Origin of the sequence: Kitasatospora sp. NPDC056138 (genome assembly GCF_042264695.1) — a bacterium.
Taxonomy (GTDB): domain Bacteria; phylum Actinomycetota; class Actinomycetes; order Streptomycetales; family Streptomycetaceae; genus Kitasatospora.
In genome coordinates this window covers 15,872-73,542 of the sequence record NZ_JBHJVK010000010.1, presented here as the reverse complement: position 1 = coordinate 73,542, position 57,671 = coordinate 15,872, and the positions used below count along the sequence as shown (strand labels likewise).

At 72.6% G+C, this 57,671-nt stretch carries 41 protein-coding genes and 2 pseudogenes (1 of these 43 cut by a window edge); 23 read left to right on the top strand and 20 right to left on the bottom strand.

Going from position 1 to position 57,671, the window contains the following annotated elements; all coding sequences use genetic code 11:
• Both ACFC1R_RS09820 and ACFC1R_RS09815 read left to right on the top strand, forming a co-directional pair.
• Nucleotides 1-94: the 3' portion of an ArsR/SmtB family transcription factor gene (locus tag ACFC1R_RS09820; protein ID WP_375935503.1), read on the top strand. 260 nt of this gene lie to the left of the window's left edge; only the last 94 of its 354 coding nucleotides appear in the window; its start codon lies off the left edge, out of view; its stop codon occupies nucleotides 92-94.
• 245 nt (nucleotides 95-339) lie between these two features.
• A complete protein-coding gene (locus ACFC1R_RS09815; protein WP_375935500.1) occupies nucleotides 340-774 on the top strand; it encodes a CBS domain-containing protein in 435 nt (144 codons plus the stop codon).
• Between the two features lie 170 nt (nucleotides 775-944).
• Here ACFC1R_RS09815 and ACFC1R_RS09810 read toward each other — a convergent pair whose 3' ends face one another.
• The gene (locus ACFC1R_RS09810) at nucleotides 945-2,600 is read right to left on the bottom strand and encodes an FAD-binding dehydrogenase (RefSeq protein WP_375935497.1); all 1,656 of its coding nucleotides are present in this window, start codon (nucleotides 2,598-2,600) and stop codon (nucleotides 945-947) included.
• 318 nt (nucleotides 2,601-2,918) lie between these two features.
• Between ACFC1R_RS09810 and ACFC1R_RS09805 the strand changes: the two genes are divergently transcribed.
• Nucleotides 2,919-3,842 (top strand): SGNH/GDSL hydrolase family protein, encoded by a 924-nt coding sequence (locus tag ACFC1R_RS09805; RefSeq protein WP_375935494.1) that lies wholly within the window; start codon nucleotides 2,919-2,921, stop codon nucleotides 3,840-3,842.
• 327 nt (nucleotides 3,843-4,169) lie between these two features.
• On the opposite strand, the gene ACFC1R_RS09800 is transcribed toward ACFC1R_RS09805, so the two are convergent.
• Both ACFC1R_RS09800 and ACFC1R_RS09795 read right to left on the bottom strand, forming a co-directional pair.
• Nucleotides 4,170-6,689, bottom strand: a complete 2,520-nt coding sequence (locus ACFC1R_RS09800) for a LamG domain-containing protein (protein ID WP_375935491.1) — start codon at nucleotides 6,687-6,689, stop codon at nucleotides 4,170-4,172.
• Nucleotides 6,690-6,940: 251 nt separating this feature from the next.
• Nucleotides 6,941-9,373: a lamin tail domain-containing protein gene (locus ACFC1R_RS09795; RefSeq protein WP_375935488.1), complete on the bottom strand. Its 2,433-nt coding sequence runs from the start codon at nucleotides 9,371-9,373 to the stop codon at nucleotides 6,941-6,943.
• 380 nt (nucleotides 9,374-9,753) lie between these two features.
• Here ACFC1R_RS09795 and ACFC1R_RS09790 point away from each other — a divergent pair, with 380 nt between their 5' ends.
• The gene (locus ACFC1R_RS09790; RefSeq protein WP_375935485.1) at nucleotides 9,754-11,883 is read left to right on the top strand and encodes an NPCBM/NEW2 domain-containing protein; all 2,130 of its coding nucleotides are present in this window, start codon (nucleotides 9,754-9,756) and stop codon (nucleotides 11,881-11,883) included.
• A gap of 198 nt (nucleotides 11,884-12,081) precedes the next feature.
• Here the strand turns inward: ACFC1R_RS09790 and ACFC1R_RS09785 are convergent, their stop codons facing one another.
• Entirely contained in the window at nucleotides 12,082-13,191 is a 1,110-nt protein-coding gene (locus ACFC1R_RS09785) for a HoxN/HupN/NixA family nickel/cobalt transporter (RefSeq protein WP_375935482.1), read from the bottom strand.
• Nucleotides 13,192-13,475: 284 nt separating this feature from the next.
• Here ACFC1R_RS09785 and ACFC1R_RS09780 point away from each other — a divergent pair, with 284 nt between their 5' ends.
• Together ACFC1R_RS09780 and ACFC1R_RS09775 are read left to right on the top strand one after the other, a co-directional pair.
• Nucleotides 13,476-14,462 (top strand): hydrolase, encoded by a 987-nt coding sequence (locus tag ACFC1R_RS09780; RefSeq protein WP_375935479.1) that lies wholly within the window; start codon nucleotides 13,476-13,478, stop codon nucleotides 14,460-14,462.
• A gap of 581 nt (nucleotides 14,463-15,043) precedes the next feature.
• Nucleotides 15,044-17,071, top strand: coding sequence for a CocE/NonD family hydrolase (locus ACFC1R_RS09775; protein ID WP_375935476.1), 2,028 nt, complete (start codon nucleotides 15,044-15,046; stop codon nucleotides 17,069-17,071).
• 25 nt (nucleotides 17,072-17,096) lie between these two features.
• Here the strand turns inward: ACFC1R_RS09775 and ACFC1R_RS09770 are convergent.
• Nucleotides 17,097-17,495 (bottom strand): annotated as a pseudogene (locus tag ACFC1R_RS09770) (decarboxylase); the annotation flags it as partial.
• Nucleotides 17,496-17,635: pseudogene (locus tag ACFC1R_RS09765) on the bottom strand (amidinotransferase); the annotation flags it as partial.
• 435 nt (nucleotides 17,636-18,070) lie between these two features.
• Here ACFC1R_RS09765 and ACFC1R_RS09760 point away from each other — a divergent pair.
• From ACFC1R_RS09760 to ACFC1R_RS09720, 9 genes are all read left to right on the top strand, one after another.
• Nucleotides 18,071-18,949 (top strand): phenylalanine 4-monooxygenase, encoded by an 879-nt coding sequence (locus tag ACFC1R_RS09760; RefSeq protein WP_375935473.1) that lies wholly within the window; start codon nucleotides 18,071-18,073, stop codon nucleotides 18,947-18,949.
• A 150-nt stretch (nucleotides 18,950-19,099) separates the two neighbouring features.
• A complete protein-coding gene (locus ACFC1R_RS09755; RefSeq protein WP_375935471.1) occupies nucleotides 19,100-19,315 on the top strand; it encodes a hypothetical protein in 216 nt (71 codons plus the stop codon).
• Nucleotides 19,312-21,711 (top strand): heavy metal translocating P-type ATPase, encoded by a 2,400-nt coding sequence (locus tag ACFC1R_RS09750; RefSeq protein ID WP_375935468.1) that lies wholly within the window; start codon nucleotides 19,312-19,314, stop codon nucleotides 21,709-21,711. Before ACFC1R_RS09755 ends, ACFC1R_RS09750 begins: the two co-directional genes overlap by 4 nt.
• Complete coding sequence (locus tag ACFC1R_RS09745) at nucleotides 21,708-22,214, top strand: copper chaperone PCu(A)C (protein WP_375935465.1); 507 nt, start codon at nucleotides 21,708-21,710, stop codon at nucleotides 22,212-22,214. The genes ACFC1R_RS09750 and ACFC1R_RS09745 overlap by 4 nt, the downstream gene beginning before the upstream one ends.
• 269 nt (nucleotides 22,215-22,483) lie before the next feature.
• Complete coding sequence (locus ACFC1R_RS09740) at nucleotides 22,484-23,428, top strand: ABC transporter ATP-binding protein (protein ID WP_375935462.1); 945 nt, start codon at nucleotides 22,484-22,486, stop codon at nucleotides 23,426-23,428.
• Nucleotides 23,425-24,249 (top strand): ABC transporter permease, encoded by an 825-nt coding sequence (locus ACFC1R_RS09735; protein ID WP_375935459.1) that lies wholly within the window; start codon nucleotides 23,425-23,427, stop codon nucleotides 24,247-24,249. The genes ACFC1R_RS09740 and ACFC1R_RS09735 overlap by 4 nt, the downstream gene beginning before the upstream one ends.
• Nucleotides 24,250-24,283: 34 nt before the next feature.
• Nucleotides 24,284-25,624, top strand: coding sequence for a sensor histidine kinase (locus tag ACFC1R_RS09730; protein ID WP_375935456.1), 1,341 nt, complete (start codon nucleotides 24,284-24,286; stop codon nucleotides 25,622-25,624).
• Nucleotides 25,621-26,289, top strand: coding sequence for a response regulator (locus ACFC1R_RS09725; RefSeq protein ID WP_375935453.1), 669 nt, complete (start codon nucleotides 25,621-25,623; stop codon nucleotides 26,287-26,289). Before ACFC1R_RS09730 ends, ACFC1R_RS09725 begins: the two co-directional genes overlap by 4 nt.
• Nucleotides 26,290-26,457: 168 nt before the next feature.
• Nucleotides 26,458-27,219: a class I SAM-dependent methyltransferase gene (locus ACFC1R_RS09720; protein WP_375935450.1), complete on the top strand. Its 762-nt coding sequence runs from the start codon at nucleotides 26,458-26,460 to the stop codon at nucleotides 27,217-27,219.
• A gap of 52 nt (nucleotides 27,220-27,271) precedes the next feature.
• On the opposite strand, the gene ACFC1R_RS09715 is transcribed toward ACFC1R_RS09720, so the two are convergent.
• The 8 genes from ACFC1R_RS09715 to ACFC1R_RS09680 all read right to left on the bottom strand — a co-directional run bounded on the left by ACFC1R_RS09715 (nucleotide 27,272) and on the right by ACFC1R_RS09680 (nucleotide 36,564).
• The gene (locus tag ACFC1R_RS09715; RefSeq protein WP_375935447.1) at nucleotides 27,272-28,873 is read right to left on the bottom strand and encodes an ABC-F family ATP-binding cassette domain-containing protein; all 1,602 of its coding nucleotides are present in this window, start codon (nucleotides 28,871-28,873) and stop codon (nucleotides 27,272-27,274) included.
• Nucleotides 28,874-29,429: 556 nt separating this feature from the next.
• Nucleotides 29,430-30,353, bottom strand: coding sequence for an aldo/keto reductase (locus tag ACFC1R_RS09710; protein ID WP_375935444.1), 924 nt, complete (start codon nucleotides 30,351-30,353; stop codon nucleotides 29,430-29,432).
• A 175-nt stretch (nucleotides 30,354-30,528) separates the two neighbouring features.
• Nucleotides 30,529-31,383, bottom strand: coding sequence for a hypothetical protein (locus ACFC1R_RS09705; RefSeq protein ID WP_375935441.1), 855 nt, complete (start codon nucleotides 31,381-31,383; stop codon nucleotides 30,529-30,531).
• A gap of 12 nt (nucleotides 31,384-31,395) precedes the next feature.
• Nucleotides 31,396-33,264 (bottom strand): GMC family oxidoreductase, encoded by a 1,869-nt coding sequence (locus tag ACFC1R_RS09700; RefSeq protein ID WP_375935438.1) that lies wholly within the window; start codon nucleotides 33,262-33,264, stop codon nucleotides 31,396-31,398.
• Nucleotides 33,261-33,716 (bottom strand): hypothetical protein, encoded by a 456-nt coding sequence (locus ACFC1R_RS09695; protein ID WP_375935435.1) that lies wholly within the window; start codon nucleotides 33,714-33,716, stop codon nucleotides 33,261-33,263. The genes ACFC1R_RS09700 and ACFC1R_RS09695 overlap by 4 nt, the downstream gene beginning before the upstream one ends.
• 278 nt (nucleotides 33,717-33,994) lie before the next feature.
• Nucleotides 33,995-35,473, bottom strand: a complete 1,479-nt coding sequence (locus ACFC1R_RS09690; protein ID WP_375935432.1) for a sodium:solute symporter — start codon at nucleotides 35,471-35,473, stop codon at nucleotides 33,995-33,997.
• On the bottom strand, nucleotides 35,470-35,727 hold the full coding sequence (locus ACFC1R_RS09685; protein ID WP_375935429.1) for a DUF3311 domain-containing protein: 258 nt from the start codon (nucleotides 35,725-35,727) through the stop codon (nucleotides 35,470-35,472). The genes ACFC1R_RS09690 and ACFC1R_RS09685 overlap by 4 nt, the downstream gene beginning before the upstream one ends.
• A gap of 171 nt (nucleotides 35,728-35,898) precedes the next feature.
• Entirely contained in the window at nucleotides 35,899-36,564 is a 666-nt protein-coding gene (locus ACFC1R_RS09680; protein ID WP_375935426.1) for an O-methyltransferase, read from the bottom strand.
• A gap of 375 nt (nucleotides 36,565-36,939) precedes the next feature.
• Between ACFC1R_RS09680 and ACFC1R_RS09675 the strand changes: the two genes are divergently transcribed.
• The gene (locus tag ACFC1R_RS09675) at nucleotides 36,940-38,358 is read left to right on the top strand and encodes a selenium-binding protein SBP56-related protein (protein ID WP_375935423.1); all 1,419 of its coding nucleotides are present in this window, start codon (nucleotides 36,940-36,942) and stop codon (nucleotides 38,356-38,358) included.
• Nucleotides 38,359-38,431: 73 nt separating this feature from the next.
• Here ACFC1R_RS09675 and ACFC1R_RS09670 read toward each other — a convergent pair whose 3' ends face one another.
• Nucleotides 38,432-39,319 (bottom strand): LysR family transcriptional regulator, encoded by an 888-nt coding sequence (locus tag ACFC1R_RS09670; protein WP_375935419.1) that lies wholly within the window; start codon nucleotides 39,317-39,319, stop codon nucleotides 38,432-38,434.
• Nucleotides 39,320-39,431: 112 nt separating this feature from the next.
• Between ACFC1R_RS09670 and ACFC1R_RS09665 the strand changes: the two genes are divergently transcribed.
• Nucleotides 39,432-40,328 carry a DMT family transporter gene (locus ACFC1R_RS09665; RefSeq protein WP_375935416.1) on the top strand — a complete coding sequence of 299 codons (897 nt, stop codon included), beginning with the start codon at nucleotides 39,432-39,434 and terminating at the stop codon, nucleotides 40,326-40,328.
• 201 nt (nucleotides 40,329-40,529) lie between these two features.
• Nucleotides 40,530-42,575: a PIG-L family deacetylase gene (locus ACFC1R_RS09660; protein ID WP_375935413.1), complete on the top strand. Its 2,046-nt coding sequence runs from the start codon at nucleotides 40,530-40,532 to the stop codon at nucleotides 42,573-42,575.
• 511 nt (nucleotides 42,576-43,086) lie between these two features.
• On the opposite strand, the gene ACFC1R_RS09655 is transcribed toward ACFC1R_RS09660, so the two are convergent.
• From ACFC1R_RS09655 to ACFC1R_RS09640, 4 genes are read right to left on the bottom strand one after another with little or no spacing between them, the layout of a single operon-like run.
• On the bottom strand, nucleotides 43,087-45,177 hold the full coding sequence (locus ACFC1R_RS09655) for a PIG-L family deacetylase (protein WP_375935410.1): 2,091 nt from the start codon (nucleotides 45,175-45,177) through the stop codon (nucleotides 43,087-43,089).
• A complete protein-coding gene (locus tag ACFC1R_RS09650; protein WP_375935407.1) occupies nucleotides 45,174-46,394 on the bottom strand; it encodes an acyltransferase family protein in 1,221 nt (406 codons plus the stop codon). Before ACFC1R_RS09650 ends, ACFC1R_RS09655 begins: the two co-directional genes overlap by 4 nt.
• Nucleotides 46,391-49,264 carry a stealth conserved region 3 domain-containing protein gene (locus ACFC1R_RS09645; RefSeq protein WP_375935404.1) on the bottom strand — a complete coding sequence of 958 codons (2,874 nt, stop codon included), beginning with the start codon at nucleotides 49,262-49,264 and terminating at the stop codon, nucleotides 46,391-46,393. Before ACFC1R_RS09645 ends, ACFC1R_RS09650 begins: the two co-directional genes overlap by 4 nt.
• Entirely contained in the window at nucleotides 49,261-50,313 is a 1,053-nt protein-coding gene (locus tag ACFC1R_RS09640; protein ID WP_375935402.1) for a hypothetical protein, read from the bottom strand. Before ACFC1R_RS09640 ends, ACFC1R_RS09645 begins: the two co-directional genes overlap by 4 nt.
• A gap of 365 nt (nucleotides 50,314-50,678) precedes the next feature.
• Here ACFC1R_RS09640 and ACFC1R_RS09635 point away from each other — a divergent pair, with 365 nt between their 5' ends.
• From ACFC1R_RS09635 to ACFC1R_RS09620, 4 genes are all read left to right on the top strand, one after another.
• Nucleotides 50,679-52,514 carry a stealth family protein gene (locus ACFC1R_RS09635; protein WP_375935399.1) on the top strand — a complete coding sequence of 612 codons (1,836 nt, stop codon included), beginning with the start codon at nucleotides 50,679-50,681 and terminating at the stop codon, nucleotides 52,512-52,514.
• 171 nt (nucleotides 52,515-52,685) lie between these two features.
• Nucleotides 52,686-54,449, top strand: a complete 1,764-nt coding sequence (locus ACFC1R_RS09630) for an FAD-dependent oxidoreductase (protein ID WP_375935717.1) — start codon at nucleotides 52,686-52,688, stop codon at nucleotides 54,447-54,449.
• Nucleotides 54,450-54,511: 62 nt separating this feature from the next.
• Entirely contained in the window at nucleotides 54,512-55,150 is a 639-nt protein-coding gene (locus ACFC1R_RS09625) for a hypothetical protein (RefSeq protein ID WP_375935396.1), read from the top strand.
• Between the two features lie 84 nt (nucleotides 55,151-55,234).
• Nucleotides 55,235-55,603 (top strand): hypothetical protein, encoded by a 369-nt coding sequence (locus tag ACFC1R_RS09620; protein ID WP_375935393.1) that lies wholly within the window; start codon nucleotides 55,235-55,237, stop codon nucleotides 55,601-55,603.
• A 215-nt stretch (nucleotides 55,604-55,818) separates the two neighbouring features.
• Here the strand turns inward: ACFC1R_RS09620 and ACFC1R_RS09615 are convergent, their stop codons facing one another.
• The gene (locus ACFC1R_RS09615; protein WP_375935390.1) at nucleotides 55,819-56,601 is read right to left on the bottom strand and encodes a class F sortase; all 783 of its coding nucleotides are present in this window, start codon (nucleotides 56,599-56,601) and stop codon (nucleotides 55,819-55,821) included.
• 254 nt (nucleotides 56,602-56,855) lie between these two features.
• Here ACFC1R_RS09615 and ACFC1R_RS09610 point away from each other — a divergent pair.
• On the top strand, nucleotides 56,856-57,671 hold an 816-nt coding region (locus tag ACFC1R_RS09610), incomplete at its 3' end, for a hypothetical protein (RefSeq protein ID WP_375935387.1).

Sequence of the window (57,671 nt, the reverse complement as noted above, 5' to 3'; positions counted from 1 at the left end):
CTCGCTGCACGACCACCACGTGGCCGAACTCCTCGACCAGGCGGTCTACCACGTGGACCACCTCCGGCTCGGCCTCACCGACGAACCCGCCTGAGCCCCGCCCCGCTCCACCCCCCGGCCCTTCCCCGCCGCACCCCGGTTGGATTCCCGAACCCTCCGCACCCCCGGACGCTCCGCACGCCCGGACGCTCCGCGCACCCCGGACCACCGCCCGCCACCGCTCGCCGAGCGGCCCGCCCGGCGGCTGCTTATGGTGACCACATCGCCACACTCCGCTCCGCACCGGGCGGTTGCGAACGGCGCTGCCGCCGGAGCGGAGCGACCGAGGAGGATTTGACCGTGATCACTGCACGTGACGTCATGCATGCCAAGGCCCAGTGCATCAGCGAGGAGCAGACGCTGCTGGAAGCCGCCAAGATGATGGAGAAGATGGGCGTAGGCGCCCTGCCGATCTGTGGCAGCGACCAGAAGCTCAAAGGCATCATCACGGACCGTGACATCGTCGTCCGATGTATCGCCAAGGGCAAGGACCCGGCCACGATGAAGGCCATGGACCTGGGCGGCCACCTGCACTGCGTCCGCGCCGACGACACCATGGAGATGGTGCTGAAGAAGATGAAGGACCACCAGATCCGCCGGATCCCGGTGATCGACAACGAGAAGCTGGTCGGCATGATCAGCGAGGCCGACCTCGCGGCGGGCCACATGATGGGCAAGGGCCTGACCGATCAGATGATCGTCGACTTCATGGACGGCGTCTACGCCAAGCGCTGAACCCACGGGCCGGGAGCGGCGTCGGCCCACCGGGGTCGGCGCCGCTCCTCACGCCACGCCGTGGCGGCGCGCCGTGGCGGCCCACACCGTGACAGCCCGCGCCGTCGCAGCCCGCGCTGCGGAGCCGTACGACGCGAAGCCGGGCGCAGCCGCTCACCTCAGGCCGTGGTTCAGGCCGTGGCGCGGGCCGCCGCCCGTCCGGCGATCCGGCCCGAGAACAGGCAGCCACCGAGGAACGTGCCCTCCAGCGAGCGGTAGCCGTGCACCCCGCCGCCACCGAAGCCCGCCGCCTCCCCGACCGCGTACATGCCGTCCAGCGGAGTGCCGTCGGCCCGCAGCACCCGGGCGCAGAGGTCGGTCTCCAGTCCGCCGAGCGACTTGCGGGTGAGGATGTTGAGCCGTACGGCGATCAGCGGCCCGGCCTTCGGGTCGAGCAGGCGGTGCGGCGTCGCGGTGCGGGTCAGCCGGTCGCCGAGGTAGCGGCGGGCGCCGTGGATGGCCGTCACCTGCAGGTCCTTGCTGAACGGGTTGGCCATCTCGCGGTCGCGCGCCTCGATCTCACGGCGCAACTCGGCCTCGTCGATCAGCGGTTGGGGGGTCTTCGCGTTCATCCCCCGGACCAGTTCGGGCAGGGTGCGGGCGACCACGAAGTCCACGCCGTGCCGCTTGAACGCCTCGACCGGCCCCGGCGCGCCCGAGCGCGCCCGGCCGAGGACGTCCCTGATGCTCTTCCCGGTCAGGTCGGGATTCTGCTCGGACCCCGAGAGGGCGAACTCCTTCTCGATGATCTTCTGGGTCAGTACGAACCAGGTGTGTTCGTGGCCGGTCGTCATGATGTGTTCGAGCGTGCCGAGGGTGTCGAAACCGGGGAACAGCGGTACGGGCAGCCGCTTTCCGCGCGCGTCCAGCCAGAGCGAGGACGGGCCGGGCAGGATGCGGATGCCGTGGCCCGGCCAGATCGGGTTCCAGTTCTCGATGCCCTCGGTGTAGTGCCACATCCGGTCGCCGTTGATCAGACGGCCGCCGGCCGCGCCCGCGATCTCCAGCATCAGGCCGTCCACGTGCGCGGGCACGCCCGAGACCATCCGCTCAGGCGGCGAACCGAGCCGGGCGGGCCACGCCTTGCGGACCAGGTCGTGGTTGCCGCCGATGCCGCCCGAGGCGACGATCACCGCCTGCGCCCGCAGCTCGAAGGAGCCCGCCACCTCGCGTGAACTGGCCTCGCCGCGAGCGGCGTTGCTCGGAACCAGCACCTCGCCGCTGACGGTGTCGGTCACCCCGGCGGTCGCGGACAGACCGGTGACCCGGTGGCGGAACCGCAGGTCCACCCGCCCCCGGGCCGCCGCCGCCGACACCCGCCTGGCGAACGGCTCCACGACGCCCGGCCCGGTGCCCCAGGTGATGTGGAAGCGGGGCACCGAGTTGCCGGGACCGCTGGCCAGCAGCCCGCCGCGCTCGGCCCAGCCGACCACCGGGAAGAACCGGATCCCCTGCGCGCGAAGCCAATTGCGCTTCTCTCCCGCCGCGAAGTCGACGTACGCCTCGGCCCAGCGGCGCGGCCAGTGGTCCTCGGAGCGGTCGAAGCCGGCCGTGCCGAGCCAGTCCTGCCAGGCGAGTTGGTGCGAGTCGCGGATCCGCATCCGGCGCTGCTCGGGCGAGTCCACCAGGAAGAGGCCGCCGAACGACCAGTGCGCCTGACCGCCGAACGAGGCCCTCGGCTCCTGGTCCAGCAGGATCACCTTCCGTCCGGCGTCGGCGAGTTCGGCGGTGGCCACCAGACCGGCCAGACCGGCTCCGATGACGATGACGTCGGCGTCCAGTGCCATGCGGCGATCCTCCGGCGGTCGGCGGGGCTGAGCGGGCGGGCGGGGCGAGGTGGTCCGATCCTGCGCCCTGGGCCGCCACCGGTCAACCGGTCGGTAACAAGTGCCCGACGCCTTTTCGCTCCACCGCGTATCCGAATTACCTATTCGCTCCACATCGGAGCGTAATTCATCGAATACCTGACACATATTCACGGAATTCTCGGCCGGATATCTGGACAACCTGTTAACGCGTCAGTAACTTACTAGGCAGTAGCCGGAAACACCGCGACCCCGGCCGCCCCCACCCACCTGCCCGTTTCTCTCCCCCAGGAGGAACCCGTGCTCCGCCATGCCCTGAAGCGCACATCCACCCTGGTCAGCGGGATCCTCGCAGCTGCCGCACTCACCGCCTTCGGCGCCCCGGCCGCCCACGCGTCCACCGGCGGGAATTACGTGGCCCTCGGCGACTCCTACGCCGCCGGCGCCGGTGTGCCCGGCCAGTCGGCCGGGCTGTGCCTGCGCTCCGACCACAACTACGGGCACCTGGTCGCCGCCGCGCTCGGCAGCTCCAGCTACACCGACGTGACCTGCGCGGCCGCCAAGATCAAGGCGATGACCTCGCCCCAGTACGACGCCTTCATCCGGGTCAACGACCCCCAGCTGAACGCCGTCGGCGCCGACACCGACCTGGTCACCCTCGGCATCGGCGGCAACGACCTCGGCGTCTCCGACATCGGCATCGGCGACGTCATCGCCACCTGCATCGCCGGCGCCGTGGTCAACCCGTTCGGCACCCCGTGCCACGACCACTACGCCGACGGGCACTGGGACTTCGGCAGCTGGTCCTGGAAGTACGGCGAGGACACCCTGGTCGACCGCATCGACGCCGCCGCCCCGCAACTCGCCGACACCCTCCAGCGGATCCACGCCAAGGCGCCCAACGCCAAGGTCCTGCTGGTGGGTTACCCCTCCGTGCTGCCCGACAACGAGCGCGACTGCCTCGGCCGCCAGCCGGTCACCACCGGCGACGTCGCCTACCTGCGCGGCATCCTCGGCAAGCTCAACGGCATGCTCGCCACCACCGCCGCCGCCAACGGCGCCACCTACGTCGACACCCTCACCCCCACCAAGGGTCACGACGCCTGCTCGTCCGACCGCTGGATCGAGGGCGCCCTCCCCGGCTCCCCCGCCGTCCCCTTCCACCCGAACGCGACGGGCGAGCGCGTGATGGCGAAGGCGGTCCTGGCGGCCCTGGGCCGCTGACGGCCCGCCGAAACCGGCACGGCTCGGCGCCCGACCGCCCAGTAGGCAGTCGGGCGCCGAGCCGTGCTGCTCGAGACCTGGAGCTCGGGACTTGGAGCTCGAGACTTGGGTGCGGACGGCAATGAGGCCGGTGAAGGCGGACCTTCCCCGCAGCCTTGCTCGAGTTGGAGTCCGTCGGCGCTGCACCAGAGGCCGGAGGGGCTTCGACCTGCCACCCGCCTCCTGCCACAGCGACGACACCCGGTGCGGAAGGACGGCAGGCTGCCCGGCGGTGCCACGCGTGCAGGGTGAGCCGGCCGAAGCCGTTCGACCCCGCGCGCGATCACATCAGGGGCTGGTCGGCGTGGGCAGCTCGGCCGGCATGGCCAGCCCGACGATCTCGGCCTTGCTCAGTGCGCCCTGGTAGAGCCACACGTCGTCGACCCCGCCGGAGAGGAACTCGCCCCAGGACCCGCCCGCCGCCCGGCGGCCGAACTGAAGCCCCGAGTAGGCGTGGGGCTCGGCGGCGAAGGACTCGAAGGGCCTGACCATGGACGCGGTGGACACGTGCGGTGTGCAGGTCGTGTCGCCGCTCTCGCAGGTCTGGTTCTCCGGGACGCCGTTGACGTACAGCGTGGCCCTGGAGGCCGACGCGTCGTAGACGAGGGCCAGGTGGGACCAGTTGCGGCCCTGGGGTGTGTGGAACACCGCCGTCCTGGTCGCCTTGGCGCTGTCGGAGTCGCTGAACTCCGCCTGCCAGCTGTGCCGCGTACCGCTCCAGCGCAGTACGACGGCACTGTTGCCGTTCGCACCGGCGAAGGAGAGCACCGTCATGTCCCGGTCCGGCGCGGGCGGGGGCTGCACCCAGGCCGCGAGGCTGAAACTCTCGCTGGTACGCAGCGGGACGCTGCGTGCCTGCGCGTAGCCGGTGGTGCCGTCGAGATTCAGGGCTCCGGACAGCATGCCGCCGCCCGGAGTGATCAACGCGGCTCCGCCGAGCGTCGCACCGGCGGCGAACGGACCCTCGTCCGGGGAGACCCCCTGCGCGTCCGCGGCGTTGAGCTTCCAGCGACCCACGAGGCGGGCGTTCTGGCGGGCCATGTCCTTGATCTCGGAATTGGTCAGGACGCGGTCGTAGAGGCGGGTGTCGTCGATGTCGCCGCCGAAGAAGTCTCCGTTGACGCCCTCCCGGGAGCCCGCGCCCAGTTGCAGGGCACCGGGCTTGGCCCACGGGGCGGTCTGGGTGTAGGCGGTCTCGGCGACCTGGTAGCCGTTGACGTAGAGACGGAGCTTCCCGGCAGTGGCGTCGGAGACTCCGACCAGGTGGGTCCAGTGGCCGTCGGTGGGACCGAAGCAGGGGGTGCCCCTGGAGGCGTCGGTCGGGTTGGCCGGGTCGGGTATGTCGGCGGTGCAGGCAGGCTGGAAGGCCCGCACCCGGGTGTCGGCGCTGCTGTCCTCGGTGGACCGGCCGAAGCTCCACTTCTTGTCGCGAGCAGCATAGTAGAGGGAGAACTCGCTGCTGTGCGTGCCGAGTTGGGTGACCGCGACCCGGTCGGCGGTGTCACCCCGGGCGGGCTCGGGGAGCTTGACCCAGGTGGAGACGGAGAAGTTCCTGGCGCCGTCCACCTGGGCGCGGCCGGTCCGCGCGTAGTCGTCGACGCCGTCCAGGTGGAGTGCACCACCGTTGACGCCGGCGGCGCCGACGGCGGCACCTCCGGCCAGGGCCAGGCCGGAGGTTTCGGGGGCACCCGAGACGGTGGTGCCGGTCTCGTCGAGCTCCCACACGGACCGTGCCGCCGTGCCCGTGGCAGGCATGGTGCCCTTGCTGAGGGAGGCTGCCTCGGCCGCGGTCAACGGCCGCTCCCAGAGCTTGACCTCGTCGACCGAACCGGACCAGGGGTCGCTGTAGCCGCCGCGGTAGCGGAGCCGCCCGATGTCGAGGGTGCCGCGCGCCGGCCACATGTCCGGGGCCGCGACGGGCGCGCTGGGGACACCGTTGACGTAGAGGGTGACGGTCTTGGCCCTCGCGTCGTAGACACCCACCAGGTGGGTCCAGGTGTTGAGGACGACGGGCGTGTTGGAGGCCGCCACCTGCCAGGCGTAGCCGACGCCGTCCCGGGTGGAGGTCTGCAGGGCCCACTTGCCGCTGCGGACACCGAGGCTGAACGCCCCCAGGTACGCGCCGCCCTGGCTGACGGCGGACCGGTTGCGACTGGCATCGGCCAGGTTGACCCAGGCGGAGACGGTGTAGCTCGCGTTGGTCTCCACCGGAGTGCTCTGGGCCTGGGCGTAGGCGTCGGCGGTCCCGTCGAACTTCAGCGCGTTGCCCTTGTGGCCGGCCGAGGTGCTGGCGGCACCGCTGCCGAGGACTGCCTCGATGCCGGGCCCGCTACCGGCTGCGGTGGTCGACCCGGCCTTGTCGTCCATGGCCCAACCGGCCTGCGGAGGCTGGGCGTTGCGAACGGCGAAGTAGTAGCTCGCGGGCGGTGAGACCCGACCCGCACTGTCGATCGCACGCAGCGAGATCCAGTGCGGACCGGCCTTCTCCGGCAGCACGGTGATCGTGCGGGCCGCACCCCCGGTGGTGGTGATCTCGTTGTTGCCCGTGGGATCGCTGTCCAGGCCCCACTGGTACTTGACGACGTCCGTGCCCGGCGAGCCGATCGTGAAGGTGCCGTACCGGCCCACGCCGTCGGACCATGACAGCGGCCCGGCCGAGCTCTGGGCGACGGGATAGTCGGAGGCGGTGACGACGGGCGCCTCCGGCGGCGCGTCCGCACCGCCGCCCGGGGTCTGCGCCGCGCTCGGCACCACTCCCACCCCCGCCAGCGTCCCTGCGGCGAGGGCCGCCGTCGACCATCTGTACACGGACCTCCCCCGGCCCGATGTCGAATCGTTCACTACCCCGCCCCTGCGTGGAATTTACGGTTGTGAACGCGCAGCTTGGCCAAGACTTGACCGTCGGTCAACGCCATTACGGATCGGACGTGGACATAGCACCGGGCGGCTTGTGACAAATGCCGACATTCCACAGTGGCCGACGTGTCCGGCCTCACACGACGGGCCCTGCCGCCCTCCTGGTCGGGAGGGCGGCAGGGCCCGGACGGACTGCGAGGCGGTCACGGCCGGAGGCGGACCACCTGCGGGTCGTGGTCGCTCGCCTGGGTGGCGAACTCGCTGTTGATGTGGACGACGTCGTACTTGGCGTCGCACTTCAGCGCCGGGCTGACCAGGATGTGGTCGAGCACCTGGGAGTTGCCCTGGTAGACGTAGGAGTAGCGCTGGTTCGCCGGGAGGTCGTTGACCAGGTCGTGCAGGACGCCGCCCTTGGTGAGGGTGGAGAGCGCCGGGGAGAACTGGTAGTCGTTGAAGTCGCCGAGCGAGACCACCCGGGCGCCCGGGTCGGCGGCCAGCAGCTTGGCCACGAAGGCCTGTTCGACGGTGGCCTGCTTCACCCGCTGGACCTCGGAGCTGCGGGTCGGGGACTGGAAGCGGCTGTCCAGGCCCTGGTCGCCGCCCTTGCTGTTGAGGTGGTTGGCGATCACGAAGATCGGCTTGTTGTGGAAGCGGAACTGGCCGACCAACGGCTTGCGGCTGTTGTCCCAGGCCTCGTTGTTCGGGTCGATCCGGCCCGGGGAGGCGGTCAGCGAGGTGGACCGGCCGTGGCCGGTGACGTCCACGGCCGTGGTGGAGTCGCCGCCGGCGATGTCGGTGAAGCTGATCCGCTGCGGGTTGAAGAGGAAGACCTGGCGGATGTTGCCGCCGGGCTCGCCGCCGTCCTTGCCGTCGACCGGGTTGATGGAGCGCCAGTCGTAGGCGGGACCGCCGGCCGCGCGGACGGCGGCGACGAACTTGGCGACGGTGGCACTGGCGTCCACCGTGCCGTCGTTGGTCGGCCCGTTGTTGTCCTGGATCTCCTCCAGGGCGACCACGTCGGGCGAGCGGAGGTTGGTGACGACGCCCTGGGCGAGCGCGGCGAACTTGCTGTCGGGGTCGCCCGGGTCGAGGTTCTCGACGTTGTAGGTGGCGATGGTGGCCTCGCCGGGCTGGGCCTTCGGGGTGACCTCGCGCTTGAGGCCGTTGTCCTTGACGCCGCCCAGGGTGTCGGCCGCGATGGTGTAGCCGCCGAACTGGTTGTAGTCGAGCGGCCCTGCGGTGGTGCCGGTCAGCTGGTCGCCGACGTTGGCCTTCGGGAAGGGCTGCTGGGCCACCGGGGTGAGCGACTGGACCATCAGGCGGCCGGAGTTGGGCCGGTTGTAGCCGAGGTAGACCACGCCGCCGCGGGCGCTGCGCGGGTCCTGCCGACGGGCGTCCACCCAGAGCTCGTTGTACGCGTCGGTGGCCTGCACGACGGGGACGTCCCGGACCTCGACCCGCATGCCCTCCAGCGACTCGTACAGGTCGAGCGCGTAGTCGGCGGGCTTCAGCGGCAGGCCCTCGATCGAGCCGCCGCTCGCGTCGGGGGTGTACGCGGCCGGGATGGAGCGGCTGTCCAGGACCACCGGCGCGGGCAGCGGGTTGCCGGAGGAGACCACGGTGACGACCGGGTTGGTCAGCTGGGTGAGCGACTGGCCGCCGCCGCTGTAGGCCGGGTAGTACTCGGCGACCTTGCCGGTGACCAGGACCGAGTCGCCAGCCTTCACGGTCGGGGCGGCGCTGCCGGTGTAGACGAAGATGCCCTCGCTGGTGGCCGGGTCGGCGTCCGGGTTCGGGTCCTGGATCCAGAAGCCCTTGGAGCCGTACGTGCGCACACCGGTGACGATCCCCGGGACGCCCGCGACGGTCTTGCCGAGGCTGGGCGAGATGCGGGTGCCGCCCTGGATGTCGTGGATCCGGACGCTGCCGGGCTCGGTCGGCCCGCCCGGCGTTCCGGTGCCGCCGCCGCTCTCACCGCGGCTGTTGACCGGCTTCGGGGCCGCGGACTTGAAGTCGGCCGCGTTGTCGTCGGTGTCGGCCAGGTTGCCCGCGCGGGCGACCGAGGCGGTGTTGCCCGCGCCCGCGGCGGCTCCGCCGCCCTCGTGCACCACGGCGCCGCCGAAGCCGACCAGGTCGCGGATCCGCGGCTCGGCGGCGCAGTCGGCGGCGGTCTTGCAGGTCAGCGGGTCGGTGCCCTGGACCAGCGCGACGGTGCCGCTGGTGGCGGAGAGGGCGAGGCTGCCGGTCGCGTCGGCGGCGGGCAGCTCCGCGGTGCCGCCCGCACCGGCCGCCTCGGCGACCAGGAAGCGCCCGCCGGGGGCTATCGACCCGCCCAGCGGGGTCACGCCCCACTGCGAACTCGCGCCCGGCGTACCGGATATGTACTGGACGCTCCAGCCGCTCAGCCCGAAGGCCGCGCCACCCCGGTTGGCCAGCTCGATGAAGTCGTTCTTCAGCGTGGCACCGGAGTTGCCCCCGCCACCGTAGACCTCGGCGATCACCGCGTCGGCCGAGGGCGCGGCGAAGGCGCCCGGCAGCGGGACGAGGACGAGCGAGGCTGCGACGCCGACCGGGAGGACGGCTGCGCGCAGCAGCGTACGGCGCGAACGGGGACGGGACACGGCGGGTCTGTTCACCGGGCAGGGCTCCTTCGGCTTGCGCCAGCGGGATCCGGGATCGAGAGGCGTCCGGATGCTGGCGGTCAGTCAGGGGGCGGGCGGTGCAGGCGCCTTGCACTACCCGCGTAGATCAGCGGCCGGGCCAAAGGTACGCGCGTAGAAAAAGCCACGGCAAGACATCGGACGTTAACTCTTGGCGTGATCTTGACGACTTGGCGATAGCCGCGCGACCTCGCCCGACGAGGCCCGAACATTTTCAAACAACCGCCCCGACAGTGCAGTTGTGGCCTGATCCGGCGTCAGCCGTCTTGACGCGGACCTGAAACCCCGATGTCATATGTCGTGTTCCGTTGGAACACGTTGGTTTTCGTTGCCTATCACCCTGCAGGAGCCGTACCGTGCCGTCCCGCAGAACCTCCTGGCGCCGCCGATCGGCGGCCGCGCTCACCACGCTCGCACTGCTCACCACCGGCGCCACCGCCCTGGGTGTCGCCCAACTGGCCGCCGCCCCACCGGCGCTGGCCCTGGACAACGGCCTGGCCCTGACCCCGCAGATGGGCTTCAACAACTGGAACTCCACCCACTGCGGCACCGACTTCAACGAGGCGATGGTCGAGGGCATCGCCGACCTGTTCGTGGCGAAGGGCCTCAAGGCGGCCGGCTACCAGTACGTCAATCTCGACGACTGCTGGGCCCTGCCGAACCGCGACAGCGCGGGTGACCTGGTACCCGACCCGGTCCGGTTCCCCCACGGCATCAAGGCCGTTGCCGACTACGTCCACGGCAAGGGCCTCAAGTTCGGCCTCTACTCCAGCGCCGGATCGGCCACCTGCGACGTCCAGGGCTTCCCCGGCGGGCTCGGCCACGAGCAGCAGGACGCCAGGCTCTGGGCCTCCTGGGGAGTGGACTACCTCAAGTACGACAACTGCAACAACCAGGGCGTGGATGCGAAGTCCCGCTACCAGGCGATGCGCGACGCCCTGCGGGCCACCGGCCGTCCGATCCTGTTCAGCATCTGCGAGTGGGGCTCCACCCAGCCGTGGAACTGGGCGCAGCCGGTCGGCAACTCCTGGCGCACCACCGGCGACATCAGCGACAGCTGGTCCAGCATGATCACCATCGCCCACCAGAACCAGCAGCTCGCCCCCTACGCCCGCCCCGGCGCCTGGAACGACCCCGACATGCTGGAGGTCGGCAACGGCGGCATGACGGACACCGAGTACCGCACCCACTTCAGCCTCTGGGCCGAGATGGCCGCCCCGCTGCTGATCGGCACCGATCTGCGGAAGGCCGGGCAGGGCACCCTGGACACCCTGACCAACCCGGACGTCATCGCCGTCGACCAGGACCCGCTGGGCCGCCAGGGCACGGTGGTGTCCAGCTCGGGCGGAAAGGTGGTGATGAGCAAGCCGCTGGCCGACGGCGGCCGGGCCGTCACCCTGACCAACGAGACCTCGTACTCCACCGACGTCTCCACCACCGTCCAGGCGCTGGGCATCGGCGGCGCCACCTCGTACGCCGTCAAGGACCTCTGGTCGAAGGCCACCGGCAGCACCACCGGCACGCTGAGCGCGACCGTCCCCGCACACGGCACGGTGATGCTGCGGGTGACGCCGGGCAGTCCGGTACCGCCGCCGAACGGCCTGAACCAGCTCAGCGACCTGGCCTGGACCTCCGCCGTCAACGGCTGGGGCCCGGTCGAACGCGACCGCAGCAACGGCGAGCAGCAGCCCGGCGACGGCCGGACCATCGGCATCCGGGGCACCCAGTACGGCCGGGGTCTCGGGGTGCACGCCCAGAGCGAGGTCGACTACTACCTCGGCGGCACCTGCCGGAACCTGAGTGTGGACGTCGGCGTGGACGACGAGACGAACGGCAACGGCTCGGTGGACTTCCGGATCTACCGGGACACCACCCTGGTCGCCGACAGCGGCGTGCGCACCGGCAAGGACCCGGCCGAGCACCTGGTGGCCGACCTCACCGGCGGCGACCGGCTGCGGCTGGTGGTCACCGACGGCGGCGACGGCATCACCTACGACCACGCGGACTGGGCCGCCCCGCTGCTGAGCTGCGGCAGCGGTCCGGCCGCCGGGAGCCACCCGCTCAGCGACCTGGCCTGGTCCTCGGCGGTCAACGGCTGGGGTCCGGTCGAACGCGACCGCAGCAACGGCGAGCAGCAGCCCGGCGACGGCCAGACCATCGGCATCCGGGGCACCACGTACGCCAAGGGCCTCGGGGTGCACGCCTACAGCGAGGTCGACTACTACCTCGGCGGCACCTGCCGGAACCTGAGCGTGGACGTCGGCGTGGACGACGAGTCCAACGGCAACGGCTCGGTGGACTTCCGGATCTACCGGGACACCACCCTGGTCGCCGACAGCGGCGTGCGCACCGGCAAGGACCCGGCCGGGCACCTGGCGGCCGACCTCACCGGCGGCTACGAGCTGCGGCTGGTGGTCACCGACGGCGGCGACGGCGCCACCTCGGACCACGCCGACTGGGCCGCCCCGACGCTCAACTGCACGTGAGCGCGGTCAGCGGAGCGCGGGCAGCCGAGCGCGCGGACACGTGAACAGCTGAACAGCTGAGCACATGGGCACCCGGGCGGGCCCGGGAAAGCCGAAGGGGCGCGGGGACTGCGCGACCGACCACCCTCCACTCGGGAGCACGGTCGGTCACGCAGTTCCCCGCGCCCCGGGTCGTTCGGGCGAGGGCCGACGGGCTGCTCAGTCGCGCTCGGCGGCCGGGACGGGCTCGCGCATGTCGGCCGACCACTTCTGCTCGACCTTGCCGAACTTCCAGAACGCGAGCGCCCCGGCCCAGGTGAGGACGAAGAGGCCGACGATGGCGTAGCCGACCAGGTTGAGGTCGAGCGAGGCGATCCAGCCGATCGGTCCGGTGGTGATGTCGAACTTCTCGCCCAGCAGACCGATCAGTTCGATCACGCCGATCACCAGGGCGACCAGCACGGACAGACCGGTGACGGTCAGGTTGTAGTAGATCTTGCGGATCGGCTTGGAGAAGGCCCACTCGTAGGCGAAGTTCATGAAGGAGCCGTCGATGGTGTCGAGCAGGCTCATCCCGGCCGCGAACAGCACGGGCAGCACCAGCAGGGCGTACCAGGGCAGTGAGAAGGCCGCCGCGCCGCCGGCCAGCACCAGCAGCGAGACCTCGGTCGCGGTGTCGAAGCCGAGGCCGAAGAGCAGGCCGACCGGGTACATGTGCCAGGGCTTGGTGACGGCCTTGGTGACCCGGCCGAGGATGCGGTTCATGAAGCCGCGCTTGTCGAGCTGCTTCTCCAGCTCGGCCTCGTCGAACTCGCCGTCGCGCATCCTGCGGAAGACCCTGAGGATGCCGTTGAAGGCACCGAGGTTGATCAGGCCGATCAGCAGCAGGAAGGTGCCGGAGACGCTGGTGCCGATCAGACCTGTGACGTTGTGCAGGTTGGAGTCGTCGGACTCGACCTGTCCGGCCAGCGAGCGGATGCCGAAGGCGAGCAGCGCGCACAGGCCGAAGACGATCGAGGAGTGCCCGAGCGAGAACCAGAAGCCGACCGAGAGCGGCCGCTTGCCCTGCCCCATGAGCTTGCGGGTGGTGTTGTCGATGGCGGCGATGTGGTCGGCGTCGAAGGCGTGGCGCATGCCGAGGGTGTAAGCGGTCAGGCCCATACCGGCGCCGAAGACCTGGCCGCCGACGTCGTAGTGCTTGGGCGCGATGACCGCGAGCAGCGTGAACCAACCGATGACGTGCAGCGCGAGGACGAAGCCTCCCATACCGGCGAGGCGGATCCATTCGTCCCGGGTGAGCCGGTCACGGAGACGGCTTGGCGCAGACATGAAGGGGTCCTCTCCGAGTGACAGCGCAGTCGAGCTGGGACATCCTTCCCCCTACCGGTGCGTATTTGCAAGTCATGTGCAACTGCTGGACGCCCGCACCGCGCTCTCCCGAATTCCCCCACCCGCCGCCCCCGCGACGACTCCTGTCCGCGAACAGTCACTCGCCGTACGGAATTCCGTAACCTCCGACCCCTTTCACCCCCCTCCGCTACGCGCGGATACTCGAATCTACGCGCGAATACCCCCACCCGATGCTCCATCAACTCTTCCGGGAGGAACGGACGATGACCCGTACTCGGATTTCCCGCAGCACCCTGGCCCTGGCCGCCGCAGCGGCCCTGGCGGCCGGACTCACCGGCCTGGCGGGGCCGGCCACGGCAGCCGCCCCGGCCAAGAAGGCGGGCCCGGTGAAGACCACCGGGCCGGTGAGGACGACGGGCACCCCGCACCGGGTGCTGTTCGACGACACCAAGGCCGAGACCGCAGGCAACGCCGACTGGATCATCAGCACCAGTCAGCCCGACCCGCTGAAGCAGAACGCCAACCCGACCACCGAGAAGAGCTGGACCGGCGCGCTCTCCGCCTGGGGCGTCGCACTGCAGAAGACCGGCGCGTACAGCCTGAAGACCCTCCCCAAGGGGTCCACCATCAGCTACGGCACGGGGGCGGCGCTGGACCTGGCCAACTTCGACACCTTCGTGCTCCCCGAGCCGAACATCAGACTGAGCCAGTCGGAGAAGTCCGCGCTGATGAACTTCGTGAAGAACGGCGGCGGGCTCTTCCTGATCTCCGACCACACCAACAGCGACCGCAACAACGACGGCTGGGACTCCCCCGCCGTCATCAACGACCTGCTGACCAGCAACGGGGTCGACAACACCGACCCCTTCGGCTTCTCGGTGGACCTCAAGAACATCGTCACCGACAACCCGCGTGCGATCCAGGACGCCACCGACCCCGTGCTGCACGGCTCGTTCGGCACGGTCACCGGCTCGATCCTGCGCAACGGCACCACCTTCACCCTGAAGCCCGCCGACAACCCCTCCGTCAAAGGACTGCTCTACACCGCCGGCTCCAGCGGCAACTCCGGGGCCTTCTTCGTCACCAGCACCTTCGGCTCCGGCCGGGTGGCGATCTGGGGCGACAGCTCGACCATCGACGACGGCACCGGCGAGAGCGGCAAGAAGCTCTACAACGGCTGGGACGACCCGGCCGGGACCGACGCCGCGCTCGCCCTGAACGCCACTGCCTGGCTGAGCAAGGCGAACTGACGCATCATCAGTTGACCGGTGAGGGCCCGCTGCGGGGGACGCGGCGGGCCCTCGCGCCGTCCGTGGCCGGACCGGGCGGTGGGGGCAGACCTGGCGGCGCGGCCGGACCTGGCGGTGCGGTGCGGCCGAACGGGGGCGGATCCGACCGTGCCGCAGTGCACCGAAGCGCGCGGGCACTGCGCCCCACGCCCCCGTACGCCCGAGGCCCCCCGTGCTCCCGAGGCTCCCCGGCCTCCCCGCCTCCGGTGTCCCCGGTGTCCCCGGTGGCCTCCCGGGAGGCCACCGTCCGCGATCACCACCTGCAGTGAAATAGGGCGAAGAGTCGCCTATTGTCGGATTCTGGTCGTGACCGGACAGCATCGAGAGGCAGGTCCTTGCCCAACAGTGCCGACCCCCGGAAGCCGCAGGCGCACGGTCTCGACGGATCACCCTCCGGTCACGCCGCGCCCCGCGCGGCAGCGGCCGACGGCGGGCCCGGTACGGCGCAGCACCCCTTGCGGCGGCGCTGAGCCGGACCTGTGCCCCGTCCCGGCCGCGCCGCACCCGGCACCCCGTCCACCGTCCTCCCGGGAGCCCCCGCCATGCAGCATCCCGCCTCGTACCCGTACCGGACCGCCCGCGAGGACCTGCGCATCCCGCTCGCCGACGGCGTGGAGCTGTTCGCCCGGGTCTGGCGGCCCGTGACCGAGGAGCCGGTGCCCGCGCTGCTGGAGTACCTGCCGGACCGGCTCAGCGACCGGACCGCGCCGCGCGACGCCGAGCGCCACCCGTGGTACGCCGGGCACGGCTACGCCAGTGTGCGGGTGGACGTCCGGGGCCACGGGAACTCGGGCGGGCTGCCCGGCGACGGCTCGGAGCAGGAGACCGCCGACGGCGTCGCCGTGGTGGAGTGGCTGGCGGCACAGCCGTGGTGCAGCGGCCGGGTCGGGATGTTCGGGATCTCCCGGAGCGGTCCGGGCTGCCTGCGGATCGCGGCGCGGGCCCCCGAGGCGCTGAAGGCCGTGGTGACCGTCTGCGCGACCGACGACCGGTACGACAACGACGTCCACTACCTCGGCGGCTCGCTGCTGGCGGTCGGCATGCACGCCTGGTCGGCCGCCATGCTGGCGTTCGCCGGACGCCCCCCGGACCCAAAGTACGTCGGGGACGCCTGGCGGCCCATGTGGCTGGAGCGGCTGGCTGCGGTGGAACCGCCGCTCCACCACCGGCTCGGCCACCAGACCCGGGACGACTACTGGCGGAGCGGCAGCGCCTGCGAGGACTACGGCGCGATCAGGGCCGCCGTGCTGGCCGTCGGCGGCTGGGCCGACCCCTACCGGGACAGCGTGCTGCGGCTGGTCGAGCACCTGGACGCGCCCGTGCGCGCGATCATCGGCCCGTGGTCGCACCAGTACCCCGACCGGAGCCTGCCGCCCGGCCCCGCGATCGGCTTCCTGCAGGAGACGCTGCGCTGGTGGGACCAGTGGCTCAAGGGCGTCGACACCGGCGTGCTGCGGGAGCCCGCGCTGCGCAGCTGGATGAACGAGTCGGTGCCACCCGCGACGGCCTACGCCAACCGGCCCGGGCGGTGGGTGGGCGACGACTCCTGGCCCTCGCTGGACGTCCGGGAGATCCACTACGGACTGGACGATGTGCTGCGGACGGCGGGGACGCCGTCCGACGACCGGTTCGTGCACGTGCGCTCACCGCAGCACACCGGCGCCGACGCCGGGCGCTTCCTCCCGTTCGGGGGCGCCGCCGACCTGCCGTCCGACCAGCGCGAGGAGGACGGGCGGTCGGTCTGCTTCGACTCGGTGCCGCTGCCCGAACCGGTCGAGATCCTCGGGCGGGCGGGTCTGCGGCTGCGGGTGCGGTGCGACGGACGGCGCGGGCAGATCGTCGCCCGGCTCTGCGACGTCGCACCGGACGGCTCGTCCACCCTGGTCACCCGGGGAGTGCTCAACCTGACCTCCCGCCGGGGGCGGGACCGGGTGGTGGAGTGGACGCCGGGCGGGGTCGAGGACGTCGGGTTCGAGCTGGCGGGGATCGCGCACTCGTTCCCGCCCGGCCACCGGATCAGGCTCGCGCTCTCGTCCGCGTACTGGCCGTGGGTGTGGCCGCAGCCGTGGGCGGGCGGGTTCGAACTGGACCCCGGCCACAGCGCGCTGGTCCTGCCCGCACGGCACCTGGCCGCCGACGCGGGCAGCCCGCCGGTCACCTTCGAGCCGCCCGAGCAGGCGGCCGGGCCGCACGCCCACGTCACCGAGCCGCTCACCGAGCGGCCCGAGCGGCAGCTGATCCGCGACATCGCCACCGGGGAGTGGCGGCTGGAGGTCTCCCCCGGCCACGGCGGCCCGCTCACCTACCCCGACGGCCTGGTCTACGACGAGCACGCCGTCGAGGAGTACCGGATCCTGACCGACGACCCGCTCGGCGCGACCACCCGCTCGGACTGGACGATCCGCCTGGAGCGTCCCGACCTCGGCTGGGACATCACCATCCGGGCCCGCTCCGAACTCTCCTGCGACGCCGCGCACTTCACCGCCCGCAGCCACCTGAGCGCACTGGAGGGCGGCTCGGTGGTCTTCGAACGCGACTGGGAGCGGCGGTTCCCGCGCACGGCGTCGTAGCCGCCCCTGCGCGACCCGGGCGGGCTCACACCCTCCGTACCGTCACACCGGCCGCGCGCAGCGCCGCCGTCTCGTCGTCCGGGGCGGCCTCCTCGGTGACCACGGCGTCCAGGGCGGAGACCGGGACGACGTGGGCGAGCGCGGTGCGGGAGAACTTGGCGGCGTCCGCGACGGCGACCGCCCGACGGGCCGAGGCGAGGGCGGCCCGCTTGACCGAGGCGTCGGCCAGGTCGTAGGCGGTGAGTCCGTCCGCGGCGTTCAGCCCGCAGCAGCCGATGACGGCGGTGTCGAAGCGCAGGGCGGCCAGCGAGGCCTCGGCCAGCGGACCGGTCAGGCCGAGCTCGCCCGGCCGCGGCTCCCCGCCCGGCAGCAGCAGTCTCAGCCGGGGGGCACCGACCAGCACGTTGACGGCGTGCACGGACAGCTCGACCCGGTGACCCAACGCCTCGTGCAGTGAACGCAGTTGCTCCCACTGGGCGACGGCCAGGTCAGCTCCACCGGCTCGGCCGGGTCCATCCAGGGGTTGATCGAGTACGTGACCTCGACGTACGTCGGACGGCACATCAGGTAGTGCCGCGGACGGGGGACGCGGACCTGCGCGGACCGGCTCACCGGATCTCCCGGGGGCGAAGGGGTTCAGGACGAGGCGCGCTGCGGGAAGCCGCGCAGGGGGCGGATCTGACCGGCGAGGAGGGCGGGACCGGCGCGGAGCAGGACGGCGGACGTGATCCACATGGTGGTCCGGCTGCCCAGCCCCTCTCCCGGATACCCGCCCAGCAGGGCGCCCAGCGGGATGGCGCCGTGAGGTGGCGATGGAGGCTCCGGTCCGGATCCGGCCGAGCAGCTCCGCGCGCCGCTCGGAGCGCCGAAAGCCGCCCACCCGTCCGCAAACCCCGCCGGGGACACGAACTACCCCTGTCACAGTGGTGGTTGACACCATTGTCGGAGGTCAGAAAAATCACCTCCTGACCGTTTTCCCTGCACCGGAAACAGGGCCTCGTGAAACAGTCGTGGGAACGAACACCGCTCACTTGCGACGGCCTGCTCGGGCCCGCGGCCCTGCACCCCGGGCTGTCGGACCCCAGGTACCTGGAGCGGCGTCGCGCCGTGGCCGCGCTGGTGCGGGACCACCGGGTCGGCGATCCCGCACCGCCGGTGGCCTACACCGAGCCGGAGCACGCCACCTGGCGGACGGTCCACCGCTCGCTCGCCACCGCCCTCCACGCCCACGCCTGCCGTCCCGTGCTCGAAGCCCGCGAGCAGGCACCGATCCCCACCGACCACATCCCCCAGCACTCCGAGGTCGGCGCGCGGTTACGCCGGCTGACGGGGTTCGACTTCACGCCGACCGGCGGAGTGGTGCCCAACAAACGGTTCCTCGGTTCGATGGACCGGGGGTACTTCCACGCCGTGCAGTTCGTCCGCCACCCCGCGCTGCCGCTGTACACCCCCGAACCGGACGTCATCCACGACGTGTTCGGCCACGGCATCCACCTGGCGTCCCCCGAACTCGCCGAGCTCTACCGGGTGATCGGACGCGCCGCGATGCGGGTCGACAGCAGCGCGGCCCTCCGGGTGATCAGCCACGTCTACTGGTTCACCCTGGAGTGCGGCGTCATCGACGAACACGGCACCCCGAAGGCGTTCGGCGCGGCCCTGCTCTCCTCCTCCGGCGAACTCGCCCGGCTGGACCGCAGCCGGATCCACCCGCTGGACCTGCCGACCGTCCTCACCACCCGCTACGAGATCTCCGGCTACCAGCCGAACCTCTTCTGCGCCCGCTCGCTCCGGCACCTCGCCGACACCCTGAGCGAGTTCTTCGACGACTTCGACGACGAGACCGTACGCAGCCGGGGGCTCCGCGTCCCGGCTCCGTGAACGCGGCCGGCACCCCGGCGGCCCACCGGGGGAGACCGGGTCCGCCGCAGCGGGCGCGCAACCCGGCGGGACGGGCCCGTCCCGGGCTGCAGGAGGGGACACCCCGAACCGTCCGGGAACTCACCGGCCTCCCGGGCCGACTGCTGTGCCGTGGAAGCAATCGAACCGGGCACCCGCCCCTCCCTCCTCCTGCTGGGCTTCGCCCTGCTCCTGCTCGTCGTCTTCCTGGGCGCCTTCGCGGCCGGCCGGGCCGCCGGGCCGGTCTCCCCCGGCCTGTCACCGGGCAGCAGTTCCCCGGGCGGCCCGGACGGCCGGATGCCCGGTATGGACGGCATGGACGGCCACGGCATGGGGACGGGCCGGTGACCGCCCCGGTGGAGGCCGGCCTGCTGACCACCACCGACCTGGCCGTCGGCGGGATGACCTGTGCGGCCTGCGTCGCCCGGGTCGAGAAGCGGCTGGCCCGGATCGAGGGCGTGACCGCCGGCGTCAACCTGGCCACCGGCCGGGCCAGGGTGGTGCACCCGGTGGAGGTCTCGGCGGCCGACCTGGTCGCGGCGGTCGAACGCGCCGGCTACACCGCCGAGCCGCTCCGAGACCGCCACACCGGCGTCCCGGCCGAGCCCGCTCAGGACCGGCCCGGGCTGGTGCTGACGGCCGTGCCGGCCGTTGCCGTCATCGTGCTGTCGATGGTGCCCTCGCTCCAGTTCCGCGCCTGGCAGTGGGTCTGCTTCGCCCTGGCCCTGCCGGTGGTCTGCTGGGGCTCGTACGGCTTCCACCGCCGGGCCTGGCAGGGGTTGCGGCACGCCACCGCCACCATGGACACCCTGGTGAGCCTGGGCGTCCTGGCCTCCTTCGGCTGGTCCGCGTACGCGCTGTTCCTGGGCGGTGCGGGCGAGTTGGGCATGCGGATGCCGTTCTCGCCGACCGCCGACGGCGGCGCGGCGCACGTCTACCTGGAGGCGGCGGTCGGTGTCCCGCTGTTCGTGCTGTGCGGACGGGCGCTGGAGGGCCGGGTCCGCCGGCGCACCGGGTCGGCGCTCCGGGCGCTGGCCGAGCTGGGCGCCAAGGAGGTCTGCGTCCGGGAGGCGGGGGCCGAGCGGCTGATACCGGTCGAACAGCTGCTGCCGGGGCAGGAGTTCGTGGTCCGTCCGGGCGAGAAGGTGGCCACCGACGGGGTGGTGGTGGAGGGCGGTTCGGCCCTCGACCTGAGCCTGCTGACCGGGGAGAGCGTCCCGGTCGAGGTCGGTCCCGGCGACCGGGTCGCCGGAGCCACCGTGAACGTCGGCGGCTCCCTGCTGGTCCGTGCCACCGCGGTCGGCGCGGACACCCAACTCGCCCGGATCACGGCTCTGGTGGCCGACGCGCAGACCGGCAAGGCCCGCGCCCAGCGGCTGGCGGACACCGTCGCCGGGGTGTTCGTCCCCTGTGTGCTGGCGGTGGCCGCGTGTGTCCTGGGCTTCTGGCTCGGGGCCGGCGCCGACCCGCAGGCGGCGGTCACGGCGGCGGTGGCGGTCCTGGTGGTCGCCTGCCCGTGCGCCCTCGGCCTCGCCACCCCGACGGCCCTGCTCGCGGCCACCGGGCGCGGCGCCGAGCTCGGCGTCCTGGTCCGGGGCCCCGAGGTGCTGGAGAGCCTGCGCCGGATCGACACCGTGGTCCTGGACAAGACCGGCACCCTGACCAGTGGGCACATGCAGCTCGCCGAGACGGTCACCGCCCCGGGCGAGTCGGCGGACGAGGTGCTGCGCCTCGCCGGGGCGGTCGAACACCTCTCCGAGCACCCGATCGGCCAGGCCGTCGCGGCGGCGGCCCGCCGGCGCTGCGGTCCCGGGCTGCCGGAGGTCTCCGACTTCACCGCCACCCCCGGGGTCGGCGTCCGGGGCACGGCCGACGGGCGGAGCGTCCGAGTCGTCCGTCCCGACCTGGCGTCGGCCACCGCCCGGGACACCCCCGTCCCGCGGCCGGACGACCGGGACCAAACGCCCGCGCCCACCGCTGCCGCCCTCCCCTCCGCCGCACTCGCCCCCGCCCTGCGGGACGCGCTGGCCCGCGCCGAGTCCGACGGCCGCACCGCGGTCGTGGTGGAGCTGGACGGCCGCCCGGCGGCGGTCCTGCTGGTCGGAGACACGCTGCGGCCCGGGAGCTACCGGGCGGTGCACCGGCTGCGCGGCATGGGTCTGGAGACCGTCCTGCTGACCGGCGACCGGCCGGGTGCGGCCCGCACCGTGGCCGAGCACCTGGGCATCGGCGAGGTCCACGCCTCGGCCTCCCCCGAGCGCAAGGCCGAGGTGGTCGCCGAACTGCGCGCGGCGGGCCGCACGGTCGCGGTGGTCGGCGACGGGGTCAACGACGCGGTCGCGCTGGCCTCGGCGGACCTGGGCATCGCGCTCGGCTCAGGCACCGACGCGGCGATCGGCGCAGCCGGGCTGACCCTGGTGCGCGGCGACATCGAGGCGGTCGTCGACGCGGTACGGCTCGCCCGGCGCACCCTGGCCACCATCCGGGTCAACCTGCTCTGGGCGTTCGGCTACAACGCCGTCCTGGTGCCGCTGGCCGCGGTCGGCCTGCTCAACCCGATGCTCGCCGCCGTCGCCATGTCGGCCAGCTCGCTCCTGGTGGTCGGCAACAGCCTGCGCCTGCGCGCCTGGCAGCCCGCCCCGCGCCGCACCGGCACCGGCACCGGCCGCCCCGCCACCGACCCTGCCGTCACCACCCGCACCGGCACGACCCGCACCGGCACCACCCCCCGGAGGCCACGATGAACCGGGCCGCCCTCCCGCCCCTGGCGGCCGCAGCCGCGTCACTGGTCCTGCTGTCCGGCTGGACGGCGTTCGGCGGCGCGGGCCGGGCCCGGCCGGTGCAGGCCGGGCCCGGCTGGATCCTGACCCCGACCGGTGCCTCGGCCACCACCGCGTTCTTCACGCTCCGGAACCCCGGCGACGTCCCGGACGAACTGGTCGGCGCCGACTGGGACCAGCCCGGCCGGCTCGCCCTGAAGGAGCACCGGCACCTCGGCGCCACCGGCAACTGGGCCTACGTTCCGGCCCTGACCGTTCCCGCCGGGGGCGAGCTGGCGATGTCGCCGGAGAGCGCGGACATCCTGGTGTCCCAACCGCCCCCGCTGCGCCCCGGCCAGTCCGTGGAGTTCACCCTGCACTTCCGCCACGGTCCGGACCTGCGGGTGCGCGCCCGGGCCGTCCGCCCCGGCGGCCTGTCGGCCGTGCTGTCCGCCACCGGGAGCGAGCCGAACCCACCGTTCGGCTGATCACGGCCCGACGACCAGCTCGGCCGGGCCGCGCCGGGCCGCGCCACCGCCGCCCGCCCCGCGCCCCGCGGCGGCGGAACCGGCCCGGCCAAGGGGCGCCGGGGTCCGAGGGAGCGGACCGCCGGCGCCCATCCGTCTTGAGATGTAGTCCCGCTGCATCGCGCGTCGCATCCGCGCGCCCGCCGAATCGTCCTGGTGCGGCTCGTTCCGGCGGCCTCGGGAAAATAGCGTTGGCTGTGCCCGCCAGTCCCTCCCCCGAGGACCACGCCATGATCGAAGCCGTCGGCCTGAGCAAGCGCTACGGCCCCAAAACCGCCGTCCACGACCTGAGCTTCACCGTCCGCCCGGGTGCCGTCACCGGCTTCCTCGGCCCGAACGGCGCCGGGAAGTCCACCACCATGCGGATGCTGCTCGGCCTGGACACCCCGAGCTCCGGCCACGCCACGCTGAACGGCCGCCGGTACGCCGACCACGCCGCCCCGCTGCGCGAGGTCGGCGCGATGCTGGAGGCCCGTGCCGTCCACACCGGCCGCAGCGCCTTCAACCACCTGCTGGCCCTCGCCGCCACCCACGGCATCCCCCGCCGCCGGGTGGAGGAGGTGATAGACCTCGTCGGTCTGCGCCAGGTCGCCCGCAAGCGGGCCGGCGGCTTCTCCCTGGGCATGGGCCAGCGCCTGGGCATCGCCTCGGCGCTGCTCGGCGACCCGGCCACGCTGATCCTCGACGAGCCGGTCAACGGGCTCGACCCCGAGGGCATCCTGTGGATCCGCAACCTGCTCAAGTCCCTTGCCTCCGAGGGCCGTACGGTGCTCGTCTCCTCGCACCTGATGAGCGAGATGGCACTCACCGCCGAGCACCTGATCGTGATCGGCCGGGGCCGGCTGATCGCCGACACCTCGGTCGAGGAGTTCACCCTCCAGGCGTCCAGCGGCAAGGTCCACGTCCGCACCCCGGACGCCGCGCGCCTCGGCAAGCTCCTGCGCGAGGTGCCCGGCGTCGAGGTCGCCGCCGAGGACGGCGAGAACGTCCTGGAGGTCTCCGGCGCCGAGTGCGAGCAGATCGGCCGCCTGGCCGCCGAGCACGGGCTCGTCCTCTTCGAGCTGACGCCGCAGCAGGCGTCGCTGGAGGAGGCGTTCATGGAGCTGACCAAGGACGCCGTGGAGTACGAGGCCACCGTCACCCCCACCACCTCGGCCGAGGAGGTCGCGGCATGAGTACCGCCACTGCCACCGTCATCTCCACCAAGGCCGGCGAGGGCCGGGTCACACTGCCCCGGGTGGTCCACTCCGAGTGGATCAAGTTCCGTTCGCTGCGCTCCAGTTACATCACGCTCGCGGTGACCTTCGCGCTCACCGTCGGGTTCGGCGCACTGTTCTGCTGGGCCACCGTCAACCGCTGGGACCACCTCCCGCCCGACGAGCGGGCCCACTTCACCCCGGTCGAGCACAGCCTGCGCGGCTACTTCCTGGCCCAGATGGCGATCGGCGTTCTCGGCGTCCTGGTCGTCACCGGCGAGTACTCGACCGGCATGATCCGCGCCTCGCTGTCCGCCGTGCCCAAGCGGCTGCCGGTGCTGTGGGCCAAGACCGCGGTGTTCGGCGCGATCACCTGGGTGGTCGCCACGGTGTCCTGCCTGGTCGCGTTCTTCCTCGGCCAGGCCATCCTGGCCGGCAAGCACCTGGACACCACGCTCTCCGCGCCCGGCGTCCTGCGCGTGGTCCTCGGCATGGGCCTCTACCTGACCGCGGTCGGCCTGCTCGCCGTCGGTATCGGCACCCTGATCCGCAACACCGCGGGCGGCATCGCCGCCGTCTTCGGCACCCTGCTCGTGCTGCCGCTGCTGGCCGAGGCGCTGCCCAGCTCCTGGCAGGACGACATCGTTCCGTACCTGCCGAGCAACGCCGGGCAGGCCGTCGCCACCCTGCACCAGGGCCCGCACGACCTCGCCCCCTGGACCGGCCTGGGTGTGCTCGGCCTGTACGTCCTGGCCGCACTGATCGGCGCCGCTGCCGTGCTCAAGCGGCGCGACGCGTGACGGCCGACGCCGCCGCCTGGGAGAGAATGGCCCGATGACCGGCCTCGACCAGACCTCCGCAGCCCCTGGGACACGCCGCACCGGCGTGGCCCGGGGGCTCGCCGGGCTTCTCGGCAAGCTGCGCGGCCGGATACTCACCGAGCGCTACCCCACGCTGGTCGACTTCGGCTGCGCGCTCGCCCTGCTGCTGCTCACCTCGATGCCCCAGCACCGGTTCCTGGCCGCGCACCCGTGGGTGTGGGCGCTGCACCTCGGCCTGGTCCTGCCGCTGACCTTCCGCCGCCGGGCCCCGTTCGCGGTCTTCGGCGTCACCGCCGCCGTCGCCTTCGTGCAGTGGCTCACCGCCATGGGCATGCCGGCCGACATCGCCGTCCTGTTCGCCCTCTACACCGTCGCCGCGCACTGCCGGCGCCGCCGCACGGTGATCGCGTACGCGGTCGCGGAGCTCGGCGTCGTCCTGGCCGTCCTGCGGTGGACACCGGTCGGCGAGCACGGCGGCCTGCTCGCCAACCTGGTCAAGGTCTTCGTCCTGCTCTCGGGCACGGTCACCGCGGCGGCCGTGACCGGCCTGAACGTCCGGGCCCGGCGTGCCCAGCTGACCGCCCTGCGGCAGCGCGCCCACGACCTGGAGCGGCAGCGCGACCAGCAGGCGGCGCTCGCGGTCGCCGAGGAGCGCTCCCGGATCGCCCGGGAGATGCACGACATCGTCACCCACAACCTGTCCGTGATGGTCGCCCTCGCCGACGGCGCCGTCTACGCCAACGCCCACGCGCCCGACAAGGCCACCGCCGCGATGCGGCAGTCCGCCGAGACCGGCCGGCGCGCCCTCACCGACATGCGGCGCTTCCTCGGCGTGCTGCGCGCCGACGAGCCCGACGCACTGCGCCACCCGCAGCCCGGCATCGCCCAGCTCAGCACGCTGGTCGAACAGGTCAGGGCAGCCGGCCTGCCCACCGAGCTGCACCTCGACGGGGATCACACGACGGTCTCGGCCGGTGCCCAGCTGACCGCCTACCGGCTGGTCCAGGAGTCGCTGACCAACACCCTCAAGCACACTTCACCCGGCGCCACCGCCAGGGTCCGGGTGGCCTGCGGCCCGTCCACCCTCGCGGTCGAGGTCTGCGACAACGGCCACCCGAAGCCCCACCGCGGTCACTCCGCCCAGCTCGGCCACCCCGGCCAGGGGCTGACCGGCATGCGCTCGCGCGCCGCCGGATACGGCGGCGAGCTCAGCGCCGGCCCACTGCCCGGCGGCGGCTGGCGGGTGGCCACCACCCTCGTCCTGGACGACGGCCTGGACGGGGGCCCCGACGGCTCCGTACTCACCCGCACCGCCGCCACCCCCGACGAACCGCAGGAGTTGCGCACCCCATGACCATCCGAGTCCTGCTGGTCGACGACCAGCCCCTGCTGCGGGTCGCCTTCTCCCTGGTGCTCGGCTCCCAGCCGGACATGACGGTGGCCGGGGAGGCGGAGGACGGCGCGGAGGCGGTCCGGCTGGTCGCCGAGGGGCAGGTGGACGTGGTCCTGATGGACGTCCGGATGCCCGGTATGGACGGCATCGAAGCCACCAGCCGGATCGTCGCGGCCAACCCCGACACCAAGGTCCTCATCCTCACCACCTTCGACCTGGACGAGTACGCCTTCGCCGGGCTGCGCGCCGGTGCCTCCGGCTTCCTGCTCAAGAACGCCCAGCCGGACGAACTGCTCGCCGCGATCCGCTCGGTCGCCGCCGGGGACGCGGTGGTCGCCCCGCGCATCACCCGCCGCCTGCTCGACACCTTCGCCTCCCAGCTGCCCACCGACGGCGGCAACCGGGCCCGCGCCGAGGAGGCCGTCGAAGTCCTGACCGCCCGCGAGCGCAGCGTCCTGGTCCTGCTCGCCCGCGGCCTGTCCAACGCCGAGATCGCCGCCGAACTGGTCCTCGCGGAGGCCACCGTGAAGACCCACGTCAGCCGCATCCTGCTGAAGCTGGGTCTGCGCGACCGCGTCCAGGCCGTCGTCTTCGCCTACGAGAACCGCCTGGTCCTCCCCTCCTGAGCCCTCCCCTCCCCTCCCCTCCCGAGACCCTGTGCCGACCGGCTCCGCCACCGTGCACAACCCCCTCGGCAAGCCGTTTTCCGACAGCCCGAAGTGCCCCCTGACCTGCGGGAACAGGCCGGGGAAAGGGCGTGGACAGGCGGCCTTCCCGCCGTTGATGATTCGGGTATGTCACGCACCTTCGATGAACTGGTGACCGAGGCCGATTCCGTCTCGGTGGATGGTTGGGACTTCTCCTGGCTGGCCGGCCGGGCGACCGAGCAGCGGCCCTCCTGGGGCTACCAGCGGACGATGGCCGGGCGGCTGGCCCGCGCCTCGGCCGCACTCGACATCCAGACGGGTGGCGGGGAGGTCCTGGCGGGAGCGGGGCGGTTCCCCCCGCTGATGGTGGCGACCGAGTCCTGGCCGCCCAACGTCGCCAAGGCCACCGAGCTGCTGCACCCGCTGGGGGTGGTCGTGGTCGCGGACCGGGACGAGCCGCCGCTGCCGTTCGCCGACGGGGCGTTCGACCTGGTGACCAGCCGCCACCCGGTGACCGTCTGGTGGGAGGAGATCGCCCGCGTCCTGCGGCCCGGCGGGACGTACCTGGCGCAGCACGTCGGCCACTCCAGCGTCTTCGAGCTGGTGGAGTACTTCCTCGGCCCGCAGCCCGAGGAGGTCCGGTGCGGACGCCACCCCGAGGAGACCCGCAGGGCCGCCCAGGCCGCCGGACTGGATGTCGTCGACCTGCGGTTCGAGTCCCTGCGGACGGAGTTCTTCGACATCGGCGCGGTGGTCTACTTCCTGCGGAAGGTCATCTGGATGGTGCCGGGGTTCACCGTGGCGCAGTACCGCGACCGGCTCGGGGAGCTGCACGAGCAGATCGAGCGCGAAGGGCCCTTCGTCGCCCATTCGACCCGTTTCCTGATCGAGGCGCGCAAGCCGGCCTGACCGGTGCACGGCGCGGAGCCGGGGCCCCGCGCCGTGCACCCGCGCGAGCGCGTCAGGCGAGCGCGACCAGGTCCAGGTAGTCCTCGCTCCACAGGTCCTCGGTGCCGTCCGGCAGCAGCAGGACCCGGTCCGGGCGCAGCGCCTCGATGGCGCCCTCGTCGTGCGTGACCATGACGATCGCGCCGGGGTACGAGCCGACCGCCGCGAGGACCTCGCCGCGCGAGGCCGGGTCCAGGTTGTTGGTGGGCTCGTCCAGCAGCAGGACGTTGGCGCCGGAGTGGACCAGGCCGGCCAGGGCGAGCCGGGTCTTCTCGCCGCCGGAGAGCACCCGGGCCGGCTTGTCGGCGTCGTCGCCCGTGAACAGGAACGCGCCGAGGACCTGCCGCACCTCGCCGTCGGTGAGGTGCGGTGCGGCGGCGGACAGGTTCTCACCCACCGTACGGGCGGGGTCGAGGGTGTCGTGCTCCTGGGCGAAGTAGCCGATCCGCAGGCCGTGGCCGTGCACCACCCGGCCCGTGTCCGGCCGCTCGCGCCCCGCCAGGGTGCGCAGCAGAGTGGTCTTGCCCGCCCCGTTCAGACCGAGCACGACGAGCCGGCTGCCCCGGTCGACGGCCAGGTCGACCCCGGCGAGGACCCGGTGACTGCCGTACGCCTTGGCCAGACTGACCGCCCCGAGCGGGGTGCGCCCGCAGGGGGCGGGTTCGGGAAGCCGGATGCGGGCGACCTTCTCGGCGCGCCGGGTGGGTTCGAGTTCGGCGAGCATCCGGTCGGCCCGGCGGACCATGTTCCTGGCGGCGACGGCGGTCGCCACGTGCGAGCGCATCCGGTCGGCCTGGGTGCGCAGGGCGGCGGCCTTGCGTTCGGCGTTGGCGCGTTCCCGGCCGCGGCGCCGCTCGTCGGCCGCCCGCTGGGCGAGGTAGGCGTGCCAGCCGGTGTTGTGCACGTCGATGGTGCTGCGGTTCGGGTCGAGGTGGAAGACCCGGTTGACGGTGTCGGCGAGCAGGCCGGTGTCGTGGCTGATCACCACCAGGCCGCCCCGGTGCCCGGCCAGGAAGGTGCGCAGCCAGGCCAGGGAGTCGGCGTCCAGGTGGTTGGTCGGCTCGTCCAGCAGCAGCGTGCCGTGGTCGGCGAAGAGGATGCGGGCCAGCTCGGCCCGACGCCGCTGCCCGCCGGACAGGGCGCCCAGCGGCTGGTCCATCGCCCGGGTCGGCAGCCCGACGCCGACGGCGACCCTGGCCGCCTCCGCCTCGGCGGCGTACCCGCCGCCCGCCTGGAACTCGGCCTCCGCAGCGGTGTAGGCGCGCATCGCCCGGTCCTGGGCGGCCGGCCCCCGCGCCGCGGCCATCGCCGCCTCGGCGGCCCGCAGTGCGCGGACCGCGCGGTCCAGCCCGCGGGCGGACAGGATCCGGTCGCTGACGGTGGTGCCGGGGTCGGCCGCCCGCGAGTCCTGCGGCAGGTAGCCGAGGGAGCCGGTGACGGTGACCGAGCCGGCGGCGGGCCGTTCGGCGCCGGCCAGGGTCTTCAGCAGGCTGGTCTTGCCCGCGCCGTTGCGGCCGACCAGGCCGATGCGGTCGCCGGGGGCGATGTGGAAGGAGATGTCGGACAGCAGCAGACGGGCGCCGACGCGCACGTCGACACCGCGGACGGTGATCATGGGATGACGCTCCGAGAAAGCAGAAGGACACACGGGTGGCGTGGAAGCGGGTCCTTGAGCTAGGAAACTCGGGGCGTTGACATGCGGCCAGGGTAACCGGAGCCGTCCGGCGGCCGCACCCGGATTTCGGCGGGGTCGGCGCCGGGCCGACCCGGGGGCGTCGGAGCAGGCCCGGGCCCGGGGGTGTCAGAGCAGCAATGCCGTTGCTTTAGCTGACCGTGGGGCATCGGCCTTCGGCCGATCGGCGGGGTCGCGCCCGCTCCGCCCGGCCCGGACGGCGGGTGGACCGTGGTTGTCCAGGACTCGAACCCCTTTTCTTGCAGGTCAAGTGGCATGATCCGGATTCAGGCAGGTAAGGCAAGTGGACCGCCTGGAAACGGTTCGCCCGAACCGTTTCCAGGACTCTCGGTCGAAACGCGTCAGCGCGTCGCACATTCGCGGCCACGGAAACCACGGGGCGGACCGGGGTGGTACGACGTCGCCCGCCGAGACGCTGGTGCTTTCGAGGCCACCCCAGTCGTCCCGGCCCGGCCCACAGTGTTTCCCGTGCGCAGGGTCAGGCCGCCTCCAGCCGCGCGACGTCATCGGGTGAGAGCCGGATCGCGCCGGCCGCGATGTTCGCCTCCAGGTGCGCCGGGTGGCCGGTCCCGGGGATCGCCAGGACATGCGCACCTTGAGCGAGCGTCCACGCCAGCCGGATCTGCTGGGTGGTCACGCCGTGGGCCCGCGCCACCTCCAGCACCTCGGCGCTCTCGGTCGAGTTTGAAGGATCCGGTGCGGCTCCAGAGGCCCGTGCCCCGGCAATGGCGAAGAAGGGGACGAACGCGATCCCGGCTTGCCCGCACGCGCGCAGCACCTCGGCAGCGCCACCGTCCCCGAGGCCGAAGCGGTTCTGTACTGCCGCCACCGGCGCGATGGTCTGTGCCTCGGTCAGCTGTGCCGGTGTCACGTCCGAGACCCCGAGGTGGCGGATCAGCCCTGCGTCACGCAGTTCGGCCAGGGCGCTGAAGTGTTCGGCGATCGACTCCCACCGCATGTTGCGCAGATACACCAGGTCCAGGTGGTCGCGGCCCAGCTGGCGCAGGTTCTCCTCGACATCCCCGCGCAGGTCTTCGGGGCGGGCGGCGTCGGCCCAGGCGCCCTTGCGGTCCCGCCTCGGCCCGACCTTGGTCGCGATCAGCACCTCGTCACGGAAGGGCGCAAGCGCAGCGTTGATGATCTCGTTGGCCGAGCGCAGCGTGGAGAAGTAGAACGCCGCGGTGTCGATGTGGTTGACCCCGAGCTCGACGGCGCGGCGCACCAGGGCGATCGAGGTGTCGCGGTCGCGTGGCACCCCGCCGTGGAAGGCCGCGGTGCCGGTCAGCCGCATCGCGCCGAGGCCCACGCGGTGTACCGTGCGGTCGCCCAGCTGCCAGGTGCCCGAGGCAGCGGCGTTCGGCGGGTCACTGACGGCCGAGGCGGAGTTCAGGACGATTGTCATAAGGATCTCTATCACCTCTCCGGCCCCGAGGTGAAGTGCACTGACGGGCCGTCACGGGGAGTACCAGCGCTGACTTCCGGTCGGATGTCCTCAACCCCCACGTCCCTCCGCGCCGCGTGCGGCTGGGTGGCCGGGCCGGCCCGGGGGTGTCAGAGCAGGGCCGGGCCCGGGGGTGTCAGAGCTTCGACGGGACGTAGTAGGGCCGGTTGTGCGCGGCGACCGGCGGCGACTGGTACGTCCACACCCCGGCAGCCGGGGCCGGACCGATCAACTCGCCGAGGTGGCGGCCGAGTTCGGTGCCGCTGTCGGGCACGTGCAGCCTGATCCGACGGGCGGCGACGGCCGGCTCCAGCGGATGGTGGCGGTAGGGCTGGTAGACGTTGAGCGCGCCGGCGAGCAGCCGCTCCTGCGGGTCGGTGCCGTACCCGGTGATGGGGGTGTTGTTGACCGGCTCGTGCGGCAGTCCGGCCAGGTCCGCGTCGAGCGAGAACAGCAGGGTGTCCTGCGGTTCGAGGCCGTCCGCCCCGACGCCGGCCCGCCGGCAGGCCACCGACCAGGACTGCGCGTCGGCCGGCCCGTTGAGCGAGGGCATCGTGCTCTCGAACCAGCCCGGGTACTTGGGCTCCGCGTACAGCCTGGTCCCGGCGTCGATGGCGAGCGGGTTGTCGCAGACCACGTGGATGCGGGCGATGCCGAGCTGCTTGGTCTGGTCCCAGCCCCGGGCGTACTGCTGGTAGTCGAGCCGGGGCAGCAGGGCGGCACAGGCGGTGGGGTGGGCGATGAGGTTGAACTCGATCTCCTGGGTGATGCCGCCGCCGTTCGGGTACTGCGCGAAGTACAGCTGGTAGTTGAGCGAGACGCACGCCCGGCCGTCGAACTCGGCGGCGGTCAGCTGCGGGTGCCGCTCCGCCAGCAGGTCCCGCACGGGCTCCGGGTCCACCAGGTAGTCGACGCCGATGTTGTGCAGGGCGCCGTAGTGGAACGGCAGCCGGTAGGGAGCGGCGACGGGCGGCAGCGGCAGGTCGGTCATGGCGGTGGCTCCTCAGGGGGTCGAGACGGTCGCGCGGTGCAGCGCGGACAGGTCGCGGTCGATCTGTTCGGCGCTGCGCAGGGCGAGTGCAGCCATGGTCAGCGAGGGGTTGGAGGTGCCCAGGGAGGGCATGCTGCCGCAGCCGACGGCATAGAGGTTGGGATGCTCCCAGCAGCGCTGCCACTGGTCGACCACGGAGGTGGCGGGCGAGTCGCCCATGAGGTGCGTCCCGGCGCCGTGACCCGCTCCCCGGTAGCCGTAGGAGCGGCCCTCGTACTCGAACCGGCCGGGCCAGCCGGGGCCGGGGCCGTAGCGGGTGTGGTCCTCCGCACCGAGCAGGGCGAAGATCTGGTCGGACACCGCCCGCGCCGCCGCCATGCCGCGTTTCACCTGGTCGGACAGGTCGTAGTGGAGAACCGGCCGGGGGTTGCCCAGGCGGTCGGGGTGGCGGTGGTCGATGGTGACGCGGTTGGCGGGGTCGGCCTCCTGCTCCAGCTCGAACTGCAGGGCGAACTCCCGGCCGACCCGGTCGCCGAGCGCCTGCCGCAGGGCCGGGCCGAACAGCCCGCGTCCGTCGGGGCCGCCCCCGCGCAGCAGTTCGGCGACCCGGCCGTCCGGCGGCCCGGCGGCCCAGGTCCAGCCCCAGTTGCCGATCTCGATCCGGAACGGTGCGCGGCGGGCGCGGGCCGCACCGAAGCGGAAGCCCTCCAGTCCCGAGGTCGATCCCGGGCCCCGGTACGGGCCGACCCGGCTCGGCATCAACCCCCAGGTGAGCAGCACGGGATGGTCCATCAGATTGCGCCCCAGCTGGCCGCTGCCCCCGGCCAGGCCGGAGGCGAGCAGCAGGCGGGCGTTCTCGATCGCGTGCGCGGCGAGGACGACGAGGTCCGCCTCGACGGTCCTGGCCACACCGAGCGGCGCACCGTCCTCCCCGTACGTCCGGTACTCGACGCCGGTGGCCCGCCCGGTCCCGTCCACCAGCACCCGGCCGGCCACGGCGCGGGTGAGCAGTTCGACCGAAGCCGGCCAGGCGGCCTGGGACTTGAGCGGGGTGTACTTGGCCTGCGAGGGGCAGATCGGTACGCAGCCGGCCTGGCCCAGGCAGCGCAGACCGGTCTCCGGGGCTCCGGGCGCGCCCACCGGCCGGTACCCGGCGCCGTCGTCGTAGGCCGGGTTCGGGATGCCGTTGCGGGCGTGCGGGGTGGTGACCACCTTCAGCGGGACGTCGGTGCCGGCCACCGGATCGTGCACCCGCTTGGCGTCCAGGGAGTCGGCCAGCACCCGGTCGAGGTGGGTGCGGGGGATGGCGTGCATCGGGAAGACGTACCCGTCCGGCAGCGGGAGTCCGACCTCCGTGCGCTGCTCCCCGGCGTCGCCCGCCACGCCCAGCTCCCGCTCGGCCCGGCGGTAGTACGGTTCCAGTTCGGCGTATCCGATCGGCCAGTTCCGGCCGTGGCCGAAGTCCCCGGCGCGGAAGTCCTCCGGGTGCATCCGCAGCGCGAGGCCCGTCCAGGCCAGCCCCGTACCGCCGTTGGCCCGCAGGTACCCGCTGCCGTACGGGAGCGGGCCGCGCTGGATCAGATGGCCGTCGGCGCGGAAGCCGCCGTCCGCCGTGCCGACCAGGTCGGTGACATCGGGGGACGGCGCCCCTGCGGTGGTCGGGTAGGGCGAGTTGGGCACCTTGACCAGGGCCGAGCGGTAGGCGCGTACGGCGTCGGCGTGGCCCAGGTCGGCGCCCGGCGCCTGGGTGCCCGCCTCCAGCACCAGGACCCGGCGGCCCAGCTGCCCCAGCCGCGCGGCCACCAGCGAGCCCGCGAAGCCCGCCCCGACCACGATCGCGTCCCAGCGGCGCCCGGCGGCACCCCGTCCGGCCGCGGTCACCGACCGCCCCCCGCACTCGCGCGCAGCGGCTCCTGCGGCGGCCGGGACCAGCTGCCGAAACCGGGCGCGTGGGTCGCGGGGGCATGGCCGTCGAACGTCCGCCAGACCAGCCCGGCCGCGTAGGAGTCGGGGTGGACGGTGCACGGCTCGTCGTCCGCGGCACAGCCCAGCCGTTCCCGCACCTGCTCGGGCAGGCCCGGCCAGCTCCCGGTGTACCAGAGGTGCGCCACCGCCACCGCGAGCTCTCCGAGCGCCTCGTCCGCAGGACGGACCGGGGTGCCGTCCGAGGCCGCGGCACAGGCCACCGCGGCCGCCAGCTCGGCCAGCCGCTCCTCGCCGACCCGCTCCCCCACCGCCGTCCGGTACACCTCGACCATGCCGGTGGCCCACAGCTCGGCCGCGCCGAAGCCGGTCAACTCGGCTGACAGCGCCACGAATCCGTCCGTCCCCATGCCCTTGACACCCCTCCCGCGGCCCTGGTCGCCACGGCTGCGCGACCCCGGTGGCCATGGCTGTCCGATCGCCATGCCCCGGGGAGCCTTCCTCCCCCTCACCCGCCGCATGCGCCCCAGCCGCAACACGCCCGGCGCACGGGAGCACGGACCCGGCGCTCGGCGGGGGTCCGGGCGGCCAGGGATCCGGGCACGCCTGCGGAACGCCCACCGACCGGGAGGTGACCGGGCCGTCGCGGCCGGGCGGCTTCCCGACGCGGTTCACCCCGCCTCGCCGCTCACCCCGCCTCGCCGCTCACCGGCACGGGTGCCGCCACAGCGGCCGGCCGGGTGACGGCGGAGACCGCCAGCAGCGCGACGGTGTTGACCAGCAGCGCGACGACGCCCACGTTGAGGTCCTTCACCGGCTGCGGCAGGAAGGGCAGCAGGTCGGCGACGGTGGTGTGGGACAGCGTGGTGGCGGCGACCGTGGCCACGCCCGCGACGATCCCGGCCGCCGCCCCCTGCTTGGTGACCGCGCGGCGGGCGGCCAGGCCGAACAGCAGCGCCGGGAACAGCTGGGTGACCAGGGCGTACCCCATGAGCAGCAGATTGACGATGGTGCTGCCGCCGTTGAAGGTGAAGAGCAGCGCCACCGCGGCGAGCACCGGGACCAGCGCCTTGGCGAGCCGTCCGACGGTCTGCTCGGTCGCGGCCGGCCGGGCGAGCAGGTAGACGTTCTTGGCCAGGCAGGTGGCCGAGGTCATCAGCAGCAGCGAGCCGGGGACCAGTGCGGTCAGCAGCCCGGCGCCGCCGACCACCCCGACGAACCACGGGTCGAAGGACTTGACCGTGACCTTCAACAGCGACAGGTCCCCGTCGGCGCCCTTGAGTCCGGGCACGGCGACCAGGGCGGCGAACCCGGCGAAGAACACGAACAGCAGGATCAGCTGGTACAGCGGCAGGAACACGGCGTTGCGGCGGAACACCCCGGGGTCGGCGGCGCTGTAGGTGGCGCTGAAGGTGTGCGGCCACATGTAGAAGCCGAGCGCGGAGAGCAGCACGGTCGAGGTGAACCACCAGGGGCTCAGGCCCTGGTGCGGAAGGGTCAGGAAGCCCGGCCTGGCCGCGTCGATCGAGTGGAACATCCGCCCGATCCCGCCGGAGTAGTGCAGCGGCAGGTAGAGGCCGAGGAAGACCACCACCCCGAGGATCAGCGCGTCCTTGAGCACCGCCGTCCACGCCGACCCGTGGATCCCGGAGACGGTGACGTACCCGGTGAGCGCGACCGTGCCGATCACCACCGCGACGTGCGGCGAGAGGTGCCCGTAGGAGGCGGTGGAGACGATGATGCCCATCCCGGTGAGCTGGAGCACCAGGTACGGCACCATCGCCACCACACCCACCAGCGCGACCAGCGCGCCGAGCGCCGGACTGTCGAACTTCCGGGCGAAGAAGTCGGACTGGGAGACCAGCCGGTGCTCGTTGGCGAACCGCCAGACGACCGGCAGCAGCCAGTACGAGATCACGTAGGCGAGCGAGGCGTAGGCGAGGATGTAGAAGGCCGGCCCGCCCTTCCCGTACGCCCAGCCCGAGGCGCCGAGGAAGGTGAAGGTGGTGTAGATCTCGCCGGCGAGCAGCAGGAAGACGAAGACCGTGCCGAAGCCGCGCCCGCCGACCGACCACTCCTGGAGGTTCATCTCCCTGCCGCGACGCGCGCGCAGGCCCAGGGCGACGGCGGCCAGCAGGAAGGCGGCGATGACCAGGAGTGCGGTCACGGCCCGGCCTCCTCGGCCCCGCCCGGCTCCCGGTTGTCCGGGTCCAGCCGGTGGACCACCGCCATCACCACGGAGCTGAGGACCACCCAGAGGACCACCCAGAACAGGATGAAGGGCATCCCGAGCACGTAGGGCGTCACCCGGTTCGCGAAGAAGACACCGCCGAGGATCCCGCCGAACGGCACGGCACCCAGCAGCGGGAGCAGCACCCCGCGCGTTCTCGCGACGGGACTGGGCTTGCGGTCAGGGCGCATCCGGTCATCCCCTGGAGGTCGGCACGAATCGTGAACCACCAGGACCTACCACCGCCGGCCGCACTCCATGCCGCTCCGGGCGACATTCCGCCATGGCCATGCCCACTCGTAGCCCACTCGTAGCCACTCACACCGCCGGGAGCACCCGGCGGGCGGGGGGCGAGCGGCGGCTCAGTCCAGGCGGCGGGCCAGGGTCAGCCCGTCGGCGACGGTGAGCAGGACCGCCTCGACCCGCTTGTCGGCGCGCACCACCTCGTTGAAACTCCGGATCGCGGCCGCGCTGCCGGTGGCGGCCGGGTCGACGACCTGCCCGTGGAAGAGCGTGTTGTCCAGGACGATCAGCCCGCCGGGCCGCGTCCGGCGGACCAGCTCCTCCCAGTACGCCGGGTAGTTGGCCTTGTCGGCGTCGATGAAGGACAGGTCGATCCAGGGCTCGTCGTCCGGCAGCGCGCGCAGCGTCTCCAGCGCGGGGGCGATCCTCAGCTCGATCCGGTCGGCGACGCCCGCCTTGGCCCACGCCCGGCGGCCGACCTCGGTCCACTCCTCGGAGACGTCACAGGTGATCAGCTTCCCGCCCTCGGGCAGCGCCTGGGCCATCGACAGCGCGGACAGCCCGGTGAAGGTCCCCACCTCGACGATCCTGCGGGCCCCCACCAGCCGCACCAGGAACGCCAGCAGCGGACCCTGCTCCTGCGCGCTCTGCATTCCGGCGGCGGCGGCGTACCTGCTGTGCGTGATCTCGACCAGCTCCCGCTGGACCGGGTCGAGCGGCGGGTTCTGGCTCAGCACGTACGCGTAGAGCTCGGGCGTGAGCGGGGGGCTCTTGATCTCGGTCATCGGTGTCTCCGTCATGATTCGGTACAGGCCGGCACAGGTCGGTACGGGCCGGGCACGGTTGCCACCGCGTCGGCACCGGCAGTCGGCGCCGGCGGCGGCTCCAGCATCCCACCCGACCGTTCACGCCCCGGTCACCCCCCGGTGGTTGACGTACCGTCAGGCCGTCTTCGACGCCGCGCCCCGGGAAGCGGCGTCACCGGCGGCAACGGCGTGAACTTCCGCCCGTCCACTCCGATCCGCTCCCATCCGCCCCCGTGCGCCCCGTGCGCGCCTGCGGTTATGTGGAAGGCTACCTGGGCAGTTGTCCCTTCCGACGTCCCGACGTCCCGACGAGTCGGCCGTACTCCCTGCCCAAGGTCGAGTTGAGGAGTCGTCATGCCACATGACCCCGCTGCCCACGGACACTCGGATCCCTCGCTGTACCGGACTCCTGCCGATGCGGTCGCCGCTCCACCGGAGAAGCTCGCGTACGTCGCCGGGTTCGACCGGTCCGCGAGCCGTCCGGACGCCCTGATCACCGTTGACACGGACCCTGACTCACCCGGCTACGGCCAGGTGCTGAACTTCGCCGAACTCCCCGAGGTCGGCGACGAGTTGCACCACTTCGGCTGGAACGCCTGCTCCAGCGCCCTGGCCCACGCCTGCCACCAGAACCCCGAGCGGCGGTTCCTGCTGCTGCCCGGCCTGCGGTCCTCGCGGCTGCACGTCATGGACACCCGGCCCGACCCGGTACGGCCGAAGCTGGTGCGGACCGTGAGCGCCGAGGAACTCGCCGCCAAGGCCGGGTACTCGCGTCCGCACACCCTGCACTGCGGCCCGGACGGCGTCTTCCTCTCCTGCCTGGGCGGCGCGGACGGGGCGGACGGGCCCGGCGGGGTCGCACTGCTGGACCACACCACCTTCGAGGTGCTGCGCGCCTGGGAGAGCGACCGGGGGCCGCAGCAGCTGGCCTACGACGTGTGGTGGCACCTCGGGAGCAACGTCGGGATCACCAGCGAGTGGGGCACCCCGTCCATGGTGGAGGACGGGGTGGTCCCCGAGCTGCTGCTGGGCCGCAAGTACGGCCATGCGCTGCACTTCTGGGAGCTGGACTCCGGGAAGCACCTGCAGCGGATCGACCTCGGCGACCAGCACCAGATGGTGCTGGAACTCCGTCCGGCCCACGACCCGGAGCAGGAGTGGGGCTTCGTCGGGGTCGTGACGAACGTGGCGGACCTCTCCGCCTCGGTCTGGCTCTGGTACCGCGACGGCGACCGGTTCGCCGCGCGCAAGGTGATCGAGATCCCCGCCGAACCCGCGAAGAGCGAGGACCTGCCGCCCGCCCTCCAGCCCTTCGGCGCGGTACCGCCGCTGGTCACCGACATCAACCTGTCGGTGGACGACCGCTGGCTGTACGTCTCGGCCTGGGGCACCGGCGAACTCTTCCAGTACGACGTGGCCGACCCGTTCCACCCCCGGCTGACCGGCTCGGTCCGGCTCGGCGGCATCACCGGCCGGGCCCCGCACCCCACCGCCCCGGACGTCCCGCTGACCGGCGGCCCGCAGATGGTCGAGCTCAGCCGGGACGGCAGGCGGGTCTACCTGACCAACTCCCTCTACGGCTCCTGGGACGACCAGTTCTACCCCGACGGCATCGACCCGTGGATGATCAAGCTCGACGCCGACACCGTCAACGGCGGGCTCACCGTCGACCCGCGCTTCTTCCCGCACGGTGCGGACTTCCGGGGCCTGCGCGTGCACCAGACCCACCTGCACGGCGGCGACGCCTCCTCGGACTCGTACTGCTTCCGCTGACGACCGAGAGCCGATCTCGGGCCTCGGTTCTCGGATCCCGGACCGCTGACCGTTCGTCCGCCCGGCTGCCCGGCTACCCCGTGCGCAGCCCGTCGACCACGGCGGCCGTGGCCACCAGGGCGGTGACGGCCGGGTGCCAGGGGCGGTCCGCCGGACCGGTGAGCACGAGACGGCGGTGCACCCGGGGGCGGAGCGGGATCAGCACGCAGCCGGGCGGCAGCATGGCGTGGGCCAGCGCGGGCATCACCGAGACCCCGATGCCCGCGTGCACCATGCTGATCAGGGTGCCCACGTCGCGGATCCGGTGGGTGGGGACGAAGCGGCCGCCGGTCCGGCGGTAGACCTCACGGATGTGACGCTCGCAGCCGCCCTCGGAGAGCAGGAAGGCGTCGTCCTCCAGGTCCTGGATGTCGACCACCGGCTGACCCGCCAGCGGGTGGTCGCGGCGCAGCAGCGCGTGCATGGAGTCCCGGGCGAGCAGCAGTGACCCGGCGGGCGCCGGATCGGGGTCGATGAGGACGGCGGCATCGACGGTACCGGCCGCCAGCCAGCGGTCGAGCTCGTCGTCCTCGCCCTCGAAGATCCGGACCTTGACCCGGGGGTGGGCGGCGCTCCACTCGCCGAGCAGTCCGGGCAGCAGCCCCTGGCACACGGTCGTGGGCGCGGCCAGCCGCACGGTGCCGGTGGGGCTGCCCCGGTGGCGGGCGGCGATGGCCGCGACGGCGTCGGCGGAGGCGGTGGCGGTCCGGGCGTGCGGCAGCAGCCGTTCGCCCAGCGGGGTGGGCCTGACCCGGCCGACGCGGTGGAGCACGGGTCCGCCGACGACACGTTCCAGTGCCGCGACGGCGTGCGACACCGCGGACTGGCTGATGCCCAACTCCTCGGCGGCGGAGCCGAATCCGCCGTTCTCGGCGACGGCGACCAGGGCCCGCAACTGTGCCAGATTGACGCCGGTGGCCATGAGCAACTCTCATCCCGTCCGCACTCGCACTTGTTGGACTCATGATCACCCGGCCCGGCACGGTGTGTCCACGGGCCCGGTCGGGTCCGCGGGAGCGGAACGGGAGACGGGTGTGGCGGTGCGGCGGTGGTGGCCGGGTTTCGTGGCGCTGTCGGCGATCTGGGGGGCGAGTTTCGCCCTGATCAAGATCGCGGTGGATGCGGGCGTGCCGCCGGCCTGGGTGGCGCTGTGGCGGTGTGCGCTGGGCGCCGCCACGCTGTGGGCGATCCTCCTCCTGCGGCGGGAGCCGGTACCGCGCGAGGCGCGCGCCTGGGGGCACTCGGCGGTGGTGGCGGTCCTACTGAACGCGGCGCCGTTCGTGCTGTTCTCCTTCGGCGAGACCCGGATCAGCTCGGTGCTGGCCGGGGTGTGGAACGCCACCACACCCCTGTTCACCCTGCTGTTCGCGCTGGCCTCGAAGGGCGGTGAACGGCCCGGCCCGCGCCGGGCCGCCGGTCTCGCGCTCGGCTTCGCCGGGGTCCTGGTGGTGCTCGGGGCATGGCGGGGCCTCGGGGCCGGGGCGCTCACGGGCAGTCTGGCCTGCCTCGGCGCCGCGGCCTGCTACGGCGCCGGCTTCACCTACACCCGCCGCCACCTCTCCGGTCTCCCGCACAGCACGACCTGCCTGGCGGCCCTCCAGATCGGCTGCGCGGCGGTCGAGTTGGCCCTGGTGGCCCCGGCGGTGGCCGGAGCACCCCACCGGCCGGGTGCGGGAGCCGCACTCGCCCTGCTGGTCCTGGGCGCCCTGGGCACGGGGGTCGCGTACATCCTCAACCTGAACCTGGTCCGGGCGGCGGGCGCCACCGCCGCGGCCACCGTCACCTACGTCACCCCGCTCTGGTCCACCGCCCTGGGCGCGCTGCTGCTCGCCGAGCCGGTCGGCTGGAACACCGTCCTCGGCGGTCTCCTGGTGGTCACCGCGGTCGCCCTCACCCGCTCCCCGGTCAGGCCGCTGCCCCGCCCGGCCTGACCCTCCGCACCGTCGCCGACCCGTCGCGGGACCACCGCCCCGGAGCCGTCCCGGGCGCGTGTAATGTGCAGGGAACGGGGTGGGTTTCACGCGTTGTTCATCCGTCGTGCGCCTCGTCCCGAGGACCGGCCGGTCCCGGGTACGGATGTCCAGGTCTCAGCAGGGGGAGCCAGTCCTCCGTCAGGTTCGAGGAAGCTTCCCGTGACAGTGCGCCGCCCCGCCCCCGTCCCCCGCCGTGCCGTACTCGCGGGGATCACGGCACTGGCGGCGGCGGGCTGTACGTCCAGGTCGGCCACCCCGCCCACCCCCCGGCCACGGGCCTCGCTGGCGGCAGCGCTGGACGGGACGAGCGGCAGCACGGTCGTCCAGATCCTCGCCCACCCGGACGACGACCTGTACTTCATGAACCCGGACCTCGAACAGTCCATCGACGCCAACGACCGGCTGGTCAGCATCTACCTGAACTGCGGCGAGAGCGGGGGGATCAACAAGGTCCCCGGTTCGAAGGACCGCCCCAAGCCGGACGAGGCCGCCTACGCGGGAGCCCGGCGGCAGGGGCTGCGCCAGGCGTACGCGCTGATGGCGACCGGCAGGCACCTCGCCCCCTGGGAGGTGTCCACCGAGACCCTGCCGGACGGCACCGCGGTCGAGGTGGACACCCTGGCCGGGCACCGGGGCGTCACCCTCGTCTTCCTCGGGGTGAGCCAGCACTTCAGGTCGACCGGCGGCTCCAGCATCAGCCTGCCGGACCTGTGGTCGGACCCCACCGCGGTCAGCCAGACCCTGGCCAGCACCGGCTCCCCGGTGCAGGGCAACCACCTGGTCACCCACGAAAGCCTGATCGCCGGCCTGGTCCACCTCCTCGGCCGCTACCGGCCGACGCTGGTGCGGACCATGGACCCGGACCCGGACATGCAGGTCCACGACGGGACGCAGAAGCAGCACCACGACCAGGACGGCTACTCCGACCACCCGGACCACACCGCGGCCGCGCTGTTCACCTACGCCGCCCTGGAGCGCTACAGCAGCACCGGCGGCCGGCCGTACACCGTCACCGCCTACCGCGGCTACTACAACGAGCGCTGGCCGCAGAACCTCCCGGCGCAGCTGGTCCGCCGCAAGGCCGACGTCCTCAACACCTACGGCGGCGACCCGCGCAACGGCTGCACCTTCGTGGCCGGCTGCGGCGACTACGACGTCGGCCAGGACCGGTCCTACGGCACGGGCTGGCTGCAGCGCACCAGCCTGCGCTACCCGGGCACCGCGCCGTGGTTCCGGCAGGACGCCGACCGCCGGCTGACCGCCTTCGGCGTGCTCGGGCTGCAAGCCGCCATGTGGCAGGAGACCGGGCCGGGCAGCGGGAAGTGGGGCGAGCCGCAACTGCTCGGCGGTGACGGCCTGCTGCCCGGCCTGACCGCCGCACTCACCCAGGACGGCCGCTGGCAGCTGTTCGCCGAGCGGGCGGCCGGCCTCGGACCGGCGACCGCCGACAACCGGCGCGAGATCGTCACGGTGGTGCAGACCGGCAAGGGCGGCCCGTTCGGCGCCTGGACCTCGCTCGGCAACCCGGAGACCGACCCGGACCACGGCCGCCGGGTGGGCGGTCCGGTCGTCGCCCGCAACGCCGACGGCACCACCCAGCTCTTCGTCCGCACCTGGGCCAAGGGCGTGTCCACCCGCCGGCAGCGCCCCGACGGCGGGTGGAGCGACTGGACCGACCTGGGCGGCGCGGACGTCCAGGAGGGCCTGACCGCCGTCACCGACGGCACCGGCCGGATCCACCTCTTCGGCACCGGCCCGGACTCGGTCCACCACTGGGCGCAGCAACAGCCGAACGGACCGTTCACCGTGCTGCCGACCGGGCTGCCCGCCCCCGCCGACCCGCCGACCGCGGTCGTCCGCCCCGACGGCACGGTCCTGCTCGCCCACCGCGAGCCAAAGAGCGCCCGCCCGGTGGCCCACCGCCTGGAGGCCGACGGGAGCTGGCAGGACGAGCCGCTCGACCTGGGCGCCCGCGGGTTCGGCCCGCTCACCCTGCTCGCCGTGCCCGGCGGCGTGCTCCTGGCGACCCGCGACAACGACGGCGGCACCAGCCTGACCACCCTCGGCACCGGCGGGAACCCGCGCTGGAGCACCCTGCCCGGGCCCGTCGTCGGCACCGCAGCCCTCGCCCCCGACGCCGACGGCCACCCCGTCCTCGCCCGGTTCACCCCGGACGCCGCACTGCACTGCACCCCGGTCGGCTGAGCGCTCCGACTACAGCCGTCACAGCGGCCACCGCCTGCGGCCCACGGCAGAGCCCGGGGCCCGCCGGACACCCCGAGCGTGCCGCTCGACGGCGGTGCCGGACCGTCCGCACGCCGATCTCGATGCGGCGGCGCGCACCCAGCCGTTCCATCAGGTCCTCCGCCGCCCGCCGCCGTGCGGTACGGGACGACCCGGCGGGCCCCTGAGCCGGTACTCGGCAGCTGTTTGACCGCCGATCAACTCGAAGCCGCCGAGGGCACGGTGGCCGACCCGTCCGCCGATGCGCCTCCGACAACGGCGCGGGCCACTTCGGCAACCCCGTCGACGTGTGGGACAACGACGACACCGTCAACGGCAGCTGGAACTGGTACCGCGCCGACCTCAGCTGACCCGAAACACAGGAAGTGAAGCAGCCACCCGCGTCTGGGCACGGGTGGCTGCTTCGGCCTGCGGAGCGCCACCGGCTCCCGGCCGGTCGGCGCGGGCCGGCGGGCTCCACTGGCTCAGAGGATCAGACCGTCTGCCAGCCCTCCGGCTTGAGCTCGCCCTCGACGAGCTGGAGCCGGTTGGTGCGCAGCCGTCCGTCGGTGCCGATCACCGCGACGGTCGGAGTGCCGTCGGCATCGACCGCGATCGACGGGCTGTGGATGAAGGGGCCGTCCCCCAGGTCGATCCACTCGTTGTGCAGCGGCTCGCCCTGGGCCGGCTGGAGGGTCACGCTGACCGTGCCGGCGTCGTTCCGCTGGGCGACGAGCAGCTTGTCCAGGTCCGGCAGCAGCCGGACGGCCAGCGGGCCGAAGCCGCCGTCGCCGCCGAGCAGGAACGGCGTGGTGTCCCAGCGGCCGCCGGGCTCGGTCTGCCGGTAGCCGAGCACCCAGGCGGTCTGCGGCTGGCGGACCAGCAGCAGCAGTCGGCCGTCGGGCTGTTCGAGTACCGAGGGAGTGCCCGCGGGCGCGGGCAGGTAGGTGTCGTACTCGGGCGTGGCCGCCCCGCCGGCGGCACGCTGCCGCCAGCGGATCACGCCGGGCTGGACACCGTCGCCGACCGAGCCGCCGTAGATCTCGATCGTGCCGCGCGCCGTGGTCACGGTGCTGTAGCCGTCCTGGGACCGGCCGCTGTAGTCCAGCCAGCCGCTCCAGTCGCCGTCCGTCCCGCAGCGCCGCGCGCTCAGCCCGAAGCCGAAGTTGCGGGTGACGAAGTACAGCCGGCCCTCGGCGTCCACCGCTCCGACCGGCATGCCGATCTCGCGCCGCTTGACCGGGTTGTTGCCCTCCGGGTTGTACGGGTTGCCGAGGTTCTCCCAGGTCCCGAACGTCCCCGAGGGAACGGACTGCCAGGCGCGAACCACGTCGCGGCTGTGGCCGTAGATCCCCGCCGACAGCGTGGCCTTCAGGCCGAGGACGTGGAACCGGCCCTTGCGGTCCTCGACCACGTCCAGCTGCGGCAGCAGGATCGACTCGTCGTCGCCCTGCCCGTCCGACCAGGTGCCGAGCGCGGCCGGCTCGGACCAGGTGCCGGATCCGGCCTCGGTCTCGGTCCACTGGACCGGCCGGCCGTTGAGAACGCCGAAGGCGACCAGTCGGCCGTCGGCCTGCCGCTGGAGCCAGTTGGTGGTGCCGTGGTAGCGGTAGGTGGTGCTCTGACCGTAGCCGCGGTTGTAGGAGCGGTCGCCGAGCTGGCGGTCACCGCAGAGCGCGGGGTTCTCGCAGTCGTGGCCGTCGACGCCGCCGTAGATGTTGAGGTACTTCATCTTCTCGGCGAACGCGGCACCGCTGAGGTTGAACGGCCACAGCTTGTTCCAGTAGCCGCGGTAGCTCTCCACGACCAGCGGCTGGTGGTGCCCGGCCGTGTCGTACCGGCGCAGCGCGGTGAACGCGAACTGCGCGGAGGCGGTGTGGTCCTCGTGGTCGCAGTAGTGGGCGCGGCCGTTGTCGTACTTGAGGTGGTCCGGGTCCGGGTCCAGGGTGCGGACCACGGTGGGGCGGTACTCGGTGAGCAGGTCGACCAGGCTGCCGATCAGACCCTCACGGGTCATCCGGTACGTCCCGCTCGCCCCGGGGATCGGGCTGTCGGTCGGGCGCAGCGTCGGCTCGGACTCCACCTCGCCGGTCCACAGGGTGCGCAGTCGGGCCGGCGGCTGGTCCTCCTGCACCATGCGGAGGTTGAGGTAGATCAGGGTGATCGGCGCCGGCCCGTCGGTCAGTGTGTTGACCTCGGCGACGACACCGTCCCTGATCGTGCGGGTCCCGCGCTCCCAGACGGCGTCCCGGTGACCGGTGACCATCGCCGAGTAGGCGGCCCGCAGACCGGCCTGCCGGCCCGTGGTGTACCCCTCGAAGTCGACCGGCGCGTCCCCGCGCTTGGGGTCGGAGGTAGCGACGTTCCGGCCGTCGGCCTCACCGGCGGTCAGGTACACGCAGACCACGGGAATGCCGGCCCGGACGGTGTGCAGCAGGTCCGGCACCATGAAGTACAGGTCGTCGTCGGTGTGCGCGACGATCTGCATGTGGAGCGCGGGCGCCGGTCCGGTCGGGACGACGTCGGCCGGTGCCGTCTGCGCCTGCTCGTCGGCTCGCTTTGATCCACGGCGGAAGAGTTTCACGGCTGCGGTTCCTTCTGGGGAGATACGGGTCGGTGGCCGGCTACCGGGGTCGACGTCGGCGCGGGGGCCGACAGTTCTCGGATCTCCCCGATCGCCTTGGTCAGGACGTCACGGAGGAAGCGCGACAGCGGTCGCTCGACGAGCCGGTGGACCAGCCAGGCGCCGACGAGCATCGCCGTCACCAGTCCGACCAGCAGGAGCCCGTGCGGCACACGGTTCTGGAACCTGCGGATGATGTTCCACCCGATGTACTCGTGCAGCAGGTACACGGGGTAGGTGAGTGCGCCGGCCGTGGTGAGCCAGCGCCACTGGATCCGGTTGAGCCAGCCCAGCGCGACCGCGGCGACCGCGAGGAAGAACACGGCGAGCAGCACGACGGTCGGCCAGGTGGGGATGTGCCGGCCCATGTGCTTCTCGGCCTGCGCGTGAGCGAGCAGCAGGTAGTGCTGGGAGGCGAGGAAGCAGAAGCCCACCATCATCCAGAGGAAGATCGTCGGCCGGTACTTCCGCATCAGGAAGAAGCAGATGCCGGCGATGAAGTACCAGCTCTGGTCGGGCAGGATCAGCCCGTTCAGGTAGTCGCTGTTCAGGGGCACCGCGACGATCGACGCCGTGGCCCACAGGCAGCAGAAGAGCACGGCGCGGCGGTACGTGAGCCCGCGCCAGATCACCAGCGCGAACAGCAGGTAGAAGCGCAGCTCCACCCAGAGCGTCCAGTAGACGCCGTCCACGCTGTCGATGCCCAGCGGTTCCTGGAACATCGTCAGGTTCGCCGCGATGTCGCTCAGCGACAGCGCGTGGTAGGGCCCGGGTATCAGGAACAGCACCAGCGACGTCGCCAGCACACCGACCCAGTAGGCGGGGTAGAGCCGGATGACCCGGGAGACGAAGAAGCTGCCGAGCGGCTTGCCCCACGCACTGAGGCAGATGACGAAGCCGCTGATCAGGAAGAACAGGTAGACGCCGAGCCAGCCGTACGAAGCGGGCAGGTAGGCGTGCGGGAAGGTCTTGGTGACCGGCTTCGACCACCCCTGGCCGAAGGCCATGTAGTGGTAGGCGACCACCATCAGCGCGGCCCCGAGGCGCAGCCCGTCGAGCGCGCCGAGTCGGCCGGGGGCCGTGCTCCTGGGCTTGCGGCCGCTGCGGCCGAGACGGCCGATCGACCGCTTGACCGGCCTCGGGGTGCCCGTCGGCGGGGCGTGGTCCACAGCGGTCACCGGGCACCGGCCAGCCGCTTGTTGCGGACGGTGCCCTTTTCGTACTGGCTCGGCACCGGGAAGTAGCTCGGCAGGAAGACGCCGAGGATGTCCGCCTGTTCCTCGGCCGAGACGTCCGCGTTGTGGTAGTCGTTGATGCAGAAGACGTCGTTCCCGCGGGTGCTCAGCAGCCTTGCCAGCTTGGGGTGCTGGACCCGCAGGCCGACGTTGATGAAGCCGCTGGAGATGGGGGCGGCCACACTGCGGCCGGTGAACATGCCGTAGTAGTGGTGCAGCGAGGAGGTGATCGCCAGGTCGGTCTCGCTGCGCAGCTGGGCCTCGGCGGTGCGGGCGACCTCGGCCGGGAACCGCTCCTCGAGGTCGGCGAGGACGCTCCTGCGCAGCGCGTGCGGCGTGTGCAGGAAGGTGTTGGTCAGGGTCCGGCCGAACTCCCGCTCCAGCAGGGCACGGTTGTTCTTGGCGGCGATGAAGGCGAACTCCTCGCCGTCCTGGACCGGGTTCGGGTCGACCGTGGTCGGCGACTGGAAGCACTTGGCCTGTCCGGTGCCCAGGAAGAAGCTGTCGGCACTGAGCGCGCGGCCGAGGAACACGTCGTCGTTGAAGTAGAGGAAGTGCTCCGCCAGGCCCTCGATCCGGTGCAGCCGGCTCTCGATGGCGTGCGAGTTGAAGCTCGGCAGCTTGCCGGTGTCACCGAAGATCTCGCGGTGGCTGACCACCTTGACCCGGGGGTGGTCGGTGTCCAGCCAGTACGGCACCTGGTCGTCGGTGACCAGGTGGATGGTGCGGACCCAGGGGGCGTACATGTCCAGCGAGCGCAGCGAGTACCGGAGTTCCTCGCGGTTGCGGAACCGGGCCTCGTCCGAGGAGCCGTCGGTGTCCGAGGGCGCCATGCCGAGCGCGACCAGGGCCTTGTTCTTGCGCTCGCGCCAGGCCGGGTCGCCACCGTCCACCCAGGTGTAGACCACGTCGACCGGGAAGTCGACGTCGGTGGGCAGGGTCTTGGTGAAGGCCTCGATGGTCGGGTAGCTGCGGTCGCCGACCGTGAGGGTGGCCTTGCCGGTGAGCGCGGACACCGGCAGGGTGGCGCCGTAGACCGTGCCGCCGGGGACGTCCAGCAGCTTCTCGTCGTCCTTGTTCGGCGTGGTGAAGGCCACCGTGCAGCCGTAGACGCCGGTCAGGCGCATGGTGCCGCCGGTGGTGGTCACCGGGCGGAACAGCCGGACCGCGGCCACCGAGCCGGAGGCCGGCAGGTACTGGTCGAGGATCGCCGCCAGGACGTTGGCCTTGGTGCCGCCCCTGGCGTCGAGCAGACCCGCGTACACGGGGCTGTCCTTGTAGCGCTCGGTGACGGCGCGCAGCAGCTTCTCGCGGTACTCGACCGCCACCGCCAGGCTGTGCCGGAGCGCGCTGGTCCTGGTCATCAGGTACGGGATGCCGAGCTCGTCCAGCAGGTCGACGGCCAGGTCCAGGTTGGCCTTCATCACGTCGAACGGGGAGAGGTCGTCCGCGACCTGGCAGATGTGGCCGCTGGCCCGGACGACCGTGCCGCCGCTCTGCGCCTCGATCCGGACCTCGTGCGCCTTCTGCCCGACCTTGTCGATCGAGCCGACCGAGCGGGAGGACTCGGCGGCCACGGTGCCCAGCTGGCCCCGGGCGGACTCGGCCAGGGTCCGGCGGCGACGGCGGGCGGCAGCCAGCCGGCCGCTGTCACGGTCGGCCATCAGACCCTTGAACAGCTCGCTCCACTGCGCCGCGACCTTGGGCGCCGACCAGCGCTCGGCTGCCAGCATGGAGGCGGCGCCGAAGGCGTGCCGGGTCTCGTCCTCGGACATCATCCGGTCCAGCGCCTCGGCCAGGCCGTCGATGTCGCCCGGCGGCACCAGCAGGCCGTTGACGTCCGAGGTGACGATCTCCCCCGGACCGTTGGGGCAGTCGTACGCGACCACCGGCACACCGGCGGCCTGCGCCTCGGCGAGCACCAGGGGCAGCGCCTCCACCCGGGAGGTCTGCAGGCAGATGCTGGCCTGGGCCCACTCCTCCGGCATGTGCTGGGTGGAGCCGACCAGCTGGATCTGGTCGGCGGCGCCCATGGTGCTGGCGAGCTCGCGCATCTTGCGCAGCAGCGGCCCGTCACCGAGCACGCGCATCCGCCACTGCGGGTGCCGGGCGGCCACCCGGTCGAAGGCGTGGATGGCGTGGTCGATCTGCTTCTCCGCCACCATCCGACCGGCCAGGGTGATGGTGCGGGTCTCCAGCGAGGAGGCCGGGCGGTAGGCCTCGGGCAGGGCGTTGCCGAGCACGGTGAGCTGGGGCGCGTACTCGCCGAAGGTCTCGGCGAACCAGGCGCGGGTGGGCTCGCTCAGCGCGATCAGGGCGTCGAGGTGCGGGGCGAAGCGCATCAGCGGATCGCCGCTGACACCGCGCAGCTCGGAGACCCGGTGGTCCTGGCAGACGGTGATCGCGGACGGCGGGGCCACCCGGACCATCAGGGCCAGCAGGGCGGGCGTCGAGGCGACCAGGACGTCCGAGTCGGTGTCCCGCAGCGCCCGCTCGACCTCCAGGTCGGAGAGCCGGTTGAAGGACCGCTCCCAGGCCGGGTCCACCAGCTCGCTGGGCTGCGCGGCGAGCCGGCGGTAGACCGCGTCGTCCTGGTCGGCGCCCTCGACCGGGCGCGGGACCGCGCCGGTGTTGTCCACCAGGTTCCGGATCTTCAGCTTGCCGCCGGTCTCGAAGAAGCCGCTGGACCGGGTCTTGAAGATGCTGAGCACCTCGACCTGGTGCAGCTCGGAGACGGCTTCGGCCGCGGTCAGGATGGCCCGTTCAGTGCCGCCCATGGTGTCGGCGCTGGTCAGGAGGAAGGTGATTTTCACGTGAGCGATCCCGTGGTGGCGGTGGATATCGACTGCTGGCCCGGGGCGGCAGGTCCGGGCACCGGGCTGAAGGACAACCGGTAGATACCGCGGATGGTGTGACGCTGGGTCACGTAGTGTAGGCGGCCCTTCCGGTCCGTGATCACCAGCTTGACGCCGGTGTTCAGCATCACCCGGACCGAGCGGAGGTCGTCGGGACGGCGGCGCAGCCAGTACTTGCGGCCGCTCTCCCCCACCCAGCGGAAGCCCCAGTTGCTGCCCTGGTGTACGGCGTGCAGGTCGGCCAGCGGCAGCGTGCTGCGCAGCAGCTCCGGGCTGCCGGGCACGGGCTCGGTCGACAGCTTGACCACCTGCTTGCCGTCGGTCGCCTCCAGCCGGCCGCGCGGGCCGGGCGGGCGGAAGTCCAGCTGCAGCCCGGCGAACCGGCGGACCACCCGGACCACCTCGGCGCGGGCGGGCGGTTCGGAGACGACCAGCTTGAGCCGGCCGGACGGGGAGATCCCGGTCTGCATCGACATGCCGCTGACGGGGCAGGCGGCGAGGGCCGCGCTCGGACCGGTGAGGGTCGGCGTCTCGCCGGCGCCGATCAGCCGGCGCTCCTCGGTCACGCCGCCGGGGGCGGTGACCCGCAGTACCAGCGACCAGCGGCCGCCGGTGACCGGCAGGCCGCCGACCTGCTTGCCGAGCAGCGCGGACGCCGTGACGCTGGGCCGGCCGCCGGGGGCGGCGGACAGCCGGGCGGGAACGGAGAAGTGCCGGGTGCCGTTGCCGACCATCAGCTCGACCGTGGCGTCGGCCGGGGTCTCCGGCGGCAGCCAGGCGTGCAGGTTGAGGTTGTGGCCGCCGAGCACCATGGCGTACCTCACCACTGCGGCGGTGCCCTCGGCGCGCGGGGCGACCACGGAGTGGATCAGGTGGTCCCGTCCGGCGGCGACGTGACGTCCGGCCTTGCGACGGATCCTGCCGGGCAGCTGGCTGACGGGCAGCTTGCGCCAAGCCAGCACACCGGAACGGCCGACCACGCGCAGGGCGTGGACTTGCTCGGCCACCGTGACCTCCTAGGGCTCACCCCGGACGGTCCGGGCTATCGATTCGGGCACTCGTGCGGGCGCGAGAGCAGCCATGCTAAGTCACCGGAGGAACACCGAACTTCTCCGGCTCCAGGCCCAACGGCCAACCCTACCGGGGACAAAAATCAACAAACCGGACATCCTCCCGAGGTGGCGGCCCCCTTACGCTGCGGTATTCGTCCGGTTGACACACGGCAAAACCAAATGACAGTGTGAGCGGCGAGCGAGGCCGCCCTCCGTACCCACACGCGCGGCCTTGTCGGATGCCACCGAGGCAGGTGGCGGCAGAATCGGTCCTCCGCGCGCACCGTGGTCGAGGGTGAAGCAAGAGTGTTGGGGGAGCGATGAATCGCTTGACTGCCGTGGAGAAGACGAACTCCACCCACGTTGCCCCGCTCGGCGCCCCGGCTCCCCGCGGCGGTGCGGTCGGCGTCCTGAAGTCCGAGCACTCCAAGCTGGTCCACGCCTACCGCCGGATCCTGCCCGAGCGCAGCCGCGCGGCGATCGCCAAGCACATCTCGCACGAGACCCGCACCCGGGTCATCCACACCATCTCCCGTTCGCTGTCGATGCAGCAGCGGCTGGACGACGGCGGACGCCTCGCGCGGCGGCACCCCCAGTTCTTCGAGGCCGGCGCCGTGGCCCTGGCCCAGGTCGGCAAGGACCGCAAGATCGTGAGCGTCCGGACCGACCTGGACCCGCTGAGCTGCCGGACGCAGAACCTGGAGCTGGTCCGCCACGCGCTGGACGACGCGGGTGTCCCCTACTTCGCCGTCCGCGGCCTGGCGGACTCCTCCTCGGTGCTCGCCGTCGCCCTGACCGACCGGGCCGCGGCCCTGCGGGCGCTGCAGGCCCTGTGCGCCACCGTCCCCGGCTACCTCTCGACGCCGCCGCGCTCCGGCGACCAGGCGCCCACCACCTCCGCCCCCGGGTTCGAGCCGGAGAGCTGGCGGGCCGCGGAACAGGCCGACGTCATCCGCCTGACCTGGTTCCAGGCCGACCAGGACGGCCACTACGTCCTCGGCCACGAGTACGGCTGCGACGTGGAGTTCTGGCGGGCCGAGGACGGCGAGCTGGTCGCCCCGCGCCGCAACCGGGTCACCGAACGGGTCGGCGCCGACGAGCGGACCGTGTCCGCACCGGGCGCCGTGTTCACCAGGCTGGCCGCCTGGAGCCGGACCGGCGACGACCTGCCCACCCGGGCGCCGTTCACCGCCGCGCTGCCCGAGGACGTCCGCTACCCCGTGGACGTGGTCTACACCTGGGTCGACAGCAACGACCCGAAGTGGCAGGCGACCCGGGCCGCCGCCGACGGGACCACCGCCACGTACAACCCCGAAGCCGTCAACGACGCCCGCTTCATGAGCCGCGACGAGCTGAAGTACTCGCTGCGCTCGCTGCACCTGAACGCGCCCTGGGTCCGCCACGTCTACCTGGTCACGGCCGACCAGGTACCGTCCTGGCTGGACACCGAGAACCCGCGGCTCACCGTGGTCAGCCACCGGGAGATCTTCTCCGACCCCGAGGCGCTGCCCACCTTCAACTCGCACGCCATCGAGAGCCAGCTGCACCACATACCCGGCCTGTCGGAGCAGTTCCTCTACTTCAACGACGACGTCTTCCTCGGCCGTCCGGTCACCCCGCAGCTGTTCTTCCACTCCAACGGCCTGACCAAGTTCTTCCCCTCCCAGGCGATGGTGCCGTTCGGCACCCCCTCGGTCGAGGACGCCCCGGTCGCCGCCGCCGCCAAGAACAACCGGCAGCTGATCGAGCGGGACTTCGGCACCACGCTGGTGCAGAAGATGATGCACGTACCGCACGCACTGCGCCGGGATGTCCTGCTGGAGATAGAGGACCGCTTCGCCGAGCGGCACCGGACGACCGCGGCCACCAGGTTCCGCGGCCCGGCCGACCTCTCGGTGGCCTCCTCGCTGCACCACCACTACGGCTACCACAGCGGCCGCGCGGTCCCGTCCGAGATCGCCTACGCCTACCTGGACCTGATGCACGACAGCACCTCGCGGCGCCTCGCCCGGATCCTGGCCACCCGGAACCTGGACGTCTTCTGCATCAACGACACGGTGTCGGACCGCAAGGACCTGCCGGCCCAGCTGGAGCTGCTGCAGCCCTTCCTGGACTCGTACTTCCCGAACCCCAGCCCGTTCGAGAAGAAGGTCTGACCGACCGCAGGACGGGCACCCGGACGGGGCACGGCCGTTGCGGATCGGCGGCGCCGTCGTTGGCAGGACGTGCAAGAACCAACGCCGACCACCCCTGACCCGCGCACCGCGCCCGCGCCCGGCTCCGGGCGCGAACCCGCACGCGACACCGACCGCGGCAGACGCCGGTTCCTGGCGGCGGCCGGCACCCTCGGCGGGAGCCTGACCGCGGCACCGCTCGGCACGGCGCGGGCCGCCGGCCCGCGCGCTCCGCGCAGAGCGGCGGGCCGCACCGTGGCGGTGCTCGGCGGCGGGGTGTCCGGGCTGACCGCGGCCCACGAACTGGCCGAGCGCGGCTACCGGGTGACCGTCTACGAGCGCAATCCGATCCTCGGCGGCAAGGCCCGCAGCATGGACGTCCCCGGTACCGGCGGAGCGGGCCGCCGGCCGCTGCCCGGCGAGCACGGGTTCCGGTTCTTCCCCGGCTTCTACCGCAACCTGCCCGACACGCTGCGGCGCATCCCGGTGCCCGGCAGCGCGACCGGCGCGCACGGCAGCCTGGTCGACGCCACCGAGGTGCTGTTCGCCCGCGACGGCGGACGCCCTGACCTGCGGCTGCCGTTCCGCACCCTGCTCACCGTCCCGAGCCTGGAGCTGCTGCTGCCCGACGCCCTGCTGCAGACCCTGACCGGCCTCCTGGACACCTCGCTGCACCTGCCGGCCACCGAGATCGCCTACTTCGCCAACCGGATGCTGGTCCACCTCACCAGCTGCGAGGAGCGCAGGCTCGGCCAGTGGGAGCAGACCCCCTGGTGGGAGTTCGTCCGGGCGGACCGGATGTCGTACGACTACCAGCGGCTGCTCGCCATCGGGCTCACCCGCAACCTGGTCGCCACCAGGGCCGAGGTCGCCAGCACCCGCACGGTCGCCCGGATCCTCCAGGCCTTCCTCTACAACGTGCTCGGGTTCGGCAACGACGGCGAACCCGACCGGGTGCTCAACGCACCGACCAGCGAAGCCTGGATCGACCCCTGGACGGCGCAGCTGAGCAGCCTCGGCGTACGCTTCGAACTCGGCTGCGAGGTCCAGGAGTTGACCTACTCGGACGGGCTGGTCAGCGGAGTCGGGCTGATCGACCTCGACTCCGGCCGGATCCGCACCGTCACCGCCGACCACTACCTCAGCGCCATGCCGGTCGAGCACGCCCGCCGCACCTGGGGCCCCGCCCTGCGCGCGGCCGACCCCGGGCTCGCCCGCTGCGACCGGCTGCAGACCGACTGGATGGTGGGCGTGCAGTTCTACCTGCGCACCCGCACCCCGATCGTGCACGGCCACGTGGACTACGTGGACACCCCCTGGGCGCTCACCTCGATCAGCCAGGCCCAGTTCTGGCCGGGCCGCGACCTCCGCGCCGACTACGGCGACGGGACGGTCGCCGAGTGCCTGTCGGTGATCATCTCGCAGTGGGACACCCCCGGCATCCTCTACGGCAGGTCCGCCCTGAAGTGCACCCGCGAGGAGGTGGTCCGCGAGGTCTGGGCACAGCTCAAGGGCTCGTTGAACGACACCGGGCGCGCGGTGCTGCGCGACGACGACGTGCACTCCTGGTTCATCGACCCCGCGGTCACCGGCCTCGGCGGGCCGGCCCCCGCCAACCGCGAACAGCTGCTGGTCCAGACCGTGGGCAGCCACGCCAACCGGCCGCCGGCCGCCACCGCCGTCCCCAACCTCTTCCTGGCCGGCGACTACACCGCCACCGACATCGACCTGGCCACCATGGAGGGTGCCAACGAATCCGGCCGCCGCGCCGTCAACGCACTGCTCGACGCCGACGGCTCGAACCGGCCGCGCTGCACCGTCTGGACCCTCTACCGGCCGCCGGAGCTGGAACTCCTCCAGCAGCAGGACGCCGTCCGCTACCGCCGGGGCCTGCCCAACGCCCTCGACTTCGGCTGACCGCCCGCCCGGCGCCGGGAATATCGGCGGCGCCCCGGTCGGATGTCCGCCAGACTGGGCCGATGATCGTCATACACCCCGTCCTGGAGAGCGGTGCGCTCGACGACTTCGTCCTGTGGCCGGTGGCCGACCAACCGCCCCACCGACTGGTGCCGTTGAACGGAACGCTGAGTGGGGAGCAGGTCGGTGCGGCCGTCGCCACCATCGCGGGCTACAACGACAGCCGGACCGATCCGCGGTCGACCGACCCGGCCGCGACCTTTCTGAGCCCACTGCTGCACGAGGAGGGGTTCCTCGCCCCCGGCGGCCTCCGGGTCCGGGACACCGAGGCCGGCACGGTGCTGAACCCCGGCTGCTGCTGCGGCCTGGAGGACTGGCGCGCCTGGCTGGAGGTCGCCGACGGCGGCGAGATGTGGCTCGGCCACGACCCGACACCGTGGGCCGAGCAGGCCGGCGAGACCCTGCGCCTGCACCCCGACGGCGAGCACCCCGGCCCGGCGGTCGAGCTCACCCGGGCCGACCTCCGGCGCCTGCTGGCCGACGTCCAGCGCGACTTGGCCGACTTCCTGCTGCTCGTCGCCGACTGGGCCGGACAGTACGCACCCCGGTCCGCCGAGGCCCTGGTCGGCGCCTTCGACAGCTCCCTGCAGATCACCGCCCCGCTCAGCCGGACCGTCCCGTGGCAGGGCGGCGGGCGGTAGCACCGGCTTCCCGGGGGGCTGTCGGCATCAAACACGGCCGACGCAGAACGCACCTTCGGTGCTGGCGAAATGACACGCCGTTGAGTGATGATGGGCCCGGCGGAAGCGGTCCTGCTCCTTCGTTTCCGCACCACCGAAACCATCTCGCTCGAAACAGGCAGGATTTCCATGGCCGAGCAGTTCGACGTCGAACCACTGGGCGATCACGACTACCTCGTGCGCGCACACCTCAGCGAAGACGTGATCGAGTCGCGCTTCCAGGCCAGCCCGGCCGTGCTGGAGGAACTCCGGCTTCCGCAGGCCGAGGAGCAGCGCGTGGTGCGGGAGGCGGCAGTGTTCCTGGCGGAGCGGCAGCCGGTCATCGACTTCCCGCAGATGGTCGACCTCGACGATCTCGTCGCGGTCTACGACGACTTCCTGTCCGAGCTGAGCCGCCGCCTGCCGCCTCGCTGACCGACGGCCTCGGCGGCACCGCGCACGAGGCGGTGTTCCGGCCGGCGGTGATCCGTGTGCGCACCCGGCGCCGGGCCTCCCCCGCCGCCACCGATATCCCGCCGGCTCCCGCCCGATGAAACGGATCAGGCCCAACCGGTTTGCGAAAAGCACCAGTTGGGCCGGATCACGCACCGCTCGGGAACAGCGGGCGGGGGGGGAATTCGGCTGAGCGGTCAGCCCTGGTGCCCCCAGGACTCCAGGTGGGCGAACACCACCACGTTCTCGGTGTAGTCCTTGGCGGTCCGGTCGTACGCACCGCCGCAGGTGATCAGGCGGAGCTGACCGTCCTTGGACTCCCCGTACACCTCGTCGTCGGGGAACTGGTCCTTGGCGAAGGCCTGGATGGTGTCGACGACGTACGTCGCGGTGACCCCGTCCGCCCGGGTGACGTCGACCTCGCTGCCCTGTCCGAGCGAGCTGAGGCCCATGAACACCGCAGGACCGGTGAGGGTGTCGACGTGTCCGACGACCACGGAGGTCCCGGGCTCACCCGGCGAGGCACTGCCGTTGTACCAGCCGACCAGGTTCTGGTTGTCGGCCGGCGGCGGAGCGATCTCACCCGAGGCGTCGGCGGCCAGCTGGGTGAAGGGCGCGTCCACACCGATGGCGGGAATCTGCAGGCGTGTCGGCGGCGAGAAGCCCAGCGGGACCTTGGACGGCGAGGGCTTGGCCGGGGAGGGCGCGGCCGGCGCCGGCTCGGCCGGGGAGGGCGCGGCCTGGGACGGGCCCGACTGGGCGGGGCCCACCTGAGACGGCACGGGCCGCGCACCGACCGCCTTGGGGACGGCAGCCGCCTTGGGAGGCAGCGGCGCGGCCGGCTGCCCGTTCAGCGGCTTGAGAATCATCAGGATGCCGAAGACCGCCATCCCGATACCGAAGACCGAGAGCCAGCGCCTGCGGGTACGACCCTTCGGGCGTTGATCGGTCTCTGAATCCGACGTGGAGTGAGACTCCATGCTGCGTTGCCTTTCCTGATGTTCCACCGACGAGTGATCCGATCGATCGATCACGAGGATCAACCGCGCGCCGGCGCGGCCATCGCACTGCGCGACAGCCGCACCGGAACAACTCAGCGGCGATGGAGTCAGATCATGTTGCGAGAGGCTGCACGGCGGCGCAGTGCGTATGCACTGACCCCGACTCCGCCCAGGAGCAGAGCCGTACCACCGACCAGGCCCGAGTCGGACTTGGCCAGGCCGCCACCACCGGCGTGGACGCCACCGTGCGGGTGACGGTGGTCGCCCTCACGGTCGTCGTCCCGACCACGGTCGCGGTCACCCTCGTGACCCCGGCCACCCTCGTGCCCGCGGCCGCCTTCGTGGCCCCGGCCACCCTCGTCGCCACGGCCACCTTCGTGACCCCGGCCACCCTCGTCGCCACGGCCACCTTCGTGCCCGCGGCCGCCCTCGTGCCCACGGCCGCCCTCGTGACCCCGGCCACCCTCGTCGCCACGGCCACCTTCGTGCCCACGGCCACCCTCGTGCCCCCGGCCACCCTCGTGCTCACGGCCACCCTCGTCGCCACGGCCACCCTCGTCGCCACGGCCACGGCCACCGCCGTCCTTGTGGTCGTCACCGTTCCCGCCCGTCAGGGACGAGAGGGCGAGGAAACCACCACCGGCGTGCACCCCACCGTGAGCGTGCTCCCGGCCGTGGTCACGGTCGCGGTCACCCTCGTGCCCACGGCCGCCCTCGTGACCCCGGCCACCCTCGTGGTCGCGGCCGCCCTCGTGCCCTCGGCCACCCTCGTGCCCACGGCCACCCTCGTGACCCCGGCCACCCTCGTCGCCACGGCCACGGCCACCGCCGTCCTTGTGGTCGTCACCGTTCCCGCCCGTCAGGGACGAGAGAGCGAGGAAGCCGCCACCGGCGTGCACCCCACCGTGAGCGCGGTGGCGGTGGTGACCGCCACCCTCGTGGTCGCGGCCGCCTTCGTGCCCTCGGCCACCCTCGTGCCCACGGCCACCCTCGTGACCCCGGCCACCCTCGTCGCCACGGCCACGGCCACCGCCGTCCTTGTGGTCGTC

What these genes read in the sequence shown, in the direction of transcription:
- ACFC1R_RS09810 (WP_375935497.1), bottom strand. Translation starts at nt 2,600, where the DNA reads ATGGCACTGGACGCCGACGTCATCGTCATCGGAGCCGGTCTGGCCGGT.
- ACFC1R_RS09785 (WP_375935482.1), bottom strand. Translation starts at nt 13,191, where the DNA reads ATGTCTGCGCCAAGCCGTCTCCGTGACCGGCTCACCCGGGACGAATGG.
- ACFC1R_RS09780 (WP_375935479.1), top strand. Translation starts at nt 13,476, where the DNA reads ATGACCCGTACTCGGATTTCCCGCAGCACCCTGGCCCTGGCCGCCGCA.
- ACFC1R_RS09775 (WP_375935476.1), top strand. Translation starts at nt 15,044, where the DNA reads ATGCAGCATCCCGCCTCGTACCCGTACCGGACCGCCCGCGAGGACCTG.
- ACFC1R_RS09745 (WP_375935465.1), top strand. Translation starts at nt 21,708, where the DNA reads ATGAACCGGGCCGCCCTCCCGCCCCTGGCGGCCGCAGCCGCGTCACTG.
- ACFC1R_RS09740 (WP_375935462.1), top strand. Translation starts at nt 22,484, where the DNA reads ATGATCGAAGCCGTCGGCCTGAGCAAGCGCTACGGCCCCAAAACCGCC.
- ACFC1R_RS09735 (WP_375935459.1), top strand. Translation starts at nt 23,425, where the DNA reads ATGAGTACCGCCACTGCCACCGTCATCTCCACCAAGGCCGGCGAGGGC.
- ACFC1R_RS09730 (WP_375935456.1), top strand. Translation starts at nt 24,284, where the DNA reads ATGACCGGCCTCGACCAGACCTCCGCAGCCCCTGGGACACGCCGCACC.
- ACFC1R_RS09725 (WP_375935453.1), top strand. Translation starts at nt 25,621, where the DNA reads ATGACCATCCGAGTCCTGCTGGTCGACGACCAGCCCCTGCTGCGGGTC.
- ACFC1R_RS09720 (WP_375935450.1), top strand. Translation starts at nt 26,458, where the DNA reads ATGTCACGCACCTTCGATGAACTGGTGACCGAGGCCGATTCCGTCTCG.
- ACFC1R_RS09715 (WP_375935447.1), bottom strand. Translation starts at nt 28,873, where the DNA reads ATGATCACCGTCCGCGGTGTCGACGTGCGCGTCGGCGCCCGTCTGCTG.
- ACFC1R_RS09710 (WP_375935444.1), bottom strand. Translation starts at nt 30,353, where the DNA reads ATGACAATCGTCCTGAACTCCGCCTCGGCCGTCAGTGACCCGCCGAAC.
- ACFC1R_RS09705 (WP_375935441.1), bottom strand. Translation starts at nt 31,383, where the DNA reads ATGACCGACCTGCCGCTGCCGCCCGTCGCCGCTCCCTACCGGCTGCCG.
- ACFC1R_RS09695 (WP_375935435.1), bottom strand. Translation starts at nt 33,716, where the DNA reads ATGGGGACGGACGGATTCGTGGCGCTGTCAGCCGAGTTGACCGGCTTC.
- ACFC1R_RS09685 (WP_375935429.1), bottom strand. Translation starts at nt 35,727, where the DNA reads ATGCGCCCTGACCGCAAGCCCAGTCCCGTCGCGAGAACGCGCGGGGTG.
- ACFC1R_RS09680 (WP_375935426.1), bottom strand. Translation starts at nt 36,564, where the DNA reads ATGACCGAGATCAAGAGCCCCCCGCTCACGCCCGAGCTCTACGCGTAC.
- ACFC1R_RS09675 (WP_375935423.1), top strand. Translation starts at nt 36,940, where the DNA reads ATGCCACATGACCCCGCTGCCCACGGACACTCGGATCCCTCGCTGTAC.
- ACFC1R_RS09670 (WP_375935419.1), bottom strand. Translation starts at nt 39,319, where the DNA reads ATGGCCACCGGCGTCAATCTGGCACAGTTGCGGGCCCTGGTCGCCGTC.
- ACFC1R_RS09635 (WP_375935399.1), top strand. Translation starts at nt 50,679, where the DNA reads ATGAATCGCTTGACTGCCGTGGAGAAGACGAACTCCACCCACGTTGCC.
- ACFC1R_RS09625 (WP_375935396.1), top strand. Translation starts at nt 54,512, where the DNA reads ATGATCGTCATACACCCCGTCCTGGAGAGCGGTGCGCTCGACGACTTC.
- ACFC1R_RS09615 (WP_375935390.1), bottom strand. Translation starts at nt 56,601, where the DNA reads ATGGAGTCTCACTCCACGTCGGATTCAGAGACCGATCAACGCCCGAAG.